Below are 57671 nucleotides of genomic sequence, written 5' to 3'. Positions count from 1 at the left end.
TTTATGTCAACGTGGTTGGCGGAGTGCGGATTACCGAGACCGCCTCCGATCTGCCGCTGTTACTGTCCGTGCTCTCCAGTTTTCGGGACCGGGTGGTTCCCCGGGAACTGGTGGCTTTTGGTGAAGTGGGGCTGGCGGGTGAAATACGGCCCGTGCCGAATGGGCTGGAGCGGTTGCGGGAGGCCGCCAAGCACGGATTCAGTCGAGCTATCGTGCCTCGTGCCAATGCGCCAAAAAAGGCGATTGATGGGATAGAGGTGTCTGCTGTTGATCGGCTGTCGGACGTATTGGATCTGTTCTAGGCGTCTGTTGGCCAATCCCGACGCGTTTAGCCAAGCGCGGACAGTTCACGCTCCAGCGACGCGGTATCACCCAGATTCAGCTCCACCAGTCGACGCAGGTGACTAATACTCTCCATGTCGATATGCACGCAGTGCATCCCTATCTGTGCGTTCTCAAGGTGGGCGATCTGCGCCTCCATGTCTATAAAGATATCGTCACCGAGCCGGATGTTGAGCAATACTGTGTCGCCGGATTTCCCGTTAAAGCCTGTCGCGGTTTCCAGCAGTGCGCCGTTCAGGGAGATATCGATCAGTTTGCTGTGGAAATGTTTGTTGTTGTGGGAAACGGTCACCGGGGCATCGAACAGTATCCGGTGAAAATTACGACGCTCATCTTTATCTACGGTGGTCATGGCAATAATACCGGTCGCTGATTGCTGAAGGGGATGAACCTTGAGTCCATCACATAGCGGCAGATTGTACAATCTCCTCATGAAACCGCATTCTGATATTACCCATTTGGATTTCGTTGCCTTCCCGCAGGCGAACACAGCTGTTGCCGATGGATTGGTTGTTCACCTTGGGCGGGACATCGCCTTCCAGATGCGAGATGTAGTAACCGTCATTCCGGTGCGCAATCACTGCGCACTCATCACCGGTCAATCCGAGCCGGGTGAGTCCCCGTTGCAATGGAATGATTTTCCCCAGGTGTCTGCCGCTCAGAATCTGAATGGTTCCGGTAGGTAGTGTGTTTATGCAGTGAAGTAGTTGATCAAAGGCATTTTTTGACACGCCTGGTTGGCGCCCTGGCTGATTGATTGAATGCACATTGTCTTTGAGGAAGGTCGGATTCAGGCCAATGGCGTTTTCTGAAAAGAAAAGCTCATGTTTGCCAATCTGGATAATATCTCCATGAGAAAGCTGGGTTGGCGTAGTGATTGGATGATGATTGACCCAGACCTTGTGGTCGTCAATTGGGGAGATATGGCACTGCTCGTTGTTCAGCGTGATCAGTGCATGCCGCTCGGCGACCGCCAGGCTTTCAATATGAATCCCGGCATCCGCGGCTCGGCCGATGGTGGCGGTTGTTTCACTCAGATTGTGCAGTCCGATGAAACGCCCTTTAAAGCATAAGGTTAACTTGGGCATGGCAGTGATTATTGCTTTGATTGTCAGTTTTCAGAGAAAAAGCATCAAATTGGTACTACGTTTAGCGGCCGATACGAAGCGGACTGAAGTTACTAATGTGAAATAAGTCACGATAATAGCATCATGGGCACAAAAGATACCGGGGCATTCGGCCTTATTGCCGGACGGCTGTTGGCCAATGCGGGCCAGTAATCTGTTGCAATCCACCAGTGCGGCGGATCAGCGGGTGCCAGTTCTTCGTTATGTTTCCACCGGGTATTTTTGCGGCTGGATTCGCACCATTCGGACCATATTGTCCTTGATCTGCAGAATCTCTACCGGATAGCCTGCCAGCAACAGGCTGGTACCGGGTTCAGGAATTGTCTCCATATATTCGATAATCAAGCCGCTGATGGTCCGGGGGCCGTCAACCGGTAGCTCCCAATGATAGGTACGCACCAGTTCTTTAATATTGGCGCTACCGGAAACCAGAAAGCTGCCATCCTCCTGCGGTTGAACCTCCTGTACGCTATCTGCCGGGTCGGTACTGAATTCACCCACGATCTCTTCCAGCAGATCAACCAGAGTGACCAGGCCCAGCAGGTCACCGTACTCATCCACGATCATACCGATGCGCTGCTTTTTTCGTTGAAAGTTGATCAGCTGCCGATTGAGCGGGGTGCCCTCCGGGATGAAGTAGGGTGGGTCGCAGATTTCCCGAATGACGGCATGGGTCAGCTCGCCGTGGGTAAGCGCATGCATCGCCTTTCTGACATGAATGGTGCCCACGATATCATCGATGCTGCCGTCAAATACGGGCAGGCGGGTATAGGCGCTGTTTTGTAACTGTTTGATGATCTCCTCTATTGGCTCTTCCAGATCGATACCGTCCACCTCGTTCCGGGGGATCATGATGTCTTCCACTGCCAGCTTCTCCAGGTCAAGAATACTGAGCAGCATTTTTTGATGGCGCTTTGGTATCATGGCGCCGGCTTCGATGACTACCGTCCTCAGTTCCTCCTTGCTGAGAAACTGATCATCCATATCATCCGGTGAAACATTAAGTAATCGAAGGATCATATTGGCGATGCTGTTGACCACCCAGACCAGCGGGTAGAGTAGCCGTAGCAGCGGGGTATAAACAAATGCCGCCGGAAACGCCAGTTGCTCCGGTTTCAGCGCGGCGAGGGTTTTTGGTGCCACTTCGGCAAAAATGAGAATCACCAGGGTGAGCAAAAAGGCCGCCACGGCTATCGCTGCCTCGCCGCCCAGACGCAGGGCGATTACCGTTGCCAGTGATGAGGCCATGATGTTGACGAAGTTGTTCCCGAGCAGAATCAATCCGATCAGCCTGTCGGGGCGCTCCAGTAGTTTGCTTGCCCGGACGGCGCCGTGATGCCCGATCTTGGAGAGATGGCGCAGGCGGTATCGGTTAAGTGTCATGAGGGCTGTTTCTGATCCGGAAAAGAACGCCGATAACAGAATCAGAAAAATGAGTATGCCGAACAGCATACCGGTTGAGATGTCGCTCAAAGGACGCGCCTTCTGTAGTATAAAGTGAGTGTCATTTCTAAGCTGCCTGTTTTGTGATGTCAAGCCAGGTCGCTCTGAGTGTTGTGTGATCGGACATGGTATCAGCTGTCGCTATGGATATGCTTGGTGGAGGGGATATGCCAAATCAGCAGGATGATCAGAATTCCAGGGGAGTATCATTCAGCGGAACTATGCCGGTTCAATGGGAAGAGCGAGCGCTGGACGGGCCATTGAGTAGACTGGAGACGGATGAGAAAAACGCACGCCTGCTGAAGGCCATGCTGGTCTCACAGGATCTGCAGTACGAATATGGTGACGAATCCGGAGATCGGGGAGTGGCCGATCTTGCCCGGGTTGAGGCCAAGCTCGATCTGTTGCTTGATATGGTTTCACAATTGTTGCGGAGTGAACAACAGGACGCGATACAGACGACGGTGCTTCTCTGGCTGACTGGAGCTTCATGGATCAGCTCGGACGATCATTTGCCCTCGGTCGGTGAGCGGCTCTGGTTAGCTCTATATATTGATTCGCGCCTGGCTCAGCCGCTCAGGCTACCGGTTCTGGTAACGGATATCACAAGTCATGGTGGGACGTCAGAGATCACTGTCGCGTTTGAATCACTTGATGAGCCGGTCGAAGACCTTCTGGGGAAGCTGATCTTTCGCCAGCATCGTCGCATGATCGCTCAGCAAAAGGCAGAAAAAAGATCCGGACCCGACTGAAGGAATATTATTAATATATTCAGTAAATACAATAAGTAATAGCAATTAGTTTAAATAAAAATTAAAATGTAATGCTAGCTATCTGTGTTAGCATCAATAATTATCAGGTATTTTCATGCAGTGTCAGCAGATTGATAGGCGACAATATTTTGACAATTCACTCATAAGCTGGTTAACTCCTTGCCTCATGTGGTTTTTATCAGAACAGAGCAGTTTTATCGAGGGCCAGGGATATGGGCAATGAAAGGTAAACTGTTAGAGGCCTTTGAAATGTTGCATAACGGTTGCTTGTTGCTTGTGGATTGTGATCAGGAACGAATAGATTATCTTCGTACCATATTCCATTTTATCGACTATGAGCTGGAGACTGTCAGTGATTGGGCCTCGCTGAAGCAGCGGCTTACCGAGCGGGACAAGGATAAGTGCACTTCTGTGTTGATTGGCCCTGATTATTCTTCGGATGAAAGGAAGCAGTTGATCGATGTGATCAGGGAAGAAACGACCGATATTGCACTGCTCCAGCTTTTGAGAAAAGATCAAACAACCGCCAACGTGCACGTGGAGTCCCCCTGCATAGGCGCTGTTTCCATCCCCAGCCAGTATGAGGAGCTGATCGGCCTGTTGTACAAGGCACAACTGTTCCAGGAGAATTGCCAAAACAAAAGCAGCGGCCAACGGCCGTTGGAGCTGTTCCGAAGTCTGTCCGGCAACAGTCGGGCGACCAAGCAGATCAACAAAATGATCGAACAAGTGGCCGATACCGAGGCCACGGTACTGATATTGGGTGAATCGGGGACCGGCAAAGAGGTGGTCGCGCGAAAGCTCCACTACAACTCATCGCGGCGTGGAAAGCCCTTTGTGCCGGTGAATTGCGGTGCTATTCCGGCCGACCTGCTGGAGAGTGAGCTGTTTGGACATGAAAAGGGTGCCTTTACCGGCGCCATCAGTGCCAGGCAGGGTCGGTTTGAAATGGCCGATGGTGGCACCCTGTTCCTGGATGAAATCGGCGACATGAGTATGCCGATGCAGGTCAAGCTGTTGCGGGTTCTGCAGGAGCGTTCTTTTGAACGTGTCGGCAGCAACAAAACCATACAGTGCAACGTCAGGATCATTGCGGCTACCCACCGGAATCTTGAAGAGGCGATCAAGGAAAATCGCTTCCGCGAGGACCTCTATTACAGGCTGAATGTATTTCCAATAGAAATGCCGCCTTTACGGGAGCGGCGCGATGATATCCCGGTACTGGTCAATGATCTGATTGCGCGCATTGAAAAAGAGAAGCGTGGATCAGTGCGGTTGACTCCGGCCGCGGTCATGGCGCTGACCCAGTTTAAGTGGCCGGGGAATGTCCGGGAACTGGCGAATCTTATTGAGCGGCTGGCCATCCTTTATCCCTACGGAATTGTTGATGTCAAGGATCTTCCGGAGAAGTTCCGGGTCGGTATGACAATCAGCGAATCCACCGGCGACCTCCCCGAGGTGACCGTGTTGGGAGAAGAGTCTGGTGTGGTTGAGAGTGTTCCACGACTCCCTAATGAGGGGATTGATCTTAAAACCCATCTCAGTAACCTGGAGCTGAATCTGATCCGTCAGGCGCTGGATGAGTCTGATGGTGTAGTTGCCCATGCCGCCAAGCGCCTCAATATGCGCAGAACAACACTGGTCGAGAAGTTGCGCAAATTCGGTCTTCAGCGCACCCATGAAACGACAAATATTTGACTAGCTCGTTTACAGCAAAGCTAAGGCATTGAAAAATAATAATTAAAAAAATTGGCACGTTATTTGTTATCTGATGGTTAAGCGTGGGGTTTTACTCCGCAAGCGTCAAATAACGGTACATGCCAATGGCAATGCAAAACAGTGTGCAACGTGAACAACTCGAAGACGCCTTCCAGATTTTTAATCAGGTGTCGGGACAGCTGGTTGATTCTTATCATCAGTTGCAGCAACAAGTCGTCCGCCTTACCAGTGAACTTTCCGAAGCCCGCAGCGAACGCCTGTTGCAGCTGGCGGAAAAGGAGTCATTGGCCAACCGCCTGGTCCACCTGTTGGAAACCCTGCCTGCCGCCGTTGTCGTGTTGGATGGCGACGGTCTGATCAAACAGATCAACTCTGCAGCGCGAGAGATATTCCCCGGCATCGAAGTCAATTGTGAGTGGCACCAGATACAGCAGCGTCATTTTAAACCCGGTCAGGCGGAGGGTGAGCAGTGGCTCATATCCGGCCGACTGGTTTCGCTGACCCAGCGCTCCCTCGCCCCGGAGTCCGGCAGTATCCTGTTGCTTCTGGATGTCACGGAAGCGCGTCAGATGCAGGAGCGGATTTCCCGTAAACAACGGCTGAGTGTCATGGGTGAAATGGCGGCCCAACTGGCGCATCAGATCAGGACCCCACTTAGTTCGGCGTTGCTCTATACATCACACCTGTCACGCGATGATCTCTCTGGCCAGCAGCGCGAAAAATTTTCTACACGCTGTATTGAACGTCTGCACCACATGGAGAGTCAGGTGAACGACATGCTCAGCTTTGCGCGGGGAGGGCAGTTTGAGCTGACCCCACTCTCTGTCAATGAGCTGTTAATGGAGCTGGTTCGGAATCTGGAGTTGCTCTGTCAGGAGCACGAAGCGGTTCTTGAATATCGAATTGAACTCGATGCGGATATCAGAATCAACGGAAACTCCGCCGCTCTGTCGGGTGCCCTGTTGAATGTCGCACTGAATGCGCTGCAGCAGAACAGTCGGATACACCTGAAGATTTATGCTGAAAGGCAGGCCGGGAATGTGCGGATCAGCATTAGCGATGACGGGGCCGGGATTAGTGTTGAAAACCAGCAGCGTATTTTTGATCCTTTTTTTACCACTCGACCTGATGGCACCGGACTTGGTCTTGCCGTTGTCCAATCGGTCGTTCTGAGCCACCAGGGCAAGCTCACAGTAGAGAGCACGCCTGGTGAAGGTAGCTGTTTTTATATTCTTTTGCCGCTGTCAACGGATTATCGCGGAGAGCCGATCACTGCTCCCGAATGTCATGAAGAGAGTGGCTGCAAAACCGCAGTAGGAGTCCTGCATGAGTGATGCAACTGTTTTAATTGTTGAGGATGATGCAACTCTGCGTGAAGCGTTGTGCGACACCCTGGAGTTATCGGGCTATGGCGTGGTTTCCGCAATTGACGGGGAAAGTGCGCTCAAGGTGTTGGGTTCACAATCTGTTGGTCTGGTCATCAGCGATGTACAGATGCATCCCATGGATGGGCATCAGTTGCTTGCCAGGATCAAATCCCGTTTTCCGGCCATGCCGGTGCTGATGATGACCGCATTCGGCAATATAGAAAAAGCGGTTGCAGCGATGCGAAATGGTGCCACGGATTACCTGGCCAAACCGTTTGAGCCGGCACTTCTGATCGAAAAGGTGAAGGCTTGTATTAAGCATATTCAGCCGGTAGACGAACAGGTGATCGCTGAAGATATCCGTACCCGTGAACTGTTGGGTCTCGCGGGGCGCGTGGCCAGGAGCAGCGCGACAGTCTCGATCGGTGGCGAAAGTGGAACCGGTAAGGAGGTGTTTGCCCGGTATATTCATCGCCAGTCCCAATGCAGTGAAGGGCCTTTTGTGGCGATCAACTGCGCTGCCATACCGGACAATATGCTTGAGGCGATGCTGTTCGGTTATGAAAAAGGGGCTTATACAGGGGCTTATAATTCGGCCCCTGGAAAATTTGAGCAGGCACAGGATGGTACGCTGCTGTTGGATGAAGTCTCTGAAATGAGTTTGCCTCTACAGGCAAAACTGTTACGGGTGTTACAGGAAAGGGAGGTTGAACGGCTGGGTGGCCGCAAGGTGATCCCCCTTAACGTCAGAATATTGGCGACCACCAATCGGAATCTGCGGGAAGAGGTGGCTGCCGGCCGTTTCCGTGAGGATCTGTTCTATCGTCTGAATGTGTTTCCCCTGCATCTGTCGCCGCTGCGGGACAGGCCGCGGGATATCCTGCCGCTGGCGCGTTTTCTGCTTCGACGGATTTGCCATTCGCAAAAGATAGTTGAACCGAGACTCTCACAGGAAGCGGAACAACGACTGTTGGGGCATAGCTGGCCGGGTAACGTCAGAGAGTTGGATAATGTGATGCAGCGCGCACTGATTCTCTGTGATGGCACTGAAATATCTCCCGATGCACTCTGCTTTGAAATGGATCTGGTCATGCCGCAACCCGTCCGTGAATCCAATGAGTCGGAGGCCAAAGGCTGTCTGAGCGATGACCTGCGGTCCATGGAGGAGCGCATGATCCTAGATGCGTTGCGTGAGGATCGTGGGAGTAGAAAAGAGGTCGCCGAGCGTCTCGGTATCAGTCAACGCACACTGCGTTACAAGATTGCGCGATTACGGGAGGCGGGTGTGGCCATTCCCCGGTGATATTGGTGCATTTTCTGCATGCACTTGAATTCAGTGACACGGTTTTGACGGAATAGAGATAATGACGACGACAAATATAGATCAAGTACTGGCCCAGATACGCACCATGTCCGCCCAGGCTGCGGCCACGCCCAAAGTGGTTGATGATCCTGCCGGGGCCAGCTTCGGGGATCTATTGACCCAGTCGATCAATCAGGTAAACGAAACCCAACAGCATGCCGGCGAGATGAAGCGAGCATTTGAGCTCGGTGCGGAAGATGTCAATCTGGCTGAGGTCATGGTAGCTGTCCAGAAGTCCAGTCTCTCTTTTGAAGCCATGCTTCAGGTCCGGAACAAGCTGGTGGACGCCTACAAAGAAGTCATGAATATGCCAATATAAATTTGTTTATAAACAAAGAATAATATATTTTTATTAAAGTAATTAATAAATAATTGCAAGTGGGTGATAAATCGTGGCCAATGATGAAAATGCCTTGACCCAAACATTCCCGACGGCCGGTTTGGGGCAAAACCCAATCGTGCGCCAATTGGGGGTGATGATCGGTATTGCAGCCAGTGTGGCCCTGGGAATTGCGGTGGTTCTCTGGTCCCAGACGCCGAGCTATAGCGTTCTCTACGCCAACATGGCGCCCAAGGATGCCACCGAGGTAATAGCCGCACTCGATCAGAATGGCATTCCGTACAAGATCAATGACTCTACCGGCGCCGTGATGGTTGCCAGCGGCAAGCTGCAAGAGGCGCGGATGAAACTTGCCGGACAGGGTTTGCCGCACAGTAACAGCATGGGCTATGAAATCCTCCAACAGGAGACCGGATTTGGCACCAGTCGCGCGTTGGAGGCAGCGCGCTTTCATCGGGCGCTGGAGGGCGAGCTGGCCCGCACCATCGCCACGCTGTCGAACATTGAGTCGGCGCGGGTACACCTGGCCACGCCGAAGCAGTCTGTTTTCGTGCGTAAAAAGAACGATCCGAGCGCCTCGGTTGTATTGAAACTCTACTCCGGCCGGGTTCTGGACAAGGGCCAGGTGGCAGCCATCGTACATCTTGTGGCATCAAGTGTGCCGGAGCTCGATGCGGGGCGGATAACCGTGGTCGATCATAAGGGGAATCTGCTTAGCGGAGAGATGGACTCACGCCAGATGATGCTCACATCCAGCCAGTTCGAGTACACCAGGGAGCTGGAGAAACACTACCAGCAGCGGGTGGAAGATATACTGGCGCCGATTCTGGGCGCCGACAGAGTGCGCGCGCAGGTGAGTGCGGATGTTGATTTTACGGTAACCGAGCAGACGTCGGAACGATTCAATCCCGACCTGCCGGCGCTGCGCAGTGAACAGGTCAATGAGCAGTCCAGTCAGCTTTCATCGGTACAGGGTGTACCGGGTGCATTGAGCAATCAGCCGCCGGCGGCCGGGACAGCTCCTGAAGTAGCAACGGCAAGCGCTGAAGGTGAGACGGCCGCTTCACCGCTGAATACCAGCAAGCGGGCAACCCGGAACTACGAACTGGACAAGACCATCAGCCACACCCGGCTTTCCAGCAATAATCTGCGTCGTCTCTCGGTGGCCGTGGTGGTGGATGATCTGGTGAACGTGGCCGACGACGGCGTGGTTACCCGGGTAGAGCGTACGCCTGAAGAGATCAGCCGCATTACCAGGCTGGTTAAGGAGGCGATCGGTTTTAATACCCAGCGGGGTGACAGTGTCGAGGTGATCAATTCAGCCTTTATGCTGCCCGCACCTATCGAACCGCTTCCTGAGCTGGCGATTTGGGAAGAACCCTGGGTCTGGGATGCGGCGAAACAGGCGGGAGGTGTCATACTGGTACTTATTCTGATCTTTTTCGTGTTGCGGCCCACCATGAAGAAATTGACGGCCCCTCCGGTTATTCAGCAGATATCCTCGGCCGAAGGCGCCGGTGATGATGCACAAGGCGGGGTCGGTTCGGCCGGTTCACTGGATTCGCCGGATGGCGCCATGCGGCTGCCGGGTCCGGAGAAATATGAGAATACCCTGGATGCAGCACGTCAAATGGTCCAGGATGATCCCAAGCGCGTTGCGCAGGTAGTCAGGAGTTGGGTGGCGGAAGATGCCGGCAGATGAAAATAAGACATCGGGGGTAGAGCGTGCGGCTATCCTGATGCTCGCACTTGGCGAGAAGGATGCGGCCTCAATACTCTCCCACATGGGACCTAAAGAGGTTCAGGAGCTGGGGTTGGCCATGGCCAACATGAGCAATGTCAGCACCAGTAAGATGGAATCGGTAATGCACTCGTTTGTCGATACCCTGCGCAGCCAGACATCACTGGGCATGGATTCCGATGAGTACATCCGTAATGTACTGACCAATGCCCTGGGCAAGGATAAGGCGGGCGGCGTGATTGATCGCATCCTGCTGGGTAGGAACAGCAAGGGCCTGGAGCAGCTGAAATGGATGGACCCACGTTCGGTGGCGGAATTGATCCGTCTTGAACATCCTCAGATCATCGCTATCGTGCTGTCGTTTCTCGATTCCGACCAGGCCGCCGAGGTTTTGTCTGAATTCCCTGAACGTGTCAGGCCCGATATCGTTATGCGCATAGCAACGCTGGATGGCATCCAGCCGGCCGCGTTGCAGGAACTGGATGAAATACTGGAGAAACAGTTTTCCGGCGCCTCCAATGTCAAGTCCTCCAGCCTGGGTGGCATTAAAACCGCGGCCAATATTCTCAACCTGATCGAGGGCAGTATCGAGAGCAGTATCATGGAACACGTGGCCGGTGCCGATCCGGAAATCGCCCAGGAGATTCAGGACAACATGTTTGTGTTTGATAACCTGATCGATGTGGATGATCGCGGTATCCAGACCCTGATGCGCGAAGTCGCCTCCGATCAGCTGCTGTTGGCGATGCGTGGGGCGGACGAGGGGCTCAAAGAGAAGATATTCAAGAACATGTCGAAGCGTGCTGCCGAGATGCTGCGGGATGATCTCGAGGCAGCGCCTCCAGTGCGCCTGAGCGATGTGGAAGCGGCCCAGAAAGAGATCCTGACGGTTGCGCGCCGGTTGGCGGACGCCGGAGAGATCATGCTTGGAGGTGGCGGTGGAGAAGAATTCATCTAAAGTGCTTTCCGGTAGTGATGCGGGGGATGCACAGCAGTGGTTACCGCCCAGTATGGGGCAGAAAGAAGAGAAGAGTGTGGTCAAGATGCGCTCATCCGGTTCCATGCTGACAGCCGAACAGCTGGAGCAGCTGCAGAAGGAGGCCTACCAGGAGGGATTTGAGCTTGGAAAAAAAGAGGGCTTTGCTTTCGGCCATAAGGAGGCGCTGGAGAAGGGGCAGCAGAGAATTGGCCAGCTGATACAGCAGGTCGATGCCTTGATGCAGACGCTGGAAAATCCCCTGCAGGAGCTCGATGAACAGGTGGAGCGTGAGCTGGTGGACCTGGTGATCTCCATGGTTCGCCAACTGGTACGCCGTGAAATCAAGCTTGAGCCGAGTCATATCATCGGTATTGTCCGGGAATCCCTCTCCATACTGCCGGTTTCATCACGCAATATCCGGGTACAGTTACACCCGGAAGATGCCCGACTGGTGCGGGAAATCTATGATATGAGCGACCGGGAGCAGAGCTGGAAGATTGTTGAGGATCCGGTGCTGGCCCGGGGCGGCTGCCGGATTGTTACCGAAACCTCACAGATTGATGCCACGCTGGAGTCACGTATTGCCGCCATGATCGCCCGCATCATGGGGGGAGAGCGTGATGATGATGAGTCGCGGGCGGGTGGAAGAGAGCGATGAGTCTGCCGGAATCCAACCGTAACCGGATCTGGAAAGAGCGTCTGCACCACTGCCACCAGCGGGTGGGTGAAGACCGGGGGCTGGTGGTTGAGGGCAAGATTACCCGGATGATCGGGTTGACCCTGGAGGCGGTAGGCTGTCGGGCTGCCATCGGCGGTCAGTGTGATGTAATCAGCAGCAGTGGCGAACGCATTGAATCGGAAGTGGTGGGCTTTGCCGGCGAGAGCCTCTATCTGATGCCCACCGGTGATATCCGGGGGTTGGAGCAGGATGCACGGGTGGTGCCCACCGGCAGGGTCTGCGAGGCCGTGGTGGGTGATCATCTGCTGGGCCGGGTGCTGGATGGCGCGGGTAGGCCGCTGGATGGCAAGGGTCGTTTGCATGGGGTGGAACGGCGGCCGCTGACCGGTAAGGTGTTCAACCCGTTGTCCAGAACGCCCATTCGCAAGCCGCTAGATGTCGGGGTACGGGCTATCAATGCCTTGCTGAGCGTCGGTCGGGGGCAACGGCTGGGCCTGTTTGCCGGTTCCGGTGTGGGCAAGAGTGTGTTGCTGGGCATGATGACCAAGTATACCGATGCCGATATCACCGTGGTCGGCTTGATCGGTGAGCGCGGCCGGGAGGTGAAGGAATTCGTTGAGAATATCCTGGGCGAAGAGGGTATGGCCCGTGCCGTGGTAGTGGCGGTTCCGGCGGACAATACTCCTCTGCGGCGTATGCATGGCGCCATGCTGGCCACCAGTATCGCGGAACATTTTCGTGATCAGGGCAAGCATGTGCTGTTGTTGATGGACTCCCTTACCCGATTTGCCCAGGCGCAACGGGAAATTGCCCTGGCGATTAATGAACCGCCGGCAACCAAGGGTTATCCGCCCTCGGTGTTTGCCAAGTTGCCACAGCTGGTGGAGCGTGCCGGCAATGGAGACAAGGGGGGTGGTTCCATCACTGCCTTCTATACCGTATTGGCTGAAGGGGACGACCAGAACGATCCGATTGCTGATGCCGCCCGTGCCATCCTGGATGGGCACATCGTGCTGTCCAGAAGACTCGCCGAGAGCGGACACTATCCGGCGATAGATATCGAGGCCTCGATCAGTCGCGCCATGAATGATATTACCGACAAGGAGCATCAGGATGCGGCCCGGGCGTTCAAACAACTCTATTCACTGTATCGACAGAACCAGGATTTGATCAACGTGGGCGCCTATGAACGGGGCAGCGATGAGCGGATCGATACTGCCATAGATGCAATACCGGAGTTGGAACGTTTTTTACGGCAGGATATGAACACCCCGTTTTCCCGTGAAAAGAGTCTGTCGGAGCTGATGGCACTCTTTTCTTGAGAAACATTCCAAATAATGCGACCTTAATACTGGGTCCGGTTAGTCCGGGCGGCTTGGTGGAGAAAAATAATGGTCCCGTCGAAAAGATTACAACCGGTTCAGCGTGCGGCCCAGTCCCGGGAGAATGATGCGGCACGTGAATTGGGCGATTCCCAGCGCCGCATGCGTGACCAGGAGGCTAAACTGGGGGATCTGAAGCGTTATCACCAGGAGTATCTGGAGCGTTTTGAGACCACCGCACGCCAGGGCATGTCCGCCAAACAGATGCAGGAATACCGGGTGTTTCTGGAAAAACTGGATCGGGCCATCAAAGAGCAGGAACAGGTGGTCCTCGCCAGCAAGAGTGAATGTGTTACCCGCAAAGAGCAGTGGCAGCAGAAGCATGTACGTACCCAGGCGCTGGGCAAGGTAATGGACCGCTTTCGTTCAGCCGAGCAAAAGGCTGATGACAAGCGCGAACAGGCAGAGATTGACGAGCGCAACCAGCGGGGACCGCGTTAAGCCAATAGCTGTTTCCCGTTATTCGTCCCGGAATCCCGGCGGCCTCTTGCCGGATACCAGATAGGCGAAGGCAATAACTTCGGCGATTGCCCGGTAGAGTGATTCGGGGATCTCATCTCCCAGTGGAATCTGCGAAAGAATGGCGGCGAGCTGCGGATCATTTTCCAGCGGTATGCCATGTTCCCGGGCCAGCAGAAATATCTGTTCCGCCAGTTTCCCCTGGCCCTTTGCCGTAATGCGTGGCGTATTTTCCCCGTCATACAGCAGGGCGATCGCGACATCAGGCGTTTGCTCGTAGGTTTCGCTCATGCCCGTTCATCCAGCAGCGGCGAGGGAGAGATGGGCTGGTCCGGCCTTTTGACGGCCGATCCCTGGCTGGCAGAGAGCTTGCCGACTTTCAATCCTGCCCTGGAAAATGCCTCGTTCAATGTCGGCAGAAATTGTTCAATCCGCTTCACCCCTTCGTCAAGTTCGGCGGTAAAGTGGCTGGAAATTTCATCCGCTATCAGGCTGAGTCGCGCACGGACCGGTCCGGTGGGCGGAATGTTGAAGTTGAGGGTCACTGACCAGTGATCCTCTGCCTGTTCAGCCGGTCTGGTCTCTTTTTCAAATTGGATCAGAAATTCATCATGACCCTCGGGATGGGATATGGGCAGTTCAAATTGCCAGAGCTGCTTGTGGCTGTTTTCATCCTGTGGCAGGGAGGCCAATTGATGTAACTGAATCCTGGCCAGCGCACCTTCGGCCTGATGGTGCAACTCCGCAAATAGTCTTGCCGCGATGAGTTGGAGCGCAGTGGCTGTATCGGCGGCCCTGCCGACCGGGGGGTCACCCAGAAGGTGGGCGGTGGTCAGCATCGGCTGCAACGTCGCCAGCAGTTTGAGCAGAATTCCCTTGAGATCGTTCTGTACCGGTTGGCCATTGAGCAGATGGGGTTCCATAAACAGGCCCGACTGGTTTAATGCCTGCCGGACGACAGCTCCAGTGATTGGCTGGCCGTTTGATAGTGACTGGTTAATCAGCTGGCCGATTTGTCTGGCCAGCTCGGTTGTGGGGCTTTTTTCTATATTTCCCTGAACAGACTGTCCCTGGTTCGTCTGCAAGGCATTGGCGATTAGTTGCAGATTGCGTTCAAGCGGACTGGATCCGGCTGATGCACCGGGAAGGGCTGATGTCGTCTGCTGAATTAGCTGCTGGAAGAGGGTATCCAAGCTATTCTTGATGACGGCCGGGGCAGCGCCGGATGTAGTAACCGGGGCTTGTTGAATGGTTGTCAGTGATCTCAGGGCATCGAGCAACTGATTCAGTGGCAGTTGTTTAGGCAGAATGCTTTTAAGCGCCAGTGCCTGGGTGCTGGCGGAGGTGACTTCTCTGACTACTTTGAATTCCGGTATGTTGCCCGCTTTAACCACATCCAGGGCAAGCTGCTGGCCGATTTCCAGCTTCATGCCGGTTTTGACCGGTATCTTTATACCGCCGATATTCAGTTGTGCGATCCCCTTGTCGGCTGGAACCTCAACCACAGCCCGTACCACCTGCCCAGGCCGCAGTTGCTGCAAGGCATCCGAACGTGTTTGCTCGATAAACAGCCGTGGGTTCGAAATTGGGTCCGTGATTTGCATATCAATGTTCGGTATAAAGACCTGATGGTATTTTAGTTTATCGACCGGCAGGTCGATAGATTGAACGGGGATTGCCTCGGCGTAAATTGGTACTCGACAGCATAGAGATCCTATGACAGAGACAGATAAAGAGATTGAGACGACAAAACAGAACCTCTGGTATATCCGGCGCGATGGCCAGATAAAGGGGCCATATCCCTGTGGTGGTGTCAGGCGCTTTGTCCTTCTCGGCCGGGTGACTATGGAGGATCAGGTAAGCAATGACAGGAAACAATGGCGGCCCGTCTCCGAGGTGCCGGATGTCATTCCACCGGAAGTCCGAAAGGCGTTGGCAGAAGGAGAGACGGATCTGCTGATCGCATCGCGCATGCGTGAGGATGAGCGAAATGGCCGTGAGCGGCGAGTTTCTGCCGATGATGCGGAATTCAAAAGGCGCAGAAAAGGGGAGCGCCGACAGGCAGAGCTGGAGATTATGCAGCACCATCGCGAGGCCAAGACCGACCTGCTGGAACGGAGAGGGAAAAAGCCGCTGCCGCTGTTTTCTATCGGTGTGGTTGGTGTCCTGGTGGTTCTGGCTATCGGTTTTGGTTTTTATCTGGGGGCGCCGGAATCGATACCGGACCCCGATTGTGAGAGCAAGCCGGCGCCCGGGGTCAACTGGCGCAATTGCAGGATGGACGGTGTACAACTGGATGCCGCTGATCTGGATCATGCGCTGTTGAACAACGGTATGTTCCGTCGGGCAAAGCTTTCAGGCGGTAAATTCAATGACAGTGACATGAAATATGTCGACCTGTCGGAGTCGGACCTGAGCTATGCGGAGCTAAAACGTGCAGCGATGAAAGGGGCGACGCTGCGACATGCCGATTTATCCTATGCGGATCTAAGCGGGGCCGATCTCAGCTTTGCCGATCTAACCGGGGCCAATCTCGGTGGAGCGAAACTGCAGCAGGCGCGCCTGGATAACGCCATCTGGATCAATGGTGCGTCATGCCTTCCCGGATCGGTGGGGAACTGTCTGGTTAAACAGTAACCGATGACACGATGGTCAAGGAAAGGACTCCGTAGTGTAGCGAAAAACACGGATGTTTTCCGACCAGTGATTGGCAGACAGTCCGGCCTTGATTTTCAACTGTGTAACAAAGGCCTTGGGGTCGGGAAGCTGTGCCCAGACGGAGGGAAGAAAGGTGCCCCGATGGTGTCCCTCTTCCAGGATCAGACCGTCTTTCCCAGGGCGAAGCAAGTTGATCAGATCCGCCTCCGAATCAAAAGTCAGTGGCTGTGCCGGTGTCAGCAGTGAGAGGTGGATATCCAGCAGCGGTAGCTCGGCTGCCGTAACCGAGGGAAATCGCGGGTCCTGAAAAGCCGCCGAGTAAGCGTTGGCCGCCACATCGGCGACCAGGGGTTGGGTAGCCTCCAGGTGTCCGATACAGCCACGTAACTGGCCCTGCTTGAGCAGAGTGACAAAGGAAGCGCGTTGCTGTTGCAGTGGTGCTGTGTACGCGGTTGAGTCGACCGGCAGCGGCCGGCCATGTTCCAGCCCGTGGCGGATAGACGCTTCAGCCAGCGCAAGAAGTACTTCCCGATCACCCTCGCAGATCGGCTTTGTTATCTGATCAACTGAAGACATAGGCCCCATATCCGACAACCCGATCATGCGAGCCGGCGGTATCACCGGAGTTTCGAAGATCAACCGTCCTGGCCTTCAGACCATGCTTTTTTGCCACCAGTAACAGCCCGCTCACCGGTGTTCTGCCACAGGCGCTGTGGTAGGTGAGGGCATCCGGTCGCAGTGCTTCTATGGCGCGGGAAGTTTTCAGGTCCATTTCGGCGGCCGTTTCATAATCCAGGTAGTGACTGAGGTCGGAGCTGATGACAACCAGATTCCCCCTGTCATCCCAGATTTGCTCGATAACTTCGGCCACCTGCTCTGCCGTGGCATCCCCGACCAGCAGCGGTACGATGCTGAAATCCTCCAGTACTTCCTGCAGAAATGGCAGGTGGACCTCAATGCTGTGTTCTTCCTCGAATGCCATATCGTTCAGATTAAGCTGCGGTAATTCAGACAGTTTCTCCACGATCGGCCTGTCCACCGGGATCAGCCCAAGCGGTGTCTGAAAATGGCTGGCGGAGCTATATACGATACCCCGGCAGGCCACCCGGTGGGCCGGTGCAAGCAGTATCACGCGATGAATGCCTGCAGCGGCAGGACCCAGGGTGGCATAGGCGCTGCCGGCAATTGGTCCGGAGTAGATGTAGCCGGCATGCGGCGCTATCAGCGCCTTCGGTGTGCAAGTAATGACATTTTCCGCTGCGGCAATAAATTCCCTGACTTGTCTATGCAGGGTTGCCGGTTCGGCCGGGTAGAAAAGTCCGGCGACAGCCGGTTGCTTTATCGTTTTCATATTCGGGTGTCCTGGTGCTGAATCGTACTGCTGAACAGGTCATGCGATTCTATAATCAAGTGTAGAGCATAGATGTTTTATTGAGGTGGCGACATGCAAGCAGCGGTGACCGACTATCCGACCCTATATTGGCACAGGCTGGATGAAGGCAGAGTACAGTGCGATCTCTGTCCGCGTGAGTGCAAACTCAAGGAGGGGCAACAGGGGCTCTGTTTCGTGCGGGCCTGTCATGACGGAAAGGTGGTGTTGACCACCTATGGGCGCTCCAGCGGATATTGTATCGACCCAATCGAAAAGAAGCCGCTGAACCACTATCTGCCGGGTACCCCGGTACTCTCGTTCGGCACGGCTGGCTGCAATCTGAGCTGCCGTTTCTGCCAGAATTGGGATATGAGCAAGTCCCGGGAGATGGACACCCTGGCGGATGCCGCTTCCCCGATGGAGATTGCCGCAAAAGCCAGCCAGCTCGGCTGTCGCAGTGTGGCCTTTACCTATAACGATCCGGTGATTTTCATGGAGTATGCGGTGGATACCGCTATTGCCTGTCATGCACAGGGAATCCGTGCCGTTGCGGTGACCGCCGGTTACATCATGCCGGAACCGCGGGTGGAGTTTTACAGGCACATGGACGCCGCCAATATCGACCTGAAATCGTTCAGCGACAAGTTCTATCACAAGCTGACTGGCGCCCATCTGCAGCCGGTTCTGGATACCCTTGTCTACCTGAAGGAGCAGACATCTGTCTGGTTTGAGTTGACCACGCTGCTGATACCCGGTGAGAACGACAGTGATGAAGAGCTCAGCCAGATGACTCGCTGGGTGGTGGCGAATCTCGGACCGGATGTGCCGATGCATTTTTCCGCCTTTCATCCGGACTGGAAAATGCTCAATCACCCACCGACCCCGGCGGCGACCCTGACCCGCGCCCGGGAGATTGCCCTGAGCAACGGGGTGCACCACGCCTACACCGGCAATGTGCATGACACTGCCGGTGGCAGCACCTTTTGCTCCGGTTGCGGCAAGTTGCTGATTGAACGTGACTGGTATGAACTGGGGGAGTGGCATCTCACGCCGGATGGAGACTGCGAATACTGTGGGGCAGCCTGTCCCGGGGTATTCGAGGAGAAGCCCGGTGACTGGGGGGCAAAACGCATGCCGGTGCGGATGGACGGTTATCTATAGATCACCTACATTCCTGACTATTACCCACATCACAACATCACTGGTTTGTGTCCGATTGAGGCTGGCTAGGTAGGGCCGGTTCCGGGATAATGCCGGCTTTTTGCAGGAAACTATATCGGCATGTGGTTCAAGAACCTTCAGATCTTCAGACTCCTTACCCCGTTTGAAATGACTCCCGAGACGCTGCATGAGCAATTGCTGGCGCGGGCGGCAAAAAGCTGTGGCAGCCTGGAGCCCGCCTCCTTCGGCTGGCAGCCGCCACTGGGCCGGGGGGCGGAACTGCTGACCCATGTGGTAAACGGTTGCATCATGATCTGCGCCAGGCGGGAAGAGCGGTTATTGCCCTCGTCCGTGGTTCGTGAGTTGCTGGAAGAGAAGGTTATTTCGATCGAAGAGGCGGAGGGGAGAAAGGTCCGGCGCAAGGAGCGGGAGGAGGTCAAGGATGAACTGATCCATGACCTGCTGCCCCGTGCTTTTGTCAAATCGTCCGGTCACTACGCCTATATCGACACCCAGGCTAACTGGCTGGTGGTGGATGCGTCCAGTAGCAAGCGGGCCGAAGAGCTGGTCAGTCTGTTGCGTGAGACCCTGGGCTCGCTACCGGCAAAACCGCTTGAAGTGGCCCAGTCGCCGGCTTCCATCATGACCGCCTGGCTGAACGGATCCCTGCCATCGGCGGAGTTTCTGATTCAGGATGAGTGCGAATTGCGCGATACGGTGGAAGAGGGTGGCATTATTCGCTGTAAGCGCCAGGATCTGGAGGGCGATGAATTGCGGATTCACCTGGAGGCGGGTAAACAGGTAGTCAAACTGGCCCTGGAATGGGGTGAACGACTGGGGTTTGTGCTGTCGGATGACATGTCGATCAAGCGTCTGAAATTTCTTGATCTGATCCTGGAAGAGGCGGCTGCCGCCGAGGCAGAGGACGCAGCTACCCGGTTCGATGTCGATTTCGCCCTCATGAGTCTTGAGCTCCGGGGGTTTATCACCCGGCTGGTTGAGACCTTTGGCGGGTTGGCCGAGGAGAGCTGACTTATCGGTGTCCCGGACGCGGCCCATGGGATTACCGCCTTATCGGGCTTTCCGTGAACGCCTTGAGCTGTTGGCTCCGGGCGTCCACGGGGACAACGCCGGTAAAATGGCTCAGGGCAGGGTGACCGGGACCGGTGGCTGCCAGTTTTCCGCCCGATGTTCGGCCACCACTGTGGTATAGATACCGCCACGTACATTGAAGTCTGCAGTCAGGCGCATGAAGCGGGGCTGGGTGGCCGCTACCAGATCACTTAGAATCCGGTTGGTCACCGCCTCATGAAAGGCTCCCTCATCCCTGAATGACCAGGCGTACATCTTCAGGGACTTCAGCTCGACGCAGAGTTTATCGGCAATGTACTCAATGGTGAGCTCAGCGAAGTCGGGCTGTCCGGTCTTCGGGCAGAGACAGGTAAACTCAGGTACCTCGATGCGGATGGTGTAGTCTCTTTCCGGCTGGGGATTGTCGAAAGTTTCCAAGGTCTTGCTGGGTTGGCTTGGCATGTGCAAATGTTCTCGATCTGTAGAAGAAATTCGGCGATTATACGGGAGTTGCCGGCCGGCCTGAAGCGAGTGCTTTAGATGGCCGGAAAAATATTAGATATAACAATTAATTAGCGTTAATAAACAATAAGATAAAAGAAATATTTAAAGTAAAATAACCAGACCTGGTTCTCTTGTGTCCGGGTCCGCCTAGCTGTATGTTACCGAGTCTATGCGCTTAGAAAAAATCAAACTGGCCGGATTTAAATCCTTTGTCGATCCAACGACCGTGCACATCCCGAGTAATCTGGTCGGAATTGTCGGACCAAATGGCTGCGGCAAATCCAATGTAATCGATGCGGTTCGCTGGGTGATGGGCGAGAGCTCGGCCAAAATGCTGCGTGGCGAGTCGATGGCGGATGTCATTTTTAACGGTTCGACCAGCCGTAAGCCGGTTGGTACCGCCAGCATTGAACTGGTGTTTGATAACAGCGACGGTACTGCCGGCGGACAGTACGCCCAGTACAGCACTATTTCTGTAAAGCGCCAGGTCTCCAGGGACGGCCAGTCCAACTATTTGATGAACGGCGTGCGTTGCCGGCGGCGTGATATCACCGACCTGTTTCTGGGTACCGGGCTGGGTCCGCGCAGCTATTCCATTATCGAGCAGGGGATGATCTCGCGGCTGATTGAAGCCAGGCCGGAAGATCTGCGTGCCTTCCTGGAGGAGGCGGCCGGCATCTCCAAGTACAAGGAGCGGCGCCGCGATACCGAAAACCGGATTCGCCGCACCAAAGAGAACCTGGACCGGCTGAACGATCTGCGCGATGAGATCGCCAAGCAGCTACAGCATCTGCAGCGCCAGGCCAATACCGCGGAGCGATACAAGGAGTACAAGGAACAGGAGCGCCGGCTCCAGGCCGAGCTGCTGGCGCTGCGCTGGCGCAGCATGGATGACGATATTAAGCGTCGGGACAAGGATATTCTGGAGCAGGAGACCGATCTGGAGGCAGCCATCGCCAAGCAACGGCGGCTGGAAGCCGAGATCGAAAAAGATCGTAGTGGTCATACAGAAGCCAATGACAGCTTCAACGAGGTGCAGGGGCGTTTCTACGCGGTCGGCAGCGAAATCGCCCGTCTGGAGCAGTCGATTCAATACGCCAAGGAGAGTCGTGCCCAGTTCGAGCATGATCTGCACCAGACCGAACAGGCGTGGCAGGAGTCCAGCGATCACCGTCAGCAGGACGAGGCGCGGCTTGAAGAGCTGAATGCCAGTCTGGAAGAGCAGGAGCCGTTGCTGGAGCAGGCGCGGGAGATCGAACTGGAATCCGCCGCCAGACTGGCCGATGCCGAGCAGGCCATGCAGTCCTGGCAGAATGAGTGGGAGCGATTTAATCATCAGGCGGCGGAACCGGCGCAGACGGCGCAGGTGGAACGCACCCGGATTAATCATCTTGATGACAAAAGCAGTCAGACCCAGAAACGACTTGAGCGGTTCATGGAGGAACAGGAGCGGCTGAATGATCAGCAACTGCTGGACAGTATCCAAACGCTGGAGTTGCAGGAGCAGGAGCGCGAGGAGCAGTCCGCGCTGCTGCAGGAGAATCTGGCCACGGCGGCCGACAGAATAACCACTATTCGCCAGGATAACCTGCACACCGGACAGCAGCTGGACGAGGCGCGCGCGGCCCTGCAGACAGCACGCGGCCGTTACGCCTCGCTGGAAGCGCTGCAGCAGGCGGCATTGGGTAAACAGGAGCATGCGGTCACCGAGTGGCTGGAGATCCAGGGGTTGGGGAAGGCATCCCGACTGGCCCAGAAGATCGAGGTTGAGGACGGTTGGCAGCGGGCTGTGGAAACCGTACTGGGCTTTCATCTGCAGTCGGTTTGCAGCGATGGGCTGGATAACCTGGAAACGATGCTGACTACGTTTGAAGCCGGCACTCTCTCCCTGTTCGATACCAGTGTCGCCGGGGAAGAGCGACTTGCTGTCGCGGATGCACTGCTGAACCGGATCAACTCTCCCTGGCCGCTGAACGGTCTGCTCGGTAATGTCCGCACGGCAGATGATCTGGCCCATGCCTATGCCATGCGCGGCAGCTTGAAAGCCGACGAGTCTGTCATTACCCCGGACGGCATCTGGCTGGGCAGCAACTGGCTGCGTCTGAGTCGCGGCGAAGATGAGACCTCCGGAGTACTGGCGCGTGAACAGGAGATTCGCCAGCTGGATGAGCGCATCGCCGAGTTGGACGAACAGACGGAGCAGGCTTCAATCGCACTGGCCGAGGGGCGTGAGCAGCTGCATGCGGCCGAACAAGAGAAAGAGCTGGCACAGAAACAGCTCAATGAAGTTAACCGGGGACTCTCTGAATTGCGCTCCCTGTTGACCGGCAAGCGAACCCGTGCGGAGCATCTGAAACACCGCGGCGAAACTATTCAGCGCGAGATGGATGAGTTACGCGACCAGGCCGAGAATGATCGGGAAGAGCTGGAGATGTCCAGGGCTCGCCTGCATGCCGCCCTGGAGGAGATGGAAACACTGGGTGAGCGACGTGAAATGCTGGTACAGCAGCGCGAAACCCTCAGTCGGACGCTGAACGAGATCCGCGAGGAGTCAAACCGCCAGCGCAATCAGGCCCATGCTGTCGCCCTGCAGATTGAATCCATGCGCAGTTCGCATGCCTCCCTGACGCAGAGTCTGGAGCGCATGCAGGGGCAGCTCGCACATCTCACGGCACGCCGGGAAGAGCTGATGCACTCCCTGGAAGAGGGGCAGATGCCGCTTCTTGAGAAGGGCGAGGCGCTGGAACAACAGCTCGCCCTGCGGGTGGAGGTCGAAACTGAACTAGCCAAGGCGCGCGCGACCCTCGAAGAGATTGATGTCAGGGTCAGACGGCTGGAACAGGAGCGGTCGGCCTGTGAACAGGAGGTGATGCGTCAGCGCACCACCATGGATCAGGCCCGTATGAATCGGCAGGAGGTGCTGATTCGCTGCAAGACCGTGGAAGAGCAGCTGAAAGAGACCGGTTTTCAGCGTGAACAATTGTTTCTTGAGTTGCCGGGCGAGGCCACTATTGATGAGTGGCAGCAACTGGTAGAACAGATGGATGGGCGCATACGCCGCCTCGGACCGATTAATCTGGCGGCTATCGATGAGTACCAGGAACAGTCCGAACGGATGAAATACCTGGATGCCCAGCATGCCGATGTGACCGAATCTCTCGAAACCCTGGAGAACGCCATCCGCAAGATTGATCGGGAGACCCGCACCCGCTTCAAGGAGACCTTCGACAAGGTCAATAGCGGTCTGCAGGAGAAGTTCCCCCGGCTGTTTGGCGGTGGGCATGCCTATCTTCAGTTGACTGGTGAGGATCTGCTGGACACCGGTGTCACGGTCATGGCGCGACCGCCGGGCAAGCGCAATTCGAGTATTCATCTGCTGTCCGGTGGTGAAAAAGCGCTCACCGCGGTGGCCCTGGTATTCGCCATTTTCGAGCTGAATCCGGCACCGTTCTGTATGTTGGATGAGGTGGATGCACCGCTCGATGACGCCAATGTGGGGCGCTTCTGTGAACTGGTGAAATCCATGTCTGAACAGGTCCAGTTCATTTTTATCAGCCATAACAAGATCACCATGGAGATCGCCAATCAACTCACCGGTGTCACCATGCATGAACCGGGTGTATCACGTCTGGTCTCGGTGGATATTTCGGAGGCAGCCGAGCTGGCGGCCATGTAAGACATGGTTCAGGGCGCCGTCGATTTGATGAAAAGCGTACAAAAAACGCCATGGGCGCTGTACTATCAACCGCATGACACTGACACTAGTGAACCTGTAAACGAATGGATGCCGATATACTTCGTCTGATTTTGTTTCTTGCCGGCGTAGGCCTGATTCTGGGGATCTATTTCTGGGATCGTCACAAAAAGGTCAATGCCCGGGTGCATGCCATACGCAAGGCTCAGCTTGAGAGTTTTGAATCCCCGGAAGACTTGACGGAGCGCGTTGACCCCAGTTGGAGTGACGCACCCGAGCGTGAGGACTTGGCCGAACCGGTTGTCGACCGGATTTCCTTCGATGACGCGGATGATGATTCGGATGACGAGGAGCTGGAGGCCGAACTGAAGCAGCTTGATAGTGTTGCACATGAAGCCTACCGTGAAATAGAGCCTGCGATACGACAGGAGTCCTTTTCATTCACCGCCGACGATCCGGATGATGCACAGGATGAACTGCTCCGGGAGGGCCTGCCCGGCATGATCCTGCAGATCCATGTGGTGGCATCAAAGGGATCGTTTTCCGGAGAACAGATACTGCGGGGGGCGCGGGATGTGGAACTCGAACACGGTGATATGAACATTTTTCACCGCTATGATTCCAGCGGTCCCAGGTCACGGGTGGTTTTCAGCATGGCCAGCATGCTTGAGCCGGGTATTTTTCCATTGGACCAAATGGGCGAGTTCAGCACGCCCGGCCTGGTGCTGTTCGGCCAGCTACCGGGACCCAAGGATGGCCTGGCAGCCTTCTCCGATATGCTGTTCACCGCTGAGCGTCTGGCAGCCCTGCTGGAGGGAGAGTTGCAGGACGAGACTCACAGCGTACTCAGCAAACAGACTATCGAACATATCCGCGAGCGAATCCTGGAACACCGCCGACAGGTCCAGCTGGCCCTTAGTAAACGATGAGTACTCCCCTGGCGATATTACAACGTGCGGCTGAGCTGCGCGAACAACTCAATCTGCATAACTATCGCTACTATGTCCTGGATGATCCACAGGTTCCGGATAGTGAATATGATCGGCTGATGCGCGAGTTGCAGTCGCTGGAACAGCAGTTTCCCGATCTGATTGTGCCGGACTCGCCCACCCAGCGGGTAGGTGCCCAGCCACTGGACGGCTTTGGCGAAGTGTTGCATCGGATGCCGATGTTGTCGCTTGAAAACGCTTTTTCCGATACAGAGATGGTTGATTTCGACCGCCGGGTACGGGAGCGGTTGGGTGAGGTGGGCGAAGTCATTTATACCGCTGAACCGAAACTGGACGGATTGGCTATCAGCCTGCGCTACGAATCGGGCCTGCTGGTGCAGGCCGCCACCCGGGGGGACGGCAGTCGGGGTGAGGATGTGACCCATAATGCGCGTACCATCCCCTCTGTTCCCCTGCGTCTGCTGGGTGAAGACTGGCCGCAAGTGCTGGAGGTGCGTGGGGAGATCTATATGCCCCTGGCCGGTTTTGAGCGACTGAATCAGCGCGCCCGGGTCAATGGAGAAAAAGGTTTCGCCAATCCCCGCAATGCCGCTGCCGGCAGCCTGAGGCAGCTCGACCCGAAGATTACCGCGCAACGGCCGCTGGCGATGTATTGCTACGGCTTTGGTGAGATTTCCGGCGGGCCGCTGGCCGCCACCCAGAGCGAGAGTATTCGACGCCTGGCTGATTGGGGGTTAAGGATTTCGCCGGAAATGCGCACGGTTGAAGGCGCCGCGGGTTGTCTCGACTATTACCGGGAGATTGGCGAGCGCCGTGCCGCCCTGGACTACGAAATCGATGGTGTTGTGTTCAAGGTGGACAGCCTGGAACAACAGCAGCGACTGGGCTTTGTCTCCCGCGCGCCGCGTTGGGCTATTGCGCAAAAATTTCCCGCACAGGAGGAGATGACGCGCCTGCTGGCGATCGATATCCAGGTGGGCAGGACCGGCGCCCTGACCCCGGTGGCCAGACTGGAACCGGTCACTGTGGCGGGTGTCACCGTCACCAATGCCACACTGCACAATGAGGAAGAGATCAGGCGCAAGGATATCCGGGTGGGTGACAGCGTGATTATCCGCCGGGCGGGTGATGTTATCCCCCAGGTGGTGCGATCGATCCCTGAGCAACGTTCTGCCGATGCCCGGCCGTTCGAGATGCCGCAACAGTGTCCGGTCTGTGGCGCCGATGTCATTCGGGATGCGGATGAAGCGGTAGTGCGTTGCAGTGGCGGGCTGTTCTGTCCCGCGCAGCGGCGGCAGGCCATCAAGCACTTTGCCGCCCGCCGGGCCATGGATATTGAAGGGCTGGGGGACAAGCTGGTGGACCAGCTGGTTACCCTGGGGATGGTGGAGACGCCCGCCGACCTGTTTCATCTCCAGTTGACTGCATTGGAGGGGATGGAGCGCATGGGCCGGAAATCGGCCGAGAATCTTCTTGCCGCACTGGAGAAGAGCAAGCGGACCAGCTTGGGACGTTTCCTGTTTGCGTTGGGTATCCGCGAGGTGGGTGAGGCCACGGCCCAGTCACTGGCCAATCATTTTGGTGATCTGGAACCGATCATGCGGGCCGATATCGATGCGCTGCTGCAGGTGCCGGATGTGGGTCCGGTGGTGGCGGAGCACGTCTTCACCTTCTTTCGCCAGGCGCATAACCAGGAGGTGATAGAGGCGCTAATCCAAGCTGGGGTGCGTTGGGAGGCGATCGCTGTTCCGGATCTGGCCAGCCAGCCGCTTGCAGGCAAGGTGTTCGTCATTACCGGCACTCTCAGCCAGCCGAGAGACGAGATCAAGCAGCGCCTGATAGCCCTTGGTGCCAAGGTGACCGGCAGCGTCTCAAAAAAGACCGATTACCTGATTGCCGGTGCCGATGCCGGTTCCAAGCTGACCAAAGCGGAAACCCTCGGGATAGCGATTCTTGATGAATCCGGACTAAACGAATTGCTGGAAGAATAGTACCGCGCAGTTATTGTCATTTAGCATCCGAATGTGCTTGCTGATATCGTTGGATCTGTCCCTAACCCTTTGTTTTTTATTGTTGTTTGGTATTTACTTAAGGTCCGTTTAGGGCTAAGCTGTGCGGCCTTTTCCTTCCCTGGTTCATATTCTGGAGACTCCATTGAGTTCAGCCAAAAATCTGATTTTTCATGTCCGGCCGGGAGGCTGCCTGACAGGTACCCTGCGCGTGCCGGGAGATAAATCGATCTCACACCGCTCAATCATGCTCGGTTCACTCGCAGAGGGGACGACCCAAATTACCGGTTTCCTGGAGGGAGAGGACAGCCTGGCCACCCTGCAGGCGTTTCGCGCGCTGGGCGTGGAGATCGCCGGTCCGGTGGATGGCAAAGTCACTATTCAGGGTGTCGGCATGCATGGCCTGAAAGCCCCGTCTGGTCCGCTGGACCTGGGGAACTCAGGAACCTCCATGCGCCTGTTGGCCGGGCTGCTGGCCGGCCAGGGACTGGAACTGACATTGGTTGGGGACAGTTCGCTCTCCAGTCGGCCCATGCGCCGGGTGACCGATCCTTTGCGAGCCATGGGCGCGCGGGTGGAAACCACTGAACAGGGGACCGCGCCGTTGGTGATTCACCCGGTTGATCACTTGAATGGCATCGATTACGCATTGCCGGTGGCCAGTGCCCAGATCAAGTCCTGTCTGTTGTTGGCCGGGCTCTATGCCAAGGGAACAACCCGGGTTACCGAGCCGGCTCCCACCCGGGACCATACCGAGCGCATGCTGAGCGGCTTTGGCTACCCGGTTCAACGTGTCGGGGCTACCGCTTCTCTCAACGGTGGAGGGAAACTGACCGCCTGTGACATCGACGTACCGGCGGATATCTCCTCTGCCGCATTCTTCCTGGTTGGTGCCAGTATCGCCCCCGGCTCGGATATCCTGCTGGAGCATGTGGGGATCAATCCGACACGGGAAGGGGTGATCAATATCCTGCGGCTGATGGGCGCGGATATCGAGGTTCTGAATCAGCGGGATGTGGGGGGTGAACCGGTGGCGGATCTGCGAGTGCGTTCTGCAGACCTTCACGGTATCAGGATACCTGTTGATCAGGTGCCACTGGCCATTGATGAGTTTCCGGCACTTTTCGTTGCTGCAGCCTGCGCCCGGGGAGAGACTGTTCTGACGGGCGCGGAAGAGCTTAGGGTCAAGGAGAGTGACCGGATTCAGGTGATGGCTGATGGTCTGGCATCCCTGGGTGTGGATGCGACCCCAACGCCGGACGGAATCGTGATTCAAGGCGGTTCGATTCAGGGCGGTAGGGTCGGCAGCTACGGCGATCACCGGATCGCCATGGCCTTTGCCATGGCGGCCTTGCGAGCAGAGGGGAAGATCCTCATTGATGACTGCAGCAACGTGAACACCTCATTCCCCGGATTTGTCAGGTTGGCCGGCTCCGTGGGGCTGGCTATCGACAGCGAAGAGGAGAATTGAATGGCCCCAATCATCACCATTGACGGACCGAGCGGTTCTGGTAAGGGCACCATTGCCAGCCGGCTGGCCGGCATTCTGGGCTGGCGTTGCCTTGACAGTGGAGCACTTTACCGGTTGCTTGGATACTCGGCGGAGCGGGCTGGAGTCGATCTTGATAATGCGCAACAGTTGGCCCGACTGGCGCTTAAAATGGATATTGAATTCCGGGAGGGGCTTGTACTGCTCAACGGGGAGGATGTCAGTCTGGCGATTCGTACTGAGCAGGCGGGCAATGCCGCCTCTAAAGTAGCGGCGTTGCCCGAGGTTCGAGAGGCGCTGCTGACCTGGCAGCGGGCTTGTGCCGTGGAGCCGGGGCTGGTGGCCGATGGCAGGGATATGGGCAGCGTGGTTTTCCCCCGGGCGGAGGTGAAAGTATTTCTCGACGCCAGCGCGGAGGAGCGCGCTCGTCGTCGATATAAGCAGTTGATAGAGAAGGGTTTAAGTGCTAACCTACAGAGTCTGGTTGCGGAGATTCGTGAACGGGATGATCGGGATCGTAACCGTAGCGTAGCACCACTGAAAGCCCCCGATGGGGCGTTGATTGTGGACTCAACAGCACTCTCTATTGAAGAGGTGCTGGAACTGGTGTTGGCACGGGTTCATGAAACACTGCCAAACCTGGTGTAACTGGTGGCCCGTTACAGGGCTGTTTTTTTAACTTCAACCCACGTCGACCCGGTAGTAATCAGGTCGATACAATAATCGGTTCGCCGATTAGGATTATTAACCCATGACCGAAAGCTTTGCTGAACTTTTTGAAGAGAGCGTCGCGCAAACTCAGCTGCGCACCGGTGCCATTATCGTTGGTACCGTACTGGAAATCACCAATGACGCCGTAATTGTAAATGCCGGACTGAAATCTGAGGGGGTTATCCCGAAGAGCCAGTTTTTGAACCTGGCCGGAGAGATCGAAGTCGCTGTTGGTGATCAGGTCGAGGTAGCTCTCGACGCTGTTGAAGATGGATTCGGTGCAACCCGTCTTTCTCGTGAAAAGGCCAAACGCCATCACGCATGGAAGGTCCTCGAGACAGCATTTGAAGCAGAAGAAAATGTAACCGGCCGTATCAACGGCAAGGTTAAGGGTGGATTCACTGTTGAACTGGGCGAGATCCGTGCATTCCTCCCGGGCTCACTGGTTGATGTTCGCCCTGTTCGCGATACTACCTATCTCGAGGGCAAGGATCTCGAATTCAAGGTAATTAAACTGGATCAGCGCCGCAATAACGTCGTGGTATCACGTCGTGCAGTGGTTGAGACCGAGTACAGCGCCGAACGTGAAGCGTTGCTGGAAAGTCTGCAGGAAGGCATTGAGATCAAGGGTATTGTCAAGAATCTTACTGACTATGGCGCCTTCGTGGACCTTGGCGGTATTGATGGTCTGCTGCACATTACCGATATGGCCTGGAAACGCGTCAAACATCCGTCCGAGGTGGTTGAGATCGGTGAAGAGATTTCCGTCAAGGTCCTGAAGTTCGACCGTGACAAACAGCGTGTCTCACTCGGCCTGAAACAGATGGGTGATGATCCCTGGACGAATCTGGCTCGCCGCTATCCGGAAAACACCCGCCTCTTTGGTAAGGTGACCAACCTCGCCGACTATGGTTGCTTCGTTGAGATTGAAGAGGGCGTTGAAGGTCTGGTGCACGTTTCCGAGATGGATTGGACCAACAAGAACATTCATCCTTCCAAGCTGGTTCAGCTGGGTGATGAGGTTGAGGTTATGGTCCTGGATATCGACGAGGAGCGTCGTCGTATTTCCCTGGGCATGAAGCAGTGCAAGAACAATCCCTGGGAAGAGTTTGCTGAGACCCACAAGAAGGGTGATCACGTTACCGGCAAGATCAAGTCAATTACTGATTTCGGTGTGTTCATCGGTCTGGACGGTGGCATTGATGGTCTGGTTCATCTTTCGGATATCTCTTGGGATGAAGCGGGTGAAGAGGGCGTGCGTGATTACAAGAAGGGCCAGGAACTGGAAACGGTTGTGCTCTCCGTTGATCCGGAGCGTGAGCGCATCTCCCTGGGTATCAAGCAACTCGACAAAGATCCCTTCTCCGCTTACCTGGCGAATAATGCCAAGGGCGATATCGTCAAAGGTATTATCAAAGAGGTTGATAAGCGCGGTGCGGTCGTCACCCTGGCAGAGGGTATTGAGGGCTATATTCGTGGCTCCGAAATCTCCAGGGATCGCGTAGAAGATGCACGTGCCGAGTTAAAGGAAGGGGATGAGGTCGAAGCCCGCTTCCTCGGTGTGGATCGCAAGAACCGCACTATTACGCTATCCATCAAGGCAAAGGATTTTGCCGAAGAGCAGGCAGCAATCAAGTCCTATTCAAGTGCACCAACAGGTACCGCTACACTTGGCGATATGCTGAAGGCACAAATGGATGAAGCATCCAAGAAGTGATCCGTTGCGGTAAGCGCAGTTGATCTAGGTAAGCCGGAACCCAGTATTGGGTTCCGGCCTAATCAAGGGGATTCAAAAAGAATGACAAAATCTGAATTGATTGACGTCATCGCAAAAGAACAAAGCCACCTTGCATACCGTGACGTGGAGTTGGCTGTCAAATGCATGCTGGAGCAGATGAGTCAAACCCTGGCCTCCGGGGAGCGTATCGAGATTCGGGGTTTTGGTAGCTTCTCTCTTCATTTTCGTCCACCAAGACAGGGGCGTAATCCGAAGACTGGAGCGTCAGTAGCGCTGGCAGGAAAATATGTTCCGCATTTTAAACCGGGTAAGGAGTTGCGTGAGCGGGTAAATGAAAGCGCCGCCAGCGGATCCAAAATAACCGGTTAATCACGAAATACACCCTGATGCTATTAATCTGGAAATAGCGCTCCGGATTAAATTTTCTTGGTATATGTTCGAGCTTCGAGTAACTATTCAAGAATACTTTACCCGCGGCGTGGCCGGTGGTATTCACGGCTCGTCTCGAGTCAGAGTGCCGGGGTTTGTTTCTGCTTATAGTGTATTGGAGCTTGGATAAAGCCAGGTGAAATTAAGGGGGCGCTGTTTTTCCCGCCTGTTTGTCCTGATAGGGCCAAGCGCCATCCGACCTATTCAATAAGACCATTCAATTTAGCCTGGTAAATCTTTGCAAGCTTGATCAGGTTAAGGCTTAGCCATTTCGGCATGGGCACCTTCGACACTGCGTTGTATTCAGTATCCCTGATCTGGCTGTAAATAGTCCCGGCACGTCGTATATGAAACGAGGTGCGATTTTTTCTTAGACGGATACAGCCATGGCTAATAGATAGACAGAGGTAACCACGGCCACCGATACCAGATGCAATCGGGAATCTGAGCGTGAAGGCTTATTGTTCGGAGTGCACGCCATTAGACTGGAAATCTGATTGCGAACCTGATCCTGCATGATATAACCATTTTTATATTTCATGGTGCGTACCTAACGTAGTGGGTCATCTTTAAGGTTAATTGCGACAATCTTTCCCTGGTATGCCGCACGCCAGGACGGTCCTTGTTCTCTAATGGTTCTATGATAGTACAAAGAGAACGAAAATAGAACATTTGTTTTGCAGAAAGAGATATGGAATTAAAAGCCTTGATTTTGAACGCATAAACCAGATTTCATCCTGATGCGTGATCGAATGAACAGATCTCTGGCAGGGACAGAATAATCTCCTATATAATCGGTGCAGAATTTTATGTGAAGTAGTGATGCTATGCAGAACCTTGATATTGATGCCTGTATAGAGGCGATCTGTAACAAAGGATGTCAGGCAGTGAGGCGTGAAATCCAGCTGCTAGAGCAGGGTCAGACCCTGCCGGAGCTGTCTCATCTCAGTCTGAAAGCACGCCAGTCAGTGCTGGAGGAGCTCAAAACAATCATGTCTGTTTATGGAAATAGCTGCAGAGTTTAGCGGTGATAGGCTATATATCCAGAAAATCTGAATAATTAATTCACCAAAATATTGATCACCACATTGAGCCGAGCCTTCTAGCCCGGCTCTGTTTTTTGTGCATGGGTTAGAACCAGGCACATAACCGGAATCAGAGCTGTCATGCAGAAAATTATTAGCCAGATTGCTGAAGAGTTGAGTGTAGCGATACCCCAGGTAATGGCGGCGGTAGGGCTACTGGACGAGGGTGCAACCGTGCCATTCATCTCCCGCTACAGAAAGGAGAAAACCGGTGGCCTGGATGATGCCCAACTGCGGAATCTGGAAGAACGCCTCGGATATCTGCGTGAGCTTGAGGATCGACGTGAGACCGTGCTTAACAGTATCCGGGAACAGGGCAAACTGACGGAGGCACTTGAGCGGGATATTGTTACCGCAGAGACCAAAACCCGACTGGAAGATCTCTATCTGCCATACCGGCCCAAGAGAAGGACCAAGGCGCAGATCGCACGGGAGGCGGGTATTGAGCCGCTGGCGGAAAAGCTGCTGTCTGATCCGACGCTCGATCCGCTAGTCGAGGCGTCCGGCTATCTGAATAAGGAGGCCGGCTTTACCGATGACAAACTGGTGCTTGACGGGGCCCGGCAGATTCTCATGGAACGCTTTGCGGAGAATGCCGAACTGCTTGGTGCGTTACGTGACTATCTGTGGGACCAGGGTGTTCTCAAGTCACAGCTGGTTAAGGGAAAGGAACAAGACGCGGCCAAGTTCAAGGATTACTTTGAATATGCGGAACCGATTCGCCAGGTCCCATCCCATCGGGCGTTGGCGCTATTTCGCGGACGAAATGAGGGCTTACTGAATCTCGAACTGGTGGTTGATGAGGAGATATCAGGCACAACACCTTGTGAAATCACCATAGCCCGCAAGGTTGGTGTTGAAGATCAGGGGCGTGCCGCAGATGCCTGGTTGAAGGAGTGTGTGCGCTGGGCATGGCGTGTGAAAATATTCAGCCATCTCGACCTGGAACTAAAAATGCGCCTGCGGGAGGCTGCTGAAGAAGAAGCTATCAAGGTATTTGGGCATAATCTAAATGACCTGCTGTTGGCGGCTCCGGCGGGTAATTTGCCGATTCTAGGGCTTGACCCTGGTCTGCGAACGGGCGTCAAGGTGGCAGTAGTGGATGCTACTGGCAAAGTGCTTGATACGGATACTATCTATCCGCATGCCCCCAAAAACCGCTGGGACGCCTCTATCGCTTCACTGGCTACATTGGCAAAGTGCCATGGCGTACGCCTTGTGGCTATCGGTAATGGTACGGCCTCACGGGAAACCGACCGGCTGGTCGCCGATATGATCAAGCGTCATCCCGAACTGAAGTTGCAGAAGGTTATGGTGAGCGAAGCGGGCGCCTCGGTCTATTCCGCTTCCGAGCTGGCGTCGGCTGAATTGCCTGACCTTGACGTGACCCTGCGTGGGGCCGTATCAATCGCCAGGCGGCTCCAGGACCCACTGGCGGAACTGGTAAAGATCGAACCCAAGGCAATTGGTGTCGGCCAATACCAGCATGACGTGAATCAAACCCGCCTGGCCCGACAACTGGATAATGTGGTGGAAGATTGCGTGAACTCGGTCGGTGTCGATATCAATACTGCCTCTCCTGCGCTGCTCGGACAGGTTTCCGGATTGAACAAAACCCTGGCGGAGAACATTGTCAGATATCGTGATGAACACGGTGCATTCAAGGACCGCCGCCTGCTGTTGAAAGTGCCCAGACTCGGCGACAAGAGCTTCGAGCAGGCTGCCGGTTTTCTCCGGATCAATGCCGGCGACAATCCGCTGGATGCGTCTGCCGTTCATCCGGAAGCCTATCCGGTTGTTGAGCGGATATTGCTCAAGGCGGGGCGTCGCATCCAGGATGTCATTGGTGACAAGGCATTTCTTGGCACACTCAAGCCTGAGCAGTTTACAGATGAAAAATTTGGCGTACCGACCGTCACGGATATTATCTCTGAGTTGGAAAAGCCGGGACGGGATCCGCGTGGCGAGTTCAAAACAGCCAGTTTTCAGGAAGGCATTGAGAAAGTGGCCGATCTGAAACCTGATATGGTGCTGGAGGGTGTTGTCACTAATGTGACCAATTTCGGGGCGTTTATCGATATTGGCGTTCATCAGGACGGATTGGTACACATCTCTGCCATGTCTGAAAAGTTTATCAAGGATCCACGAGAGGTGGTGAAGGCCGGTGATCTGGTAAAAGTGAAGGTAATGGAGGTGGATGTCGTTAGAAAACGTATTGGCCTGAGCATGCGATTGTCTGACCAGAGCAACACCGACAACAGAAACAAAAGTCCTAATAAATCTGCTGGCAAAGCGTCGTCCAAGTCCGAACAGAGGCCGACCAGGCAGCAAACTCGAAATACACCTCCCTCTGGAGGAGCGATGGCTGCCGCGCTTGGTGATGCGCTAAAAAAACGGCGTTAGGGTGTTTTATTCCAACTAACCATTCACTCTGTGTATACTTTATCGGTATTCAAAACCAATAAGATTTAGCGAAGGTTTTTTCAGAAGTTGCGGATAGCACTCAGAATAGAGGTAGGAACTGAGAAAGGTGCGCGTGAGGGGGTGCCGGCACTGTTACGCCTGCTGGATGAGCACCAGATTAAGGCCACTTTCTTTTTTAGCCTTGGTCCTGACTATTCGCGTTATCCATTCAGTGATCATATCCCCCGAATAATCAGGCAGCAGTTGCCGGTTTCCTACATCGGTAAGCGGTGTCGAGACAATCTCCGGGCGGTGGCAGATGCCGGTCATGATATCGGTATTTCTTCCTTTACCGCATCCGATTGGAAGCGTGATGTAGCTTTTCAGACTGCCGATTGGACCCATAGTGAAATGCTGCTCGCCTGTGATGCATTTAACAAGCTGTTTGGCAGAGCGCCTCGCTGTTTTGCTGCAATGGGATGGCAGATCAATCCTTATGTGTTGAGTGAAGAGGAAGCGCTTGGGTTTGATTTTGCGTCCGATGTGCGTGGGCATCATATTTTTCTACCTGAATCACAAGGGGTTCGTTCGAGCTGTCCCCAGATACCTACAACCCTTCCGACGCTGGATGAGCTGCTAACTCAGGAAGAGGTTAACCATGAGAACTTGCATCAGTATCTTTATGCGGCTTGTCAGCGAATTATGCCCAATGGCGAGGTATTCAGTTTGTCCGCGGAGAGAGAGGGCGGGAGTCTTCTCAAGGTTTTTGAGCGACTGCTGGTGATGTGGAAAGGGGGGCAGTGGGAGATCCGCTCCATGAGTGAACTTTTCAGCAGGATTGCGGATGTATCCCTGAATCGGCACCTTGTCGGTTGGGGGACCGTAGACGGGCGCACACAGCATGTTGCAATGCAGAGTACACCCCTGTGACATGTTCGGTCTATCGGCCAGAATATCTGTACTGGTAAATTGACGGGGGAAAGTGTGTGCCATTACCGCTACGTCTAAGAAACAGTGAGCTTAGGGGGCTGATTTATGTCGCCCCATCAAAGATTCATGGTAAAGGTGTTTTTGCCAGGCAGGAGTTGTCAAAGGGCGAGTATATAGGTACTTATCACGGCCCGGTCGCCCGGCGAAATGGTACCTATGTGCTTTGGGTCTATGAGCCGGATGATGATGAGAATGCAATCGGGCGCAGTGGTAAAAATCTTCTGCGCTATCTTAACCACAAAATACCGGGCAATGCTGAATTTGACGGATTTGATCTATATGCCAGAGTGACAATCAGGCCTGATGAAGAGATCACCTTTGATTATGGAGCGGAATGGCCTGTATCTGGATGACAGGAAATAGCGGCTGTTTTAGTGATACCGCCTCATTTGACCAACCAGGATGCCTTGTATCTGCACTTGGTCCGGTGCATAGGTCATTGGTGACAGGCTTGCATTGGCAGGGTGCAGGATTACGCGATCCGGTTTTTGCTCTATACGTTTGAGAGTCGCATCGCTTCCATCAACCAGGGCAACGACAATTTCTCCGTTACGCGCATGATCACGCTGTTCAATGATGATCTGATCACCATCCAGAATACCCTCTTCAATCATGGAGTCACCCTTGACCTGAAGGACATAACAGGGCCGATTGGTATGTAAATAGTCCGGCACCTCGATCGTTTCTTGCTGTTCAACCGCTTCAATGGGGTGGCCTGCAGCAATATAGCCGAGGAAGGGCAGTCCCTGGGCTTCATCCTGACTCTGGCCGCTAAGTCGTATACCCCGCCGGCGATTATTCATGGGTTCAATCAATCCGGCATCAATCAGTGCCTGGATCTGTTTATGCAACGAACCTTTGGAACTGAGTCCAAGCGCATTGCATAGTTCGTCCAGCGTTGGGGGATGGGGAAACTTATCCAGATTAGCTTGCAGGTAGTCATATATTTCCTGCTGTCTGCGTGTCAGATGATCAATCATACAAGGCTCCCTGTTCTATTGTTGTTCTATTATAGCCAAAAGAGAACAAATGGGAAACAGGTGTCCCGAATTTAGTGGGTCAGTTGATTAATTAATCTGTAATGGTGTGGAACTACCGTGTTGTGTCCCCCATCATGAGCCTGTGTGGCGCTTTAAATTAGAATCCACTCGATTGATGGGGGAGGCAACATTAAGAGAGATCAGGGGGGACCTGTTCGATAGTATGCTAATGATGGGACGCCACTTTTAATCGACCGGCGGGGCGTTTTTTATCAGTGGTAATCCCGGCATGGAGGTAATCTATCTGTATGCCTGATCTCCGGCGATCCTGTTTGCGTTTTTCACTGATGTCACGGGAGATCTGTTCGAGCGAAGTTCGTCTTCTGTCCCGTTTCGTTGACCGCCGGAAGAATTTCCTGACTTCAACTTTTTTGGTTTTGAATATCTCACCGTTAAGTCTGTTTATCAGGCTAAGGGCCGCAGAAGGGGGGTCAACATGGACGATACCGTGATACTCAACCTGTTTGGTTTTGGGATTGTCAATGCGGCAGATATCACAATGACCAAGCGTACCTATAGGTGAAAATTGCAGCAGATACCATTTTGGTCTTAATGCTTCGGAAACGAACTGCATGAGGTCAAGCCGGGTAGTTGAGTTCGGCAACCTTCGAATGAAAATCTCCATGTTTCAATCCCTGTGCAGGCTATTTCAAGAATAATCCAAGTAGTTGGACATTGTTTCGTTCGAATAGATCCGGTTCCGAAATCTGCTGGAAATATCGCGCATTTGCTCAGATGGTTAGTCGAAATATAGCACCATTGACAAGTGTATTCTTAGAAAAGTGAATAATTAGGAAAAATATGCAGGTTAATTGAGGTGTGTGCCGGCGACCGTTCTTGACACGGCCGCCGGCGCTTTGGGATCAGGTTGAAAGGCACCAGATCCGAAGGTGTGCCAGATTAGCTGAGAAGTGGGGCAATGACGAGGCTGACAATGGCCATCACGTTAATCAGAATATTCATCGATGGACCCGAGGTGTCCTTAAAGGGATCACCGACAGTGTCACCGACTACCGCTGCCTTATGCACATCCGAGCCTTTGCCACCAAAATTGCCTTTTTCAATGTGCTTTTTGGCGTTATCCCAGGCGCCGCCGGCATTGGCCATCATTAATGCCAACAGAACACAGGCAAGCAACGCGCCACCGAGCATGCCCCCGAGCGCTTCGGCACCCAGAATGAAACCGATGACCATCGGTGCCGAAACGGCGATGACACCTGGAAGGATCATCTTCTTTAAAGCTGCAGTTGTCGCAATATCCACGCAGCGTGCGCTGTCGGGATCAGCAGTGCCTTCCATCAATCCCGGTATTTCGCGGAACTGGCGACGGATCTCCTTGATCATGTCGAAGGCGGCGTCACCCACGGCCGTCATGGTAATAGCGGCAATCAGAAATGGCAGAATACCACCAATGAACAGGCCGATAAGCACATCAGGATTGCTCAAGTTGAGGCTGAAGCCGGGGATGTTGGCGGAAACTGTTTCCACATAGGCGGTAATAATGGCCAGTGCGGCCAGTGCGGCCGCGCCGATGGCGAAGCCTTTACCAATTGCCGCGGTGGTATTACCCAGTTCATCCAGCGAGTCGGTAATTGCACGGGTTTCCGGCCCCAGTCCACCCATCTCGGCAATTCCGCCCGCGTTATCGGCGACTGGCCCATAGGCATCGATCGCCATGGTGATGCCCACTGTGGCAAGCATGCCAACGGCCGCGATACCCACACCATAAAGACCGACCAGGGAGCTTGATGCGAAGATTATGGCGCAGATGGTCAGGATTGGAATAACCACGGACTGCATACCGATTGCCAGTCCTGCGATCATCACGGTCGCCGGGCCTGTCTCACCGGCTTTGGCAATCTGTATGATAGGTTTGCCGGCGGTATAGTATTCGGTAACCAGACCGATGATTATCCCACCGACCGCACCGGACAGCACAGCTCCCCAGATGGCGGCTGAAACACCGATCATCTTAATCAGCGCCAGCGAGGCGATGATGAACAGTATGGTTGCACCAATGGTACCGATGCGCAGGGCAACTTCAGGACTTTTTGCAGAGTATTTGCGCACCAGCAGAATACCCCCAATGGAACAGATGAGACCCAGAGAAGCGAGAGCCAGGGGCAGGAACATCAGGTCCGCCTGCTTGCCGAGTGGGTCGAGGACGTCCACCGTCATGGTGGATGCGATTGCGATGGTCGCAATCATGGCGCCGCAATAGGATTCGAAGATATCGGATCCCATGCCGGCCACATCGCCGACATTGTCGCCGACATTGTCGGCAATAACACCGGGATTACGTGGATCATCCTCGGGAATGCCCGCCTCGATCTTACCAACCAGGTCGGCGCCCACATCGGCTGACTTGGTAAATATACCACCGCCAACACGGGAGAAGAGGGCCACGGTAGAGGCACCCATGCCGAAACCGTGTATGGCATGAGCGGTTTCCGGGTCTCCGCCGAAGAAGAGATAAAGCGTGCCGAGTCCAAGCAGACCCAGAGATGCGACCGACAGGCCCATGATAGAGCCGCCGAAGAAGGCAATGGAGAGGGCCTCGGATGCGCCTTTTTCATGAGCCGCCGTGGTGGTTCTCACGTTCGCCTGGGTAGCCGAGAACATCCCGATATAGCCAGCCAGCGCAGAGGCGCTGGCGCCCACGACAAAGGCAAAGGCGGTTTTAACCCCGAGCATGAATAGCAGCAACACAACCAGAATGGCTGAAAATGTCCCCAGCATTTTGTATTCGCGCCGCATGAAGACCATGGCGCCTTCATGTATCGCTTCTGCTATTTTGGTGACTTTTTCGTTGCCGGTCTCATACTGCATGACCAGTTTGTAGATCTTAAAGGCCACGAATAGGCCCAGGACCCCCAGTAATGGTGGTAATAAGTTACTTAAACTCATTTATCCCCTCGTTTTTTTTATTCAACATAAAAACAATCGTCCGGGTTTAATGGCAATGAACGACATCAACCCCTGATTAAACGATCCTGATACAAGACAATTGGAACAACGGAATCACACAGTTTTCGGTGTTGCAAGATAAAATACTCGAATAGCCAGATTAATAAAAGCAATCAGAAGTATATCTGAATCCAGTTCCATTGACAGTCCCTGACGGGGTAAAAGTTTGCTGTATGTCAATGAATTACAGTGCTGTCGGGAGGGGGAGGAGCCAGGCTCCTCCCATTCTGAAGGTCTGGGTTAATAGCCGGGTTTTGCCAGTTCCGATAGCAGATTGTGTTCCTGATCCGGATGGCTGTTTTCCCAGTGGTCAAAGTAGACCAGGTCCTGAAGTGGCAACCGGTCGCGCCAGCCTGCGCTCTTCAACTCTGGTTCAGTAAAGAAATGTTCTACATAGCCCACGCACAGGTAGGCGACGGGGGTCACTTGTTGTGGCAGATTCAGTAGTTGTTTCAGTTTTGACCGGTCGAAAATGCTGACCCAACCGACACCCACGCCTTCACTTCGCGCGGCAAGCCAGAGATTCTGCACGGCACAGACGCTGCTATAGATGTCCATCGCCATGTCGTGGGTCCGTCCGATCACCACGGGGCCGGCGCGCTCCCGGTCACATGTGATGACCAGATTGATCGGTGATTCCAGAATCCCTTCCAGCTTGAGTGTACTGTAGATACGCCTTTTCTCCACTGTCTCAAACATCTCCCCGGCTTCCTGGTTGGCTTCCAGGAATAACTCGTGAACCCGTTGCTTGATCTCCTGTGAGCGAATCAGCATAAAATTCCATGGTTGCATATAACCGACTGATGGAGCATGGTGTGCCGCTTTTAGAATCCGTGCCAACACCTCATCTGGAACAGGGTCAGACTTGAATTGTCCCCTGACATCCCGACGAGAGTAGATGGTTTTATACAGGGCGTCGCGCTCGGCATTGCTGAAAACGATTTCTGGTTGTTTGCTAATTGATTGATTTTCCATAATATTCCCCTTGGTTGGAAAATCCTGGATACTTGGCCAGGTATCCATCGTGGTGAGGCTTCAGGCCGGTCTTCTGACTTAGGATCGACTTTTACGGGCGCCTTCCCGGACACAATGGCCAGTGGCTGACGGCTGTCTGCGAAAGACAGGTCTACCGGTAAAATCCCCATTACAGCGTTGGGCACGTAGCGGAATTCCACCGCTTTCCCGATTCTCCCGGCCGTCAGTGGCCGGGCACCTGAAGTTATGTTGAGCCTGTAATCTTACAGGTTTTGGTCCGGAAGTTTACCTTCGAATATTTGAACCCCATAATGAGCGCCTTTTGATCTTAATGGTGGCCAAAACGTGAAACAGTTAATCCTTGGCGGCGCCCGGTCAGGCAAGAGCACGCTGGCGGAACGATTGGCAACAGAGTCCTCCGAGGAGGTGATCTATATCGCCACGGCCACATTGGCACAGAGTGATATCGAGATGGAGCGGCGGATCCGGGCCCACCGTGATCGAAGACCCGATGCCTGGCAACTGATTGAAGAGCCGTTGAATCTTGCCGAAGCCCTCCGCCAGAATTGTGCAACGGGACGGTTTCTGATTGTGGATTGCCTGACGCTCTGGCTCTCCAATATTTTGCTGGTGGATGAGGGACGGCAGTTTAACCAGCAGACGACGGCACTGTTATCGGTTCTGCCCGAACTGCGAGGCAACCTGATTCTGGTCAGTAACGAGGTGGGCCTTGGGATTGTACCGTTGGGGGAGCTATCCCGGCGTTTTCAGGATGAGTCCGGCTGGTTGCATCAGCAGGTGGCCAAGCTGTGCGACAGGGTCATATTAACCGTGGCGGGTCTGCCACTGATACTTAAAGGGGATGCGATTTGAAACCAGACTGGCTGAATGATCCGGTAGTCCAACCGGACCAAACCTTGATCGGAATTGCGACAGAGCGGCAGAAACAGCTTACCAAGCCGGCCGGCTCATTGGGTGAGCTGGAGGCGTTGGCCATTCGCCTGGCTGCCCTGCAGGGCAGGGAGTTCCCCAGGGTGGATAAGGTGTGGATAACGGTTTTTGCCGGGGATCATGGTGTCGCCGCATCAGGGGTTTCCGCCTTTCCCCAAGAGGTGACTGTGCAGATGGTGGCCAATTTTTCCGCTGGTGGGGCTGCCATCAGTGTATTGTCGGATTCGCTTGGTGCCACACTGGAGGTGGTCGATGTCGGTACAGTGGTCGAACCCGGCGATCTGCCCGGTGTCATCAGCCACAGGGCCGGAGCGGGAACCGCCAATCTGCACTATCAGGATGCCATGACCCATGAGCAGCTCGCAGTGGCAGTAAATGCCGGTCGCGCCGCTGTCCTCAGGGCCAGAGAGCAGGGCGCCGATCTGTTTATCGGCGGCGATATGGGGATCGGCAACACCACTGCGGCAGCGGCCCTGGGTTGTGCGCTGCTTCGAGCAGATCCTGAGCAGTTGGCGGGGCCCGGGACCGGACTTGATCAGCGCGGTGTGGCGCATAAAGCCGCACTGTTGAGAGAGGCGCTGTCCCGGTACAAGGATCTTGAGAGTCAGCCATTAGAGGCGCTTCGTTGCCTGGGTGGATTTGAGATTGCCGCCCTTGCCGGCGCTTACCTCAGTTGTGCCCAGTCGGGCATGCCTGTGCTGATCGATGGCTATATCACCACTGCCGCTGCACTGGTGGCTGTGCAACTACAGCCATCAGTCAGGGAGTGGCTGTTGTTCTCCCACCAGTCGGCCGAGCCGGGCCATCAGGCCCTGCTGCAGGCACTGGATGCCCGGCCATTGCTGGCTCTGGGCATGCGGCTGGGAGAGGGCAGTGGTGCGGCAACCGCCGTGCCATTGCTACGGGCAGCCTGCGACCTGCATAACCGCATGGCAACTTTTGCTGATGCCGGCGTGGCAGAGGGCTGACGGTGTCGTTGAGTGACTCCCAGGCCTCCCATCCGGTAACCACGATCGATCTGATTCGCCATGGTGAACCGGAAGGCGGTGTGCTGTTTCGCGGCTGGCGTGATGATCCTTTAAGTATCCTGGGATGGCAGCAGATGCGGAATGCAACTTCTGGACACTCCTCCTGGGATTTAGTGGTCGCCTCACCGTTAATACGCTGTGCGCAGTTTGCCGAAGAGTTGAGTAACAAGGCGGGCATCCCGATGATAATCGATGAGCGCCTTAAAGAGATCGGTTTTGGTGAATGGGAAGGCTGTTCACCAGAGCTCCTGTATCAGGAGTCACCGCAATTGGTGAGCGACTTCTGGAGTAATCCTGTTGAGTTCCCTCCGCCCGGTGGTGAGACGATGGCCCGGTTCCAATCCCGGGTGGAATCAGCCTGGCAGGATATCCAGTTGGCACATGCGGGACGACACCTGCTGGTTGTTGCCCATGGCGGAGTCAATCGAATGATTATCAGCACGGTGTTGAATATTCCGCTAAGTCATCTGTTCAGGCTGGAGTTGCCATATGCGGGCATCAGTCGCATCCGCATTGAACAGGGTTGCCCACGACTGGTATTTCATTGTGGATCACTCAGTTAACTGCGCAGCGGCTGCGTGGTTCATTGAATCCCGTCAATCTTGCTCTCTGGATCCAGCTTGAATTTATGATTAGACCATTTTTCTTCGCACTACAGTTTCTGACGCGACTTCCGGTTCCCGCACGGGAACCGATGCTGAGTGAAACAGAGCAGGGGAAGAGCCTGCTCTACTATCCACTGGTGGGTCTGCTCATCGGTCTGTTGCTGGTTGCGACAGGCGCTATGGCGAGCAGCGCAGATCCATTGCTACGCGCTGTTTTGTTGTTGATTGTCTGGGTGGTGGTTACCGGTGGATTGCATATTGACGGCCTTGCTGACATGGCGGATGCCTGGATAGGTGGGCAGGGTGATGCGGACAGAACCCTGGAAATCATGAAGGATCCCCAATGCGGCCCCAGTGGGGTGGTGGCCGTGGTATTACTGCTGCTGGCGAAGCTGGCCGCGCTGAACGTCCTGCTCTTGCAGGGCCGTTGGGAAGTGGTGCTACTGATTCCGATGATTGGGCGTCTCAGTCTTGTTGCCACATTTCTTTATCTGCCCTATATCCGACCTTCAGGGTTGGGTGCCACCCTTGCCGCGCATCTTCCCAGGGCTCAGGCTGAAAGGGTGTTGCTGGCTTCTGCACTGCTCTGTCTGTTTGTCCTGGGATGGTATGCAGTCGGGGTTTTGCTGTTCTGTGCTCTGTTATTTGTTGTCTGCCGACACATGATGTTGTCACGTATCGGTGGATTTACAGGAGATAGCGCGGGTGCCATTTGCGAGCTTACCGAGGCGACATCTCTGGTTGCGGCCGCACTGTTATTATGAATTTCGTCCAGATTGGATTCTGCCCTTCTACTTGAAAAGTAGTTGGCCAAATCATCCACGCGACGGAAAAGAAGCGGGGGCAGGTAAAACAGTTTTCCGGAATAACCCGCTATCCGTTCAGGATTGTCGGAGAAGAAGACGAGTGGGGGCGGTTGGGGTAGTGTTTGTGCCAGGATTCCCTAGACTGCTCTGGATGAATTCTCCACACCGTAACTTGTCGGAATATTTTACATCTAAGAAGGGCGTGCGGATTATATCGCTTATATTACATAGAGATATACTAATGGCCTAAATGTTGCAAAGGTGACTTTTATTAATAAAGCAGGATAAAGCTAATACCAATATTTGTGTAGGATGTTGCTTATCTATGCGTAGGATTGATCTCCAAGTCAACGCGTATTTATGCACAAATATTAAATTATCGGTCAGCATGTTGTGGAAATTAACTCCTAAAGTGAGTATGTGTTGGATCTGGGGACGGTCCGGTCAGGCATATAAAAGGGCAAGAGTATGAGAGTAATGCTTTACTTTGTCGCCTTTGGTTTTCTGTTTGCATTCGCTATTCCAATGCTGATCAGCACCATTGTTTACGATAACGAACAGATTTCCTGGCAGTTACGACAGGGTGCCGACCCTACCACGATCCTGGAGGAGACGGCAGCGGGTCAAGCTGGGAATAACTGCGAGGTCGAAGGGTATCGCTATCTGATAACCGATGATGGTTATCCCTATGTAAAAGATGAAAATAACCCGTATATTGCGGTACTTATCGAAGATAGAGTTGTGATCTTTATGGTTAGCGAGGCTAGTAATCTGGCCGTGCCTGTATTGGAAAAAAGGCAAATTCCAGTCGATGCCGCTAAACTCTCGTACATGCTCTCTACCTGTATTGAGAGCGATAAAAATCCCGGGATTACAAAACTTTTACTCCAGAAAGAAAAATAATTCCGTTAACTGTTATGTTTCCAACCCTGGTATTGTAATGTGCTCTGCTGCGGATACCGGAGCAACTAATCGATACAGATGAGGAATATGATTCTTTATCTTCTGGCTACAAATCCTTCGATAGAATAAGAAAAAAAAGCCTCAGGGAGTGCAATTTTTTTGTCTATCTTTAACCATGGAACTTGTTGACTTAAGTCAACGGGGGTAGGCGTAACCCTACCTAAGGGTTAAGATTACACAGTACGTTAAAAACAGCAGTGTCAAAGTTCAGCCTGGACTGGAAATGACAGGACTCTGATACCGTTTTATGTTCCAGTAGTTTTGTAGACACGTAGGCGGGGTAGAATCGTACAAACCTCGTTAAGGAAATAAAAAGCAGGGTGCAAGGGAGAGGGTATGAGCGCTCAGGGTAATCCAGACGTTCCATTGATCCGGTTCAATAACAAACAGCAGCAGCAAAGGCGTTCTGAAACCGGAAATGTGCCTGATGGTGTGGCGCCTGATGGTACTACCAATACAGGTGTCTTTTCGCGCTTTCATTCCATAAGGGGGAAGGTGCGGCTGTTCGGACACTTTTTTCATGCTCAGTTTCTGTTGCTTGCCTGTGTTGAGTATTTCTCGTTTGTGTCTGTCTACCTGTTTGTTATACCCCTTGTGGAGACTGTCAAACCGTCTGTTACGGCCATGCCTCAATGGCCCGAGGCAGCCTTTGCCGGGATGGTACTGATACTGGCAATTGCGTCCATGGGTCTTTATGACACCCGGCAAAGGGAAGGTATCAAGGGTGCACTTATTCGGTTGATGGTGGCATTTCTATCCGGTTTTCTGGCGATGGCGCTGTTGGATTCGCTTTTCCCCCTGTTCACAGAAGAGCCAAGCCATATCGCTAAATTTGTCCTGGTAGCCTTTATCTACTCCATAGCATTAAGGATATATTTCTATAAGTTTGTTGATGGCAATATCCTGCAGCGACGGGTCATGGTTGTTGGCGCCGGTAAGCGGGCAGCTACCATTAATAAACTCAGGCGCAAGACGGATAAAAGGGGGTTTGAACTGGTCGGATTCGTACGGACCTCCAGTGAAGAGGTGGTGCAGGTAGGAAATCAGAAGCTACTCGATATCGACGACGATATTCGAAACTTTGCGATTCAGAATCATATTGACGAAATTATTATTGCACCAGATGACAGACGTAGAAAATTACCACTCGACGGTCTTATTGATTGCCGCATGAGTGGAATATCAATTACTGATCTGCTTGACTTTTTTGAACGGGAAACGGAAAAAATACGACTCGATCTCATTCAGCCAAGCTGGCTGATTTATACCGATGGGTTTAAGCGGAATATTCTCCGCGCGGCGACCAAACGTACGTTTGATATCCTTATAAGTGCCGTGATGCTGGTGATCTGCTCGCCAGCGATGGTGCTTACTGCCGTGGCTATTCTGCTGGAAAGCAAGGGGAGAGGGGCAGTTTTATATCGCCAGGAACGCGTCGGGCGTGATGGTAGATGTTTTAATCTCTACAAATTTCGCAGTATGTGTACAGATGCGGAGCAGGATGGGGTAGCCCGATGGGCTCAACAAAACGACTCTAGAATCACCCGTGTCGGGTCCTTCATAAGAAAATACAGATTGGACGAGTTACCCCAGTTGTGGAATATTTTTGTCAGTGATATGAGTCTTGTCGGCCCCAGACCGGAACGTCCTGAATTTGTGGAACAGCTCTGCAAGGTAAACGCGCTGTACAAGGAACGCCACCGGGTAACGCCAGGATTAGCCGGTTGGGCGCAGGTATGCTACCCCTACGGCGCATCCAAGAAAGACTCAATGGAAAAGCTGCAATACGACCTCTACTATGTGAAAAATCATGGGCTGCTGTTTGACTTTTACATACTGGTACAGACCGCGGAGATCATTTTTTTCAAGAAGGGTGTGCGGTAGAGAGCCAGCCAGCTATTGTCAGTTTTTACGGCTTGATGTCGTATTTTTCCATTAAACTGTAGAGAGTTGGGCGCGTAATACCTAAATTTTTTGCTGTCTCGGAAATGTTTGAGTCAGCATGATTCAGTGCCCGCAGAATAGCCTTTCGTTCAGCTTCCCGACGAACCTGCTTTAGATTTAGCGGTGTAGACTCTTCATCCGGTGCGGCGAGTTCAAGGTCTTCAATCGTTATCAGCGAGCTTTCAGCCATGATGACAGCGCGTTTAACCCGACTCTCTATTTCACGCACATTGCCCGGCCAGTCGTAGTGTTCAATGGCAAGAATAGCGTTTTTCTCAAAACCGTTTATCTGTTGATTGTACTCTTTGCTGAAACGCTCAAGAAATGCCTTGGCTAACAGTAACGCGTCTCCTTCACGCTCCTTTAATGGCGGTATTTTTATCGTAACTTCGCTGATTCGGTAATAAAGGTCTTCCCTGAATCGCCCCTCTTCAATCAGATTCTGAATATTCTGGTGAGTTGCACAGATAATTCTTACGTCTATAGGGATTTCCTCACGTCCCCCAATCCTCTCCAGGATACGTTCCTGTAGAAAACGGAGTAGCTTGGCCTGGAGATCAAATGGCAGATCGCCAATCTCGTCGAGGAACAGGGTACCTCCATTAGCGTACTCTATTTTGCCCTTGGTCTGTTTCGAGGCGCCGGTGAATGCGCCTTTCTCATAACCGAAAAGTTCACTTTCCAGCAGGTTTGCCGGTATGGCTGCGCAGTTGATGGCGACCATTTTATGATCAGACCGTGGACTGAGTTCGTGCAGGGCCTGCGCAAATAACTCCTTTCCGGTGCCACTGGCGCCAAGTAATAGGGTTGTTATATTGGATGGCGCGACCTTTTCGATTGTTCTGCAAACCTTAAGCATTTCCGGGCTGGTTGCAATGATGCCATTGAGGGGAGTACCGGACCGATTCTGTTGAAGTTTGATATTTTCCTGTTCGAGTTCATTTACATGATAGGCACGCTTAACAATTAGTGACAGAATTTCCGGCTCAACTGGCTTCTGGCAGAAATCATAGGCGCCAAGGGCAATTGCCTTAACGGCGTTTGTACGGTCATTGTCCCCGGTTACAACGATAATTTTTGTGCCCGGGGCAAGTGCGAGGATCTCTTCCAGTGTGGCAAGGCCCTCGCTGACGCCACCAGGGTCGGGGGGCAATCCCAGGTCAAGCGTCACAACCGCTGGCTGGTGACGGCGGATCTGTGTGATAGCCTCCTCCCTGTCTCCGGCCATCAGCACCTCAAAATCATCGAAACACCATCTTAGTTGACTCTGTAGGCCTTCATCATCCTCAACGATTAACAGGTACTTATTCAAATCCGCCACTGGTTACCTCACTCTTGTAATTTTTTTTGTGTCTGTCTTGTACGGAGCTACTCTGTAGGCTTTGCATAGGGTAGGGTGATACGAAAAACCGACCCTTCTCCTGGTGTGCTTGTTACGCTGATATCGCCATTCAGGCTACGAATATACTCGCGGCTTTCATACACCCCGATCCCCATTCCTGTCAGGCCCTTGGTAGAGTCAAAGGGGTGGAAGAGGCGCTGTTTTATAAATTCCTGGTCCATGCCAGTCCCGTTGTCTTTAACTTCCACGACCGCCTGATCTGAGATTCGTGTTATGTCGATGATAACATGTCCGTCATTCGGTGTGGCGTCCTGGGCATTCTGGATGATATGACCGAACACTGTCGCCAGCTGTTCCTTATCGGCGTGGACAAAAAGTTTATTCGGGACTGGATGGAGTTCAGGCGCGGGCTTTCTTGTGGCATGTGTAGTGGTTACATCTGCCAGTAGTAAACCCAGATCGATACGCTGTGAGCCGCTGCCTCGCATACCACTCTTCATCTGTTCCATCAGATTGGTCATACGCTTGACTGAGTTTCTGACGGTACTGATTACATCATCGACAAACTCTGGTTTGTGTTTGTGTCGCTCGGCATTGGAAACAATCAGCGACTGTTGCGCGAGAATATTCTTGAGATCATGCACAACATAGGCGGATAGCCGATTGAAGGCCTCAAACTGGCGTGCCTGGGTCAATGCCTTTTCAGATAGATGTTGCGCCAGATGGCTGGCGGCCTGTTGTCCGGCCATTTTTAACAGATCCCTGTCTTCCCAGTTGATTGAGCGTTGTGACTGGGAGCGTGAAATGATGATAAATCCAAACACTTTGGTTTTGAAAAGCAGCGGAACAATCAACCAGGCATTAGGAATGGCTGTTAGCCAACCGGGTGGCGAGAATCCCTCGTAAAGATCCGGGTTCCGCCGATATTCATCCAGATCAACCAGCCACTGGTTTTTTTCCAGGAAGCTACATAGAGGGTCATGTTCTGCAGTGATTCCTATAATCGGCTCAGGCATATTCAGGCTGCTGTTGAACTCGTACTGGCCACCATCACGCCTGATCCAGAGAGACCCCCCTGTACTGTTGACCAATACCGAGATGGCTCGAATAACCCTCACAGGGACATCCTCGTCACTTTCAGCGAGTGTCTGTGTAAACCGCAACCACTCTTCCCGATAGTCATATTTGTAGTTGAAAAAGTGTTTGCTAAGAAAGACCCTGAGCTTTGCGCGAATCGTTCCGGAAAAAAGGATGATCAGGAGGAGTGCACCTGTTCCGCTCAGGAAGGCAATCTGCAGAGTAGACCCCCAAGATCCTCCGTAAAAGCGGATGTAATAGCCAGCCGAAGCCATAACCAGCAGATAAATTCCGGCCCCCATCAGGGTGATGGATTGGAATACAACATTTCTGGATATGTAGATATCCAGGGACCACTTGGGATTGCGGGCTACCGATATGGCAATCAGCGGAACCATTAAACCGTTCACGATGCCTCTGGCGTTCCACAAGGCCGGATTGAGTTGCTTGAACAGAAGCGCATCTGCAAACATGAAAAAATCGTAAGCAAAGGTGCAACCAATGCCAATGCAGAGATGCTTGATTGCCCAGCGTTGCTCGACTGCAGAGTTTCTGAATAGTTGCTCCAGCAGCAGCAGGGCAATGATGTTAAAGGCGACCCAGATTCCTAAAGTAGCGTCGCGGTTTATCAGGCTGACATTTGAAGTGAATACGGCAAACAACGGAAGCAGTACAGTAATGATACCGGCGATCACCAGAAAGGCGAAGAATAGGTTAATAGGGGTAATGCGTAAAAGGCGGCCAATCTTTTGGCTGCTGTTGGACTGAACGCTCTTCAACAAAAATAGGCACCAGAAGGTATCCCGGCCCAGCTCCAAAAGCTGCATGATGCCGGGAAAGGTTATCAGCGACAGTGCAGAAAGAGCGGAAATTCCAGCCCAGATTGTGGAAAAACTGCTGGCAAGTATCAACAAACGACCGAGTGTTCTGCCTCGCCAGGAAGTAATAAGCAGGGCAGTCAATGCGGCGTAGGCAAGGAAAGCAAAAAGATAACTGAAAAATCCTATATTCAATGCGGCTTACCCTGAATTATTTTGATTCTGGTCCATTAGATGTGTTGCAATTCCCCGGCTTCAACTGTGGTGTATCAGCATCCCGATTGTACCGTTGTGCCTGATCCTTTTTAAATACCCGGGCAACAGGTTGTACCATTAAGATTCCTTGGCCCATGTTAACTTATTATCACTGGCCCCGGGGGGGCTTTGAAAGTACAATCTGCTGAATTATTAACAGCTTGGCTGAAATGCCCCATGGCTGATTCACAATGCATCCGGGATGTCTTCAATACAGCAGGATATGAAGGGTGAGGTAGGTCTAGCAAATGTCTGCATTTATGCAAGTTCGGGACGAACTTCGGGTTAATCCACGTACATGGTTGATCACCGGTGTTGCCGGCTTTATTGGTTCAAATCTTCTGGAGGAGCTGTTACAGCTTGACCAAACGGTTGTGGGGATGGACAACTTTGCCACCGGTCATCCGCATAATCTGGAAAAAGTCCGAGCCCTGGTTAGCGAAACCCAGTGGCAGCGGTTCACCTTCCATGAGCTGGATATCAGAAACGTTGAGCACTGCAGGATAGCCACTGACGGGGTTGACTACGTGCTTCATCAGGCCGCTCTTGGCAGTGTGCCACGCTCAATTAACGATCCTTTGACAACCAATGACACCAATAGTACCGGCTTTTTGAATATGCTGGTTGCCGCCAGGGATGCCAAGGTGAAACGTTTTGTTTACGCGGCCTCTTCCTCCACCTATGGCGACCATCCGGGGTTGCCGAAGAGAGAGGAACTGATCGGCAGGCCGCTTTCGCCTTATGCTGTGACTAAATATGTGAACGAGTTATACGCGGATGTTTTTGCGCGAACCTACGGTATCGAGTCAATTGGACTGCGATATTTTAATGTGTTTGGACCGCGACAGGACCCAAAAGGCGCCTATGCTGCGGTAATTCCGCGTTGGATAGAAGAGCTCTACAGGGGCACGTCATGTCGCATTAATGGCGATGGGGAGACATCCCGGGATTTCTGCTTTATCAATAACACCGTGCAGATGAATCTGCTGGCCGCGACAACGTCCAATCCGGAAGCGGTAAATCAGGTTTACAATGTCGCATTTGGTGTCCGTACAACACTCAATCAGCTTTTTCGCGAGATCCGGGAGCGTCTTGCCCGGCACCATGAACATGTTGCCGGCGTACAGCCGGAATATGTAGAGTTTCGGGCCGGCGATGTACGGCATTCCCTGGCGGATATTTCCAAGGCGACAGCACTGCTTGGCTATGCGCCAACGCATGATCTACAGCAGGGACTGGATGTTACAACTCAATGGTTTATTGAGGAATTATCTGTAACAAACTGAAATAATTGATAAAAAATACTATTTTGCGGGCAGGTTAGTTCCCTGCAGACTCCCCAACCTTAACTCTAACCGGGGAGGGGAGGCTCAGTTTTTACAATGGCTGGCCCGCTCTAAGGGCGTCAACAAAAATCAGGAATGATAATGGACAAAATTGCAGTTGTGGGTCTTGGATATGTTGGGTTACCGCTTGCGGTAGCGTTTGGTAAAAAGCGCGACACCATCGGTTATGATCTGGATGAACGAAAGCTTACCAATTATAGGAATGGATCCGATCCAAGTGGTGAAGTTGAACCTGAAGATCTGGCCATTGCCTCGCATCTCGAATACACCAGTGACCCATCCCGCCTTGCTGAAGCGTCGATTGTCGTGGTGGCGGTGCCAACGCCGATTGACCATGCCAGAAAACCTGACCTGTCACCCGTAATCGGAGCTTGTCGGACTCTGGCTGCTAACTTGAAACCAGGGGCTACGGTCGTTTTTGAATCAACGGTTTACCCGGGTTGTACCGAGGAGGTCTGTGTACCCATTATCGAGCAGGTATCCGGTATGCAGTGGGCCGGCCGCGATGGAACTGATAGTGGTGACCGCAACCGCGGCTTCTATATTGGCTACTCACCGGAGCGTATCAATCCGGGCGACAAGGAAAATCGTCTTGAAACAATCGTTAAGGTGGTCTCCGGGGATACACCGGTTACCCGCGAACTGGTCGCTGAACTCTATGAGAGTGTAGTCACGGCTGGTGTATGCCGAGCTTCTACCATAAAGGTGGCGGAGGCTGCCAAGGTGATAGAGAACACCCAGCGTGATCTGAATATTGCCTTGATGAATGAACTGGCGATGATTTTCCACAAAATGGGCATCGATACTGTAGACGTTCTTGAGGCCGCCGGTACCAAATGGAATTTCCTGCCATTTCGTCCAGGGTTGGTCGGGGGGCACTGTATTGGCGTGGATCCCTATTACCTGACCTATAAGGCGGAGGCTGTTGGTTATCATCCTCAGGTGATTCTTGCAGGACGCAAGACCAATGATGGTATGGGCAAGTATATTGCTGAACAGACGGTAAAACGGATGATTCAGGCCGGGCATTCCGTCAATGGCGCCAAAGTGGTTATTCTGGGACTGACGTTCAAGGAAAACTGCCCGGATCTGAGAAACTCACGGGTCGTGGATATTATCGACGAGTTGAAGAGCTACAACTGCGATGTGTGCGTGACTGATCCCATGGCTGACCCTGAAGAGGCGATGCATGAGTATGGCGTCCAATTGAAAAGCTGGGAACAGCTACCGCAGGCCCAGGCAGTTATTTTGGCGGTGGCTCATAGCCACTATCAGACGCTATCGGCCGCGGATTTTAAGGCAATTATGCAAGACGGTGCGGTAGTAATGGATGTGAAGTCGAAGCTTGACAGGGAAGCCTTCTCGGAAGCAGGCGTTAAACTCTGGAGACTTTAGTTTTATCTCATCAAAGAAGGGATATTTTACGATCCCTTCTTTGATGATAATTTATAAATCAGCTCGTTACATGTCTTAATGGAGAGGGCAGCATCTGATCATTGGTCATCTGTCGCAAAACCAGGTTGATTTCATTCAGCCCGAAAAAATGTTGCTCCTCGGTCATTCCAAACAGAAGAATCTGGCTGCAAATCAGATTGATTAACCGCGGAATACCGTGACTGTAGTTAAAGATGATTGGGTAAATTTCATCGGCCAGTTGGGGGTCATTATTCCATCCAACTTGTTTTAATCTGTGCCGGATATATTCACCCGTGCTGCTTTCGTCGAGTGGCTCAAGACAAATAACCGCATTTACCTGAGCATAGAGCTGTTTCAGTTTTTCCGTCAGCAACAATTCATGCAGTCCATCCCGGCCAATGAGAAAAATCTGCAAAAGGGGTTCAGATTTCCATCTCAACCTCATGAGAAGTTCAATCTTGCGTAGCGATTCAGTCTCCAGATTCTGTGCTTCATCGATAATCAGCAGGGGGCGTCGCCCAAAGTTACGCATTCCCGAAAGCTGTGTTTCCAATTCACTAATGACCTCTGCTTCATCATTAGTCAGTTGGCTAATACCGAAACCGAAGGCGATCATTCTGATCAAGTCGGTAGCTTGGAGCTGCGTAGAAACCAGATCAGCGGTGACAACGGGTTCATTTTTAATGGAGTGAATGAAATCTCTTAATAAGGCCGTTTTTCCTGTTCCCGATCTGCCTGTGACCAGTACAATTCCCTCACCGCGACGCAATGCATAGAGCATATAGGTCTTCGCATGGCTGTAGCTGGCGTGTTTGTAACAGGGTTTCGTATTTGGACTCAGTCGAAAGGGGTCTTCTTTCAGATGATAGAATTGTTCGTACATAGTTATATTTATGGCAGTCACTGCCATCCTTGTTTTTGATACCGGAAGCCTGTTCCCGCCACCGGATATCTTGGTTAATCTTCCCTGGGATATTCTTGTCTCACCCCGAACCGATGTTTTCAGCTACAGAACGATCACTGCCTGATTATTACATGGATATTCCCAGTATGCAGGCTTTCATTGAGGGACTCTTCTACTTTATAGTTCAGTTATTCGTGCTTTGTGATTTACTGGAGTTACTGGCGGCAATTAACCCATCGGATTAGCTCGCTGCACCTGGAACCCAATTCCTTTTCTTATTGGTGTTGGCCCCATTATCGAACCGGGGGATCTCCGGAAGTTATCTGAATGGGCAGGATTGATATGATAAATGTCATGCTAATGTACTAATGTATATATAATCTGTAACATGCTGATTATATGAATTAGATTTATTTTTTTCGGACCTGAATATAGTTCATGTCCCATCGAATATTGGGAGAATAGATCCCGCAGAGATGGCTGGTTAAAGAGAGGCGGTATTACCCGATATGGTTGGGAGTTGGCAATTATAGCAATGGTCAAGATAGGAATATGACAATTCACCACCTAAGTGGTGTACTAATCCGATTCTTGCGCCTGACAAAGGATTGACTGTGTCTTATGTATGAATCTTTTTATAATCTGAAAGTCGAGCCATTTCGACTGAGTCCCGATCATCGGTTCTGTTTCAGCCATAAGAGCTATGCCAAGGCCAAGGCATATATGCAGTATGCCATTCACAGGGCCGAAGGCTTTGTAATGGTTACTGGAAAGCCGGGGACTGGTAAAACCACCTTGGTCAACGATCTTGTTGATGGTCTATCCCAATCCCGGATAGTAGTTGCGACAATTGTCAGCACGCAGCTGGAAGCTGATGATCTGTTGCGGCTTGTGGCCTGTAACTTCGGGCTTGATATCGATGCCCCAAATAAGGCCGTGGTGCTTCAAGGTCTTTCCGTGCGACTGCGACGCTATCACGAAGAAGGAACCAGGGCACTGCTGATTATCGATGAAGCACAAGATCTCTCCGCATCCGCGCTGGAAGAGTTAAGACTGCTCACCAATCTCCAGCTCAATAATCAACCCTTGCTGCAGATTTTTCTTGTCGGTCAGGAGAATCTGCGTGAACTGGTGCAAAAACCGAGTATGGAGCAGGTTCATCAGCGCCTGGTGGCGGCCTGTCATCTCGAGGCGTTGAGTGAGCAGGACACAAAAGCCTATATCAGGCATCGCCTGGATCGAGTAGGCTGGAAGAATGACCCGACAATCGATGAGGGTGTATATCCGGTTGTATTTCAGTTTAGCAAAGGGGTACCAAGAAGAATTAATCTTATATGCAGTCGTTTTTTACTCCACGGATGTGTGGAGGAAAAGCATCGTATTCGCGCGTCTGATGTAAGAACCGTAGTCGGTGAACTACAGCACGAGCAACTGGCACCAATTGGTTTCAAGGCCGACTTGCCACCCTTGCTGGATGATGAGGAGTTTGAGTCTGACTTAGAAACCGCAGCAGAGGCGAATGATAACGAGACCTCACGATCCACTAAAGAACCGTCTGTTCCTGAGGCCGGGGTAGCGGAACAGCCGCCCACGAACGACAATCCAGCAGCTACCCCGTCGATTTCACCAGCACCGGTCAATCCGGGGGGTAACCAAATTGCCGATCTGTGCTCGCTTGAAGAGCAGGTAAGGCGGGAAGAGAGCCACTCCTCATATCAGTCCGATAATTCCCAACAGGATGTTATACAAGAGAACTATTTCTCGCTATCGGAAGCAGTGGATTTACCCTCGGAACCGATACCAATCCATAAGCCGGCAGAAACGCCGTTGGCGGAACACGTCTATGGTAACAGGTTCGCTAACGCACAGAGACGAGACGAAACTGGTGGTGCAAGGACTCATTATTACAATGAATATCAGGTGAGTGCCAATCCACACGGCATCGTCACCAGAAAATGGAGCATGCTGTCCACTGCGCTGATATTTTTGCTCATCGCGGCGGCGGTATTGATAGCGCTTTACGTCATCAGTCCACGACTGCTTCAGGACGGTATAGTGGATCTTGAACGACAAATTGATTCCAACATAAGCAGCGTGAGTAAAGATCCAACAACCAGTAAACCTGACCCGTTGCCAGTCAAGGACGAACTTAATAAAAACGAACAGGATAGTGGCGTAGCTGACCTGGAAAACCAGAGTCAGGCGGTACAAAACACAAATATCTCACCCGATACCGATCTGCAATCGAATGACAGTTCTCCTTTCAGGGAGGAGAAGAGTGGAGAGTTATCGACTGACCAGTTGATCGATGCTCAAAAAAAAACAGTACCGGAAATTGAATTAAGCAATATTTCTGCTTTACCTGATACAACGGAAACCGGTGGAGAAACTGGCGATTCAGTCCCACCACCCCAAGCCTCCGCTCATGACGACGACTTGCTACACTGGTGGCGATCGGCCCATCTGGAGGCAGTCAGACCGCCATACCAGCCCTCCACGCAGGACGATTTGCAACCGCCTAGTTCAATAGTCCAGGAACTAACGGACTCTGATACGATTGCACTGGCCTCGCAACGGTATCCCATCATACAAGGCAAAAAACAGAATCCGGAAGCGAAAGATAGTGACGCTATTTTCACTCCAGTGATAGCGGGTTCGCGGCCTGCGGAAACAGTCCTGCCTCCCCCTCTTGACCCACCTGTCGGCTCACAATCAATAGAACCGGTTGCCAGTCCGCTTCCCACAAACAGCGGGATCAAGGAAGATATTGCTGCCATATCTGAACCCCGGCGAAATAGTGGAGATACCTCACACAATTCCAAGTCGCTAAATACGCCTATGGATGGCAAGGAGGCAGATAAGTCGCCGCATACTGGTGAAGAGGATACCCTGCTCAGACTGCGGAAGAAAATTCTTTTTGGTAGCGACAGCGCGGTAATTTCTGATGAGTATCTAAGCTTGCTATCCGAAACGGTTGACTGGTTAAAGAGTCATGCGGGCCGCACCGTCCAAATTATCGGCTATGCGGATAGTAAGGGTGAGGTCGAGTACAATCAGGAACTTTCCCTGAAGCGGGCTAAAGCGGTTGCGGCCTATCTTGAAAATAACAATATTGCCAACAATCGTATTCATATTGAAGGACGTGGGGTTTACCCGGCAACCAACAATCTGTCCAATGATGGCGCAAATGCGCGACAACTACAGCGATTTGTTGAAATTGTCAGCAGCCCAACGGGTGATTGACCGATCACCCATG

At 53.2% G+C, this 57671-nt stretch carries 48 protein-coding genes and 1 riboswitch (1 of these 49 running past the window's edge); of the genes, 33 read left to right on the top strand and 15 right to left on the bottom strand.

The features are described 5' to 3' along the window. Positions 1-302: the 3' end of a DNA repair protein RadA gene (gene radA, locus ACHZBF_RS09245; protein ID WP_029133750.1), read on the top strand. The gene continues 1081 nt to the left of window position 1, outside the view; the window shows 302 of its 1383 coding nt (coding positions 1082-1383); its start codon lies beyond the left edge, outside the window; its stop codon occupies positions 300-302. 26 nt (positions 303-328) lie between these two features. Here the strand turns inward: radA and ACHZBF_RS09240 are convergent, their stop codons facing one another. The 3 genes from ACHZBF_RS09240 to ACHZBF_RS09230 all read right to left on the bottom strand — a co-directional run bounded on the left by ACHZBF_RS09240 (position 329) and on the right by ACHZBF_RS09230 (position 2942). After that, entirely contained in the window at positions 329-694 is a 366-nt protein-coding gene (locus tag ACHZBF_RS09240) for a PilZ domain-containing protein (RefSeq protein WP_037375342.1), read from the bottom strand. Positions 695-743: 49 nt separating this feature from the next. Further along, positions 744-1430: an FHA domain-containing protein gene (locus ACHZBF_RS09235; protein ID WP_273438364.1), complete on the bottom strand. Its 687-nt coding sequence runs from the start codon at positions 1428-1430 to the stop codon at positions 744-746. Between the two features lie 240 nt (positions 1431-1670). Beyond that, a complete protein-coding gene (locus ACHZBF_RS09230) occupies positions 1671-2942 on the bottom strand; it encodes an HlyC/CorC family transporter (protein ID WP_321528265.1) in 1272 nt (423 codons plus the stop codon). 137 nt (positions 2943-3079) lie between these two features. Here ACHZBF_RS09230 and ACHZBF_RS09225 point away from each other — a divergent pair, with 137 nt between their 5' ends. The 10 genes from ACHZBF_RS09225 (at position 3080) to fliJ (ending at position 13696) form a co-directional block, all read left to right on the top strand. Beyond that, positions 3080-3664, top strand: a complete 585-nt coding sequence (locus ACHZBF_RS09225; protein ID WP_321528264.1) for a PilZ domain-containing protein — start codon at positions 3080-3082, stop codon at positions 3662-3664. A gap of 240 nt (positions 3665-3904) precedes the next feature. Then, positions 3905-5383, top strand: a complete 1479-nt coding sequence (locus tag ACHZBF_RS09220; protein WP_321528263.1) for a sigma-54 dependent transcriptional regulator — start codon at positions 3905-3907, stop codon at positions 5381-5383. 125 nt (positions 5384-5508) lie between these two features. Beyond that, a complete protein-coding gene (locus tag ACHZBF_RS09215) occupies positions 5509-6738 on the top strand; it encodes a sensor histidine kinase (RefSeq protein WP_321528262.1) in 1230 nt (409 codons plus the stop codon). Further along, positions 6731-8074, top strand: coding sequence for a sigma-54-dependent transcriptional regulator (locus ACHZBF_RS09210; protein ID WP_321528261.1), 1344 nt, complete (start codon positions 6731-6733; stop codon positions 8072-8074). The genes ACHZBF_RS09215 and ACHZBF_RS09210 overlap by 8 nt, the downstream gene beginning before the upstream one ends. 61 nt (positions 8075-8135) lie before the next feature. Further along, entirely contained in the window at positions 8136-8453 is a 318-nt protein-coding gene (fliE, locus tag ACHZBF_RS09205) for a flagellar hook-basal body complex protein FliE (protein WP_321528260.1), read from the top strand. A gap of 73 nt (positions 8454-8526) precedes the next feature. Beyond that, positions 8527-10176, top strand: a complete 1650-nt coding sequence (fliF, locus tag ACHZBF_RS09200; protein ID WP_321528259.1) for a flagellar basal-body MS-ring/collar protein FliF — start codon at positions 8527-8529, stop codon at positions 10174-10176. Then, positions 10163-11173 (top strand): flagellar motor switch protein FliG, encoded by a 1011-nt coding sequence (gene fliG / locus ACHZBF_RS09195; RefSeq protein ID WP_029133758.1) that lies wholly within the window; start codon positions 10163-10165, stop codon positions 11171-11173. The genes fliF and fliG overlap by 14 nt, the downstream gene beginning before the upstream one ends. After that, positions 11154-11852, top strand: coding sequence for a flagellar assembly protein FliH (locus tag ACHZBF_RS09190; protein WP_157606812.1), 699 nt, complete (start codon positions 11154-11156; stop codon positions 11850-11852). Before fliG ends, ACHZBF_RS09190 begins: the two co-directional genes overlap by 20 nt. After that, positions 11849-13195, top strand: a complete 1347-nt coding sequence (fliI, locus tag ACHZBF_RS09185) for a flagellar protein export ATPase FliI (protein WP_029133760.1) — start codon at positions 11849-11851, stop codon at positions 13193-13195. Before ACHZBF_RS09190 ends, fliI begins: the two co-directional genes overlap by 4 nt. 69 nt (positions 13196-13264) lie before the next feature. Continuing rightward, on the top strand, positions 13265-13696 hold the full coding sequence (gene fliJ / locus ACHZBF_RS09180; protein WP_029133761.1) for a flagellar export protein FliJ: 432 nt from the start codon (positions 13265-13267) through the stop codon (positions 13694-13696). Between the two features lie 18 nt (positions 13697-13714). On the opposite strand, the gene ACHZBF_RS09175 is transcribed toward fliJ, so the two are convergent. Together ACHZBF_RS09175 and fliK are read right to left on the bottom strand one after the other, a co-directional pair. After that, the gene (locus tag ACHZBF_RS09175) at positions 13715-14005 is read right to left on the bottom strand and encodes an EscU/YscU/HrcU family type III secretion system export apparatus switch protein (RefSeq protein WP_029133762.1); all 291 of its coding nucleotides are present in this window, start codon (positions 14003-14005) and stop codon (positions 13715-13717) included. Beyond that, positions 14002-15219: a flagellar hook-length control protein FliK gene (fliK, locus tag ACHZBF_RS09170; protein ID WP_321528258.1), complete on the bottom strand. Its 1218-nt coding sequence runs from the start codon at positions 15217-15219 to the stop codon at positions 14002-14004. The genes ACHZBF_RS09175 and fliK overlap by 4 nt, the downstream gene beginning before the upstream one ends. Before the next feature lie 211 nt (positions 15220-15430). Between fliK and ACHZBF_RS09165 the strand changes: the two genes are divergently transcribed. Then, positions 15431-16351: a pentapeptide repeat-containing protein gene (locus ACHZBF_RS09165; protein ID WP_051302263.1), complete on the top strand. Its 921-nt coding sequence runs from the start codon at positions 15431-15433 to the stop codon at positions 16349-16351. Positions 16352-16366: 15 nt separating this feature from the next. On the opposite strand, the gene amrA is transcribed toward ACHZBF_RS09165, so the two are convergent. Both amrA and amrB read right to left on the bottom strand, forming a co-directional pair. Then, positions 16367-16948, bottom strand: a complete 582-nt coding sequence (gene amrA, locus ACHZBF_RS09160; protein ID WP_321528257.1) for an AmmeMemoRadiSam system protein A — start codon at positions 16946-16948, stop codon at positions 16367-16369. After that, entirely contained in the window at positions 16935-17723 is a 789-nt protein-coding gene (gene amrB / locus ACHZBF_RS09155) for an AmmeMemoRadiSam system protein B (protein ID WP_321528256.1), read from the bottom strand. The genes amrA and amrB overlap by 14 nt, the downstream gene beginning before the upstream one ends. Before the next feature lie 93 nt (positions 17724-17816). Between amrB and amrS the strand changes: the two genes are divergently transcribed. Together amrS and rdgC are read left to right on the top strand one after the other, a co-directional pair. After that, on the top strand, positions 17817-18905 hold the full coding sequence (amrS, locus tag ACHZBF_RS09150; protein WP_273438374.1) for an AmmeMemoRadiSam system radical SAM enzyme: 1089 nt from the start codon (positions 17817-17819) through the stop codon (positions 18903-18905). Positions 18906-19025: 120 nt separating this feature from the next. Further along, complete coding sequence (rdgC, locus tag ACHZBF_RS09145; protein WP_321528255.1) at positions 19026-19937, top strand: recombination-associated protein RdgC; 912 nt, start codon at positions 19026-19028, stop codon at positions 19935-19937. A gap of 111 nt (positions 19938-20048) precedes the next feature. On the opposite strand, the gene queF is transcribed toward rdgC, so the two are convergent. Beyond that, on the bottom strand, positions 20049-20438 hold the full coding sequence (gene queF, locus ACHZBF_RS09140) for a preQ(1) synthase (RefSeq protein WP_029133768.1): 390 nt from the start codon (positions 20436-20438) through the stop codon (positions 20049-20051). A 211-nt stretch (positions 20439-20649) separates the two neighbouring features. Between queF and smc the strand changes: the two genes are divergently transcribed. From smc to ACHZBF_RS09090, 10 genes are all read left to right on the top strand, one after another. Beyond that, the gene (smc, locus tag ACHZBF_RS09135) at positions 20650-24156 is read left to right on the top strand and encodes a chromosome segregation protein SMC (RefSeq protein WP_321528254.1); all 3507 of its coding nucleotides are present in this window, start codon (positions 20650-20652) and stop codon (positions 24154-24156) included. Positions 24157-24260: 104 nt separating this feature from the next. Beyond that, a complete protein-coding gene (gene zipA, locus ACHZBF_RS09130) occupies positions 24261-25103 on the top strand; it encodes a cell division protein ZipA (RefSeq protein WP_321528252.1) in 843 nt (280 codons plus the stop codon). After that, positions 25100-27115: an NAD-dependent DNA ligase LigA gene (ligA, locus tag ACHZBF_RS09125; RefSeq protein ID WP_321528251.1), complete on the top strand. Its 2016-nt coding sequence runs from the start codon at positions 25100-25102 to the stop codon at positions 27113-27115. Before zipA ends, ligA begins: the two co-directional genes overlap by 4 nt. 163 nt (positions 27116-27278) lie before the next feature. Further along, on the top strand, positions 27279-28604 hold the full coding sequence (aroA, locus tag ACHZBF_RS09120; RefSeq protein ID WP_321528250.1) for a 3-phosphoshikimate 1-carboxyvinyltransferase: 1326 nt from the start codon (positions 27279-27281) through the stop codon (positions 28602-28604). After that, complete coding sequence (gene cmk / locus ACHZBF_RS09115; RefSeq protein ID WP_029133773.1) at positions 28605-29270, top strand: (d)CMP kinase; 666 nt, start codon at positions 28605-28607, stop codon at positions 29268-29270. 103 nt (positions 29271-29373) lie between these two features. Further along, the gene (gene rpsA, locus ACHZBF_RS09110) at positions 29374-31050 is read left to right on the top strand and encodes a 30S ribosomal protein S1 (protein ID WP_029133774.1); all 1677 of its coding nucleotides are present in this window, start codon (positions 29374-29376) and stop codon (positions 31048-31050) included. A gap of 81 nt (positions 31051-31131) precedes the next feature. Then, positions 31132-31440, top strand: a complete 309-nt coding sequence (gene ihfB, locus ACHZBF_RS09105; protein ID WP_029133775.1) for an integration host factor subunit beta — start codon at positions 31132-31134, stop codon at positions 31438-31440. A 1226-nt stretch (positions 31441-32666) separates the two neighbouring features. Next, on the top strand, positions 32667-34988 hold the full coding sequence (locus tag ACHZBF_RS09100) for a Tex family protein (protein ID WP_321528249.1): 2322 nt from the start codon (positions 32667-32669) through the stop codon (positions 34986-34988). 87 nt (positions 34989-35075) lie between these two features. Continuing rightward, a complete protein-coding gene (locus tag ACHZBF_RS09095; protein WP_029133778.1) occupies positions 35076-35918 on the top strand; it encodes a polysaccharide deacetylase family protein in 843 nt (280 codons plus the stop codon). Between the two features lie 56 nt (positions 35919-35974). After that, positions 35975-36331: an SET domain-containing protein gene (locus tag ACHZBF_RS09090; RefSeq protein WP_029133779.1), complete on the top strand. Its 357-nt coding sequence runs from the start codon at positions 35975-35977 to the stop codon at positions 36329-36331. An 18-nt stretch (positions 36332-36349) separates the two neighbouring features. Here the strand turns inward: ACHZBF_RS09090 and lexA are convergent, their stop codons facing one another. The 4 genes from lexA to bluB form a co-directional block, all read right to left on the bottom strand. Further along, a complete protein-coding gene (gene lexA, locus ACHZBF_RS09085) occupies positions 36350-36955 on the bottom strand; it encodes a transcriptional repressor LexA (protein WP_029133780.1) in 606 nt (201 codons plus the stop codon). 229 nt (positions 36956-37184) lie between these two features. Next, positions 37185-37643, bottom strand: coding sequence for an RNA recognition motif domain-containing protein (locus ACHZBF_RS09080; RefSeq protein ID WP_157606813.1), 459 nt, complete (start codon positions 37641-37643; stop codon positions 37185-37187). A 275-nt stretch (positions 37644-37918) separates the two neighbouring features. Beyond that, positions 37919-39925 (bottom strand): sodium-translocating pyrophosphatase, encoded by a 2007-nt coding sequence (locus tag ACHZBF_RS09075; RefSeq protein WP_321528248.1) that lies wholly within the window; start codon positions 39923-39925, stop codon positions 37919-37921. A 300-nt stretch (positions 39926-40225) separates the two neighbouring features. Further along, positions 40226-40960, bottom strand: a complete 735-nt coding sequence (gene bluB / locus ACHZBF_RS09070) for a 5,6-dimethylbenzimidazole synthase (RefSeq protein ID WP_029133782.1) — start codon at positions 40958-40960, stop codon at positions 40226-40228. Between the two features lie 46 nt (positions 40961-41006). Next, positions 41007-41217: riboswitch (cobalamin riboswitch) on the bottom strand. 88 nt (positions 41218-41305) lie between these two features. Between bluB and cobU the strand changes: the two genes are divergently transcribed. The 6 genes from cobU to ACHZBF_RS09040 all read left to right on the top strand — a co-directional run bounded on the left by cobU (position 41306) and on the right by ACHZBF_RS09040 (position 47197). Continuing rightward, positions 41306-41833, top strand: coding sequence for a bifunctional adenosylcobinamide kinase/adenosylcobinamide-phosphate guanylyltransferase (gene cobU / locus ACHZBF_RS09065; RefSeq protein WP_321528247.1), 528 nt, complete (start codon positions 41306-41308; stop codon positions 41831-41833). Beyond that, complete coding sequence (gene cobT / locus ACHZBF_RS09060; RefSeq protein ID WP_335342964.1) at positions 41830-42879, top strand: nicotinate-nucleotide--dimethylbenzimidazole phosphoribosyltransferase; 1050 nt, start codon at positions 41830-41832, stop codon at positions 42877-42879. Before cobU ends, cobT begins: the two co-directional genes overlap by 4 nt. Positions 42880-42881: 2 nt before the next feature. Beyond that, entirely contained in the window at positions 42882-43502 is a 621-nt protein-coding gene (locus ACHZBF_RS09055) for a histidine phosphatase family protein (protein WP_321528246.1), read from the top strand. Between the two features lie 65 nt (positions 43503-43567). Beyond that, entirely contained in the window at positions 43568-44308 is a 741-nt protein-coding gene (locus ACHZBF_RS09050) for an adenosylcobinamide-GDP ribazoletransferase (protein WP_335342963.1), read from the top strand. A gap of 519 nt (positions 44309-44827) precedes the next feature. Next, positions 44828-45253, top strand: a complete 426-nt coding sequence (locus tag ACHZBF_RS09045) for a hypothetical protein (protein ID WP_029133787.1) — start codon at positions 44828-44830, stop codon at positions 45251-45253. Positions 45254-45649: 396 nt separating this feature from the next. After that, on the top strand, positions 45650-47197 hold the full coding sequence (locus ACHZBF_RS09040; RefSeq protein ID WP_321528245.1) for a TIGR03013 family XrtA/PEP-CTERM system glycosyltransferase: 1548 nt from the start codon (positions 45650-45652) through the stop codon (positions 47195-47197). Between the two features lie 25 nt (positions 47198-47222). Here ACHZBF_RS09040 and prsR read toward each other — a convergent pair whose 3' ends face one another. Beyond that, entirely contained in the window at positions 47223-48569 is a 1347-nt protein-coding gene (gene prsR / locus ACHZBF_RS09035; RefSeq protein WP_394707561.1) for a PEP-CTERM-box response regulator transcription factor, read from the bottom strand. Between the two features lie 56 nt (positions 48570-48625). Further along, positions 48626-50689 carry an XrtA/PEP-CTERM system histidine kinase PrsK gene (prsK, locus tag ACHZBF_RS09030; protein WP_321528243.1) on the bottom strand — a complete coding sequence of 688 codons (2064 nt, stop codon included), beginning with the start codon at positions 50687-50689 and terminating at the stop codon, positions 48626-48628. 308 nt (positions 50690-50997) lie between these two features. Between prsK and ACHZBF_RS09025 the strand changes: the two genes are divergently transcribed. Further along, a complete protein-coding gene (locus tag ACHZBF_RS09025) occupies positions 50998-52035 on the top strand; it encodes an SDR family oxidoreductase (protein ID WP_029133791.1) in 1038 nt (345 codons plus the stop codon). A gap of 141 nt (positions 52036-52176) precedes the next feature. Next, positions 52177-53490, top strand: a complete 1314-nt coding sequence (locus ACHZBF_RS09020; protein ID WP_029133792.1) for a nucleotide sugar dehydrogenase — start codon at positions 52177-52179, stop codon at positions 53488-53490. Between the two features lie 58 nt (positions 53491-53548). Here the strand turns inward: ACHZBF_RS09020 and ACHZBF_RS09015 are convergent, their stop codons facing one another. After that, positions 53549-54292 (bottom strand): AAA family ATPase, encoded by a 744-nt coding sequence (locus ACHZBF_RS09015; protein ID WP_169720409.1) that lies wholly within the window; start codon positions 54290-54292, stop codon positions 53549-53551. A 744-nt stretch (positions 54293-55036) separates the two neighbouring features. Between ACHZBF_RS09015 and ACHZBF_RS09010 the strand changes: the two genes are divergently transcribed. Continuing rightward, positions 55037-57658 carry an AAA family ATPase gene (locus tag ACHZBF_RS09010; protein WP_321528242.1) on the top strand — a complete coding sequence of 874 codons (2622 nt, stop codon included), beginning with the start codon at positions 55037-55039 and terminating at the stop codon, positions 57656-57658. Positions 57659-57671: the final 13 nt, after the last annotated feature.

Origin of the sequence: Sedimenticola selenatireducens (assembly GCF_963675335.2) — a bacterium.
Lineage (GTDB): Bacteria > Pseudomonadota > Gammaproteobacteria > Chromatiales > Chromatiaceae > Sedimenticola > Sedimenticola selenatireducens.
The sequence above is the reverse complement of the archived record's forward strand: the minus strand, read 5'-3'. Positions and strand labels throughout refer to the sequence as shown.

Excerpts from the sequence above, each read along its gene's own strand:
- ACHZBF_RS09240 (WP_037375342.1), bottom strand. The coding sequence starts at position 694 with ATGACCACCGTAGATAAAGATGAGCGTCGTAATTTTCACCGGATACTG.
- ACHZBF_RS09235 (WP_273438364.1), bottom strand. The coding sequence starts at position 1,430 with ATGCCCAAGTTAACCTTATGCTTTAAAGGGCGTTTCATCGGACTGCAC.
- ACHZBF_RS09225 (WP_321528264.1), top strand. The coding sequence starts at position 3,080 with ATGCCAAATCAGCAGGATGATCAGAATTCCAGGGGAGTATCATTCAGC.
- ACHZBF_RS09220 (WP_321528263.1), top strand. The coding sequence starts at position 3,905 with ATGAAAGGTAAACTGTTAGAGGCCTTTGAAATGTTGCATAACGGTTGC.
- ACHZBF_RS09215 (WP_321528262.1), top strand. The coding sequence starts at position 5,509 with ATGGCAATGCAAAACAGTGTGCAACGTGAACAACTCGAAGACGCCTTC.
- ACHZBF_RS09210 (WP_321528261.1), top strand. The coding sequence starts at position 6,731 with ATGAGTGATGCAACTGTTTTAATTGTTGAGGATGATGCAACTCTGCGT.
- fliE (WP_321528260.1), top strand. The coding sequence starts at position 8,136 with ATGACGACGACAAATATAGATCAAGTACTGGCCCAGATACGCACCATG.
- fliG (WP_029133758.1), top strand. The coding sequence starts at position 10,163 with ATGCCGGCAGATGAAAATAAGACATCGGGGGTAGAGCGTGCGGCTATC.
- fliI (WP_029133760.1), top strand. The coding sequence starts at position 11,849 with ATGAGTCTGCCGGAATCCAACCGTAACCGGATCTGGAAAGAGCGTCTG.
- fliJ (WP_029133761.1), top strand. The coding sequence starts at position 13,265 with ATGGTCCCGTCGAAAAGATTACAACCGGTTCAGCGTGCGGCCCAGTCC.
- ACHZBF_RS09175 (WP_029133762.1), bottom strand. The coding sequence starts at position 14,005 with ATGAGCGAAACCTACGAGCAAACGCCTGATGTCGCGATCGCCCTGCTG.
- ACHZBF_RS09165 (WP_051302263.1), top strand. The coding sequence starts at position 15,431 with ATGACAGAGACAGATAAAGAGATTGAGACGACAAAACAGAACCTCTGG.
- amrA (WP_321528257.1), bottom strand. The coding sequence starts at position 16,948 with ATGTCTTCAGTTGATCAGATAACAAAGCCGATCTGCGAGGGTGATCGG.
- amrB (WP_321528256.1), bottom strand. The coding sequence starts at position 17,723 with ATGAAAACGATAAAGCAACCGGCTGTCGCCGGACTTTTCTACCCGGCC.
- amrS (WP_273438374.1), top strand. The coding sequence starts at position 17,817 with ATGCAAGCAGCGGTGACCGACTATCCGACCCTATATTGGCACAGGCTG.
- rdgC (WP_321528255.1), top strand. The coding sequence starts at position 19,026 with ATGTGGTTCAAGAACCTTCAGATCTTCAGACTCCTTACCCCGTTTGAA.
- queF (WP_029133768.1), bottom strand. The coding sequence starts at position 20,438 with ATGCCAAGCCAACCCAGCAAGACCTTGGAAACTTTCGACAATCCCCAG.
- smc (WP_321528254.1), top strand. The coding sequence starts at position 20,650 with ATGCGCTTAGAAAAAATCAAACTGGCCGGATTTAAATCCTTTGTCGAT.
- zipA (WP_321528252.1), top strand. The coding sequence starts at position 24,261 with ATGGATGCCGATATACTTCGTCTGATTTTGTTTCTTGCCGGCGTAGGC.
- ligA (WP_321528251.1), top strand. The coding sequence starts at position 25,100 with ATGAGTACTCCCCTGGCGATATTACAACGTGCGGCTGAGCTGCGCGAA.
- cmk (WP_029133773.1), top strand. The coding sequence starts at position 28,605 with ATGGCCCCAATCATCACCATTGACGGACCGAGCGGTTCTGGTAAGGGC.
- rpsA (WP_029133774.1), top strand. The coding sequence starts at position 29,374 with ATGACCGAAAGCTTTGCTGAACTTTTTGAAGAGAGCGTCGCGCAAACT.
- ihfB (WP_029133775.1), top strand. The coding sequence starts at position 31,132 with ATGACAAAATCTGAATTGATTGACGTCATCGCAAAAGAACAAAGCCAC.
- ACHZBF_RS09100 (WP_321528249.1), top strand. The coding sequence starts at position 32,667 with ATGCAGAAAATTATTAGCCAGATTGCTGAAGAGTTGAGTGTAGCGATA.
- ACHZBF_RS09080 (WP_157606813.1), bottom strand. The coding sequence starts at position 37,643 with ATGGAGATTTTCATTCGAAGGTTGCCGAACTCAACTACCCGGCTTGAC.
- ACHZBF_RS09075 (WP_321528248.1), bottom strand. The coding sequence starts at position 39,925 with ATGAGTTTAAGTAACTTATTACCACCATTACTGGGGGTCCTGGGCCTA.
- bluB (WP_029133782.1), bottom strand. The coding sequence starts at position 40,960 with ATGGAAAATCAATCAATTAGCAAACAACCAGAAATCGTTTTCAGCAAT.
- ACHZBF_RS09050 (WP_335342963.1), top strand. The coding sequence starts at position 43,568 with ATGATTAGACCATTTTTCTTCGCACTACAGTTTCTGACGCGACTTCCG.
- ACHZBF_RS09045 (WP_029133787.1), top strand. The coding sequence starts at position 44,828 with ATGCTTTACTTTGTCGCCTTTGGTTTTCTGTTTGCATTCGCTATTCCA.
- ACHZBF_RS09040 (WP_321528245.1), top strand. The coding sequence starts at position 45,650 with ATGAGCGCTCAGGGTAATCCAGACGTTCCATTGATCCGGTTCAATAAC.
- ACHZBF_RS09025 (WP_029133791.1), top strand. The coding sequence starts at position 50,998 with ATGTCTGCATTTATGCAAGTTCGGGACGAACTTCGGGTTAATCCACGT.
- ACHZBF_RS09020 (WP_029133792.1), top strand. The coding sequence starts at position 52,177 with ATGGACAAAATTGCAGTTGTGGGTCTTGGATATGTTGGGTTACCGCTT.
- ACHZBF_RS09015 (WP_169720409.1), bottom strand. The coding sequence starts at position 54,292 with ATGCTCTATGCATTGCGTCGCGGTGAGGGAATTGTACTGGTCACAGGC.
- ACHZBF_RS09010 (WP_321528242.1), top strand. The coding sequence starts at position 55,037 with ATGTATGAATCTTTTTATAATCTGAAAGTCGAGCCATTTCGACTGAGT.